This is a genomic window from Streptomyces sp. NPDC102402 (assembly GCF_044765765.1).
GTDB lineage: Bacteria > Actinomycetota > Actinomycetes > Streptomycetales > Streptomycetaceae > Streptomyces.
On sequence record NZ_JBIWKR010000005.1, the window covers coordinates 268997 to 324648 of the forward strand.

Annotated in this window: 52 protein-coding genes and 3 tRNA genes (1 of these 55 cut by a window edge); 22 read left to right on the forward strand and 33 right to left on the reverse strand. The window is 70.7% G+C overall.

What is annotated here, in order from left to right; all coding sequences use genetic code 11:
* The first annotated feature begins 3 nt into the window (after window positions 1-3).
* The 6 genes from ACIRJR_RS17800 to ACIRJR_RS17825 all read left to right on the forward strand — a co-directional run bounded on the left by ACIRJR_RS17800 (window position 4) and on the right by ACIRJR_RS17825 (window position 3957).
* A tRNA-Cys gene (locus tag ACIRJR_RS17800) sits at window positions 4-95 on the forward strand.
* Between the two features lie 55 nt (window positions 96-150).
* Window positions 151-245: transfer RNA gene (locus tag ACIRJR_RS17805), tRNA-Cys, on the forward strand.
* Between the two features lie 479 nt (window positions 246-724).
* A complete protein-coding gene (locus ACIRJR_RS17810; RefSeq protein ID WP_403781019.1) occupies window positions 725-1567 on the forward strand; it encodes a BTAD domain-containing putative transcriptional regulator in 843 nt (280 codons plus the stop codon).
* Window positions 1568-1689: 122 nt separating this feature from the next.
* Window positions 1690-2121 (forward strand): hypothetical protein, encoded by a 432-nt coding sequence (locus ACIRJR_RS17815; protein WP_403781022.1) that lies wholly within the window; start codon window positions 1690-1692, stop codon window positions 2119-2121.
* Window positions 2122-2197: 76 nt separating this feature from the next.
* Window positions 2198-3742 carry an acyl-CoA carboxylase subunit beta gene (locus tag ACIRJR_RS17820; RefSeq protein WP_403781025.1) on the forward strand — a complete coding sequence of 515 codons (1545 nt, stop codon included), beginning with the start codon at window positions 2198-2200 and terminating at the stop codon, window positions 3740-3742.
* A gap of 14 nt (window positions 3743-3756) precedes the next feature.
* Window positions 3757-3957 (forward strand): acyl-CoA carboxylase subunit epsilon, encoded by a 201-nt coding sequence (locus tag ACIRJR_RS17825; protein WP_403781028.1) that lies wholly within the window; start codon window positions 3757-3759, stop codon window positions 3955-3957.
* 248 nt (window positions 3958-4205) lie between these two features.
* Here the strand turns inward: ACIRJR_RS17825 and ACIRJR_RS17830 are convergent, their stop codons facing one another.
* Window positions 4206-5207 (reverse strand): TIGR03842 family LLM class F420-dependent oxidoreductase, encoded by a 1002-nt coding sequence (locus ACIRJR_RS17830; RefSeq protein ID WP_403781031.1) that lies wholly within the window; start codon window positions 5205-5207, stop codon window positions 4206-4208.
* Between the two features lie 503 nt (window positions 5208-5710).
* Between ACIRJR_RS17830 and ACIRJR_RS17835 the strand changes: the two genes are divergently transcribed.
* Complete coding sequence (locus ACIRJR_RS17835; protein ID WP_403781034.1) at window positions 5711-6541, forward strand: alpha/beta fold hydrolase; 831 nt, start codon at window positions 5711-5713, stop codon at window positions 6539-6541.
* A gap of 160 nt (window positions 6542-6701) precedes the next feature.
* On the forward strand, window positions 6702-7973 hold the full coding sequence (locus ACIRJR_RS17840) for an alpha-L-fucosidase (RefSeq protein ID WP_403781037.1): 1272 nt from the start codon (window positions 6702-6704) through the stop codon (window positions 7971-7973).
* Window positions 7974-8003: 30 nt separating this feature from the next.
* Here ACIRJR_RS17840 and ACIRJR_RS17845 read toward each other — a convergent pair whose 3' ends face one another.
* On the reverse strand, window positions 8004-8759 hold the full coding sequence (locus ACIRJR_RS17845) for a helix-turn-helix domain-containing protein (RefSeq protein ID WP_403781040.1): 756 nt from the start codon (window positions 8757-8759) through the stop codon (window positions 8004-8006).
* Window positions 8760-9109: 350 nt separating this feature from the next.
* Here ACIRJR_RS17845 and ACIRJR_RS17850 point away from each other — a divergent pair, with 350 nt between their 5' ends.
* Entirely contained in the window at window positions 9110-12277 is a 3168-nt protein-coding gene (locus tag ACIRJR_RS17850) for a discoidin domain-containing protein (protein WP_403781043.1), read from the forward strand.
* Window positions 12278-12320: 43 nt separating this feature from the next.
* Here ACIRJR_RS17850 and hydA read toward each other — a convergent pair whose 3' ends face one another.
* From hydA to ACIRJR_RS17885, 7 genes are all read right to left on the reverse strand, one after another.
* Window positions 12321-13718, reverse strand: a complete 1398-nt coding sequence (gene hydA / locus ACIRJR_RS17855; RefSeq protein WP_403781046.1) for a dihydropyrimidinase — start codon at window positions 13716-13718, stop codon at window positions 12321-12323.
* Between the two features lie 241 nt (window positions 13719-13959).
* On the reverse strand, window positions 13960-15243 hold the full coding sequence (locus ACIRJR_RS17860) for an aspartate aminotransferase family protein (RefSeq protein ID WP_403781049.1): 1284 nt from the start codon (window positions 15241-15243) through the stop codon (window positions 13960-13962).
* Complete coding sequence (locus ACIRJR_RS17865; RefSeq protein WP_403781052.1) at window positions 15240-16082, reverse strand: nitrilase-related carbon-nitrogen hydrolase; 843 nt, start codon at window positions 16080-16082, stop codon at window positions 15240-15242. Before ACIRJR_RS17865 ends, ACIRJR_RS17860 begins: the two co-directional genes overlap by 4 nt.
* 138 nt (window positions 16083-16220) lie before the next feature.
* The gene (locus tag ACIRJR_RS17870; RefSeq protein WP_403781055.1) at window positions 16221-17249 is read right to left on the reverse strand and encodes a serine hydrolase domain-containing protein; all 1029 of its coding nucleotides are present in this window, start codon (window positions 17247-17249) and stop codon (window positions 16221-16223) included.
* Window positions 17250-17253: 4 nt separating this feature from the next.
* Window positions 17254-18174, reverse strand: a complete 921-nt coding sequence (locus ACIRJR_RS17875; RefSeq protein ID WP_403781058.1) for a DUF6895 family protein — start codon at window positions 18172-18174, stop codon at window positions 17254-17256.
* Window positions 18171-18896, reverse strand: a complete 726-nt coding sequence (locus ACIRJR_RS17880; RefSeq protein ID WP_403781061.1) for a hypothetical protein — start codon at window positions 18894-18896, stop codon at window positions 18171-18173. The genes ACIRJR_RS17875 and ACIRJR_RS17880 overlap by 4 nt, the downstream gene beginning before the upstream one ends.
* On the reverse strand, window positions 18893-19075 hold the full coding sequence (locus ACIRJR_RS17885; RefSeq protein ID WP_376379219.1) for a hypothetical protein: 183 nt from the start codon (window positions 19073-19075) through the stop codon (window positions 18893-18895). Before ACIRJR_RS17885 ends, ACIRJR_RS17880 begins: the two co-directional genes overlap by 4 nt.
* A 632-nt stretch (window positions 19076-19707) precedes the next feature.
* Here ACIRJR_RS17885 and ACIRJR_RS17890 point away from each other — a divergent pair.
* The gene (locus tag ACIRJR_RS17890) at window positions 19708-20538 is read left to right on the forward strand and encodes a hypothetical protein (protein WP_403781064.1); all 831 of its coding nucleotides are present in this window, start codon (window positions 19708-19710) and stop codon (window positions 20536-20538) included.
* A 62-nt stretch (window positions 20539-20600) separates the two neighbouring features.
* Here ACIRJR_RS17890 and ACIRJR_RS17895 read toward each other — a convergent pair whose 3' ends face one another.
* The 5 genes from ACIRJR_RS17895 to ggt form a co-directional block, all read right to left on the reverse strand.
* Window positions 20601-21968: a hypothetical protein gene (locus ACIRJR_RS17895; RefSeq protein ID WP_403781067.1), complete on the reverse strand. Its 1368-nt coding sequence runs from the start codon at window positions 21966-21968 to the stop codon at window positions 20601-20603.
* A 135-nt stretch (window positions 21969-22103) separates the two neighbouring features.
* A complete protein-coding gene (locus tag ACIRJR_RS17900) occupies window positions 22104-22484 on the reverse strand; it encodes a PPOX class F420-dependent oxidoreductase (protein WP_403781070.1) in 381 nt (126 codons plus the stop codon).
* A gap of 20 nt (window positions 22485-22504) precedes the next feature.
* Window positions 22505-22804: a helix-turn-helix domain-containing protein gene (locus ACIRJR_RS17905; RefSeq protein ID WP_403781073.1), complete on the reverse strand. Its 300-nt coding sequence runs from the start codon at window positions 22802-22804 to the stop codon at window positions 22505-22507.
* A 167-nt stretch (window positions 22805-22971) separates the two neighbouring features.
* Window positions 22972-23649 (reverse strand): glycoside hydrolase family 75 protein, encoded by a 678-nt coding sequence (locus ACIRJR_RS17910; protein ID WP_403781076.1) that lies wholly within the window; start codon window positions 23647-23649, stop codon window positions 22972-22974.
* A 168-nt stretch (window positions 23650-23817) separates the two neighbouring features.
* Window positions 23818-25623 (reverse strand): gamma-glutamyltransferase, encoded by a 1806-nt coding sequence (gene ggt, locus ACIRJR_RS17915; RefSeq protein ID WP_403781078.1) that lies wholly within the window; start codon window positions 25621-25623, stop codon window positions 23818-23820.
* 105 nt (window positions 25624-25728) lie between these two features.
* Between ggt and ACIRJR_RS17920 the strand changes: the two genes are divergently transcribed.
* Both ACIRJR_RS17920 and ACIRJR_RS17925 read left to right on the forward strand, forming a co-directional pair.
* On the forward strand, window positions 25729-26475 hold the full coding sequence (locus tag ACIRJR_RS17920; RefSeq protein WP_403781081.1) for a hypothetical protein: 747 nt from the start codon (window positions 25729-25731) through the stop codon (window positions 26473-26475).
* A 500-nt stretch (window positions 26476-26975) separates the two neighbouring features.
* Window positions 26976-28211: a PP2C family protein-serine/threonine phosphatase gene (locus ACIRJR_RS17925; protein WP_403781084.1), complete on the forward strand. Its 1236-nt coding sequence runs from the start codon at window positions 26976-26978 to the stop codon at window positions 28209-28211.
* Window positions 28212-28621: 410 nt separating this feature from the next.
* On the opposite strand, the gene ACIRJR_RS17930 is transcribed toward ACIRJR_RS17925, so the two are convergent.
* The 5 genes from ACIRJR_RS17930 to ACIRJR_RS17950 all read right to left on the reverse strand — a co-directional run bounded on the left by ACIRJR_RS17930 (window position 28622) and on the right by ACIRJR_RS17950 (window position 32389).
* Complete coding sequence (locus ACIRJR_RS17930) at window positions 28622-29497, reverse strand: amino acid ABC transporter permease (protein WP_403781087.1); 876 nt, start codon at window positions 29495-29497, stop codon at window positions 28622-28624.
* Window positions 29494-30138 carry an amino acid ABC transporter permease gene (locus ACIRJR_RS17935; RefSeq protein ID WP_403781090.1) on the reverse strand — a complete coding sequence of 215 codons (645 nt, stop codon included), beginning with the start codon at window positions 30136-30138 and terminating at the stop codon, window positions 29494-29496. The genes ACIRJR_RS17930 and ACIRJR_RS17935 overlap by 4 nt, the downstream gene beginning before the upstream one ends.
* A gap of 16 nt (window positions 30139-30154) precedes the next feature.
* Window positions 30155-31069 carry a glutamate ABC transporter substrate-binding protein gene (locus tag ACIRJR_RS17940; protein ID WP_403781093.1) on the reverse strand — a complete coding sequence of 305 codons (915 nt, stop codon included), beginning with the start codon at window positions 31067-31069 and terminating at the stop codon, window positions 30155-30157.
* Between the two features lie 11 nt (window positions 31070-31080).
* Window positions 31081-31824, reverse strand: a complete 744-nt coding sequence (locus tag ACIRJR_RS17945) for an amino acid ABC transporter ATP-binding protein (protein ID WP_103514416.1) — start codon at window positions 31822-31824, stop codon at window positions 31081-31083.
* Window positions 31825-31927: 103 nt separating this feature from the next.
* Window positions 31928-32389, reverse strand: a complete 462-nt coding sequence (locus tag ACIRJR_RS17950; protein WP_403781097.1) for a DUF6278 family protein — start codon at window positions 32387-32389, stop codon at window positions 31928-31930.
* 107 nt (window positions 32390-32496) lie between these two features.
* On the opposite strand from ACIRJR_RS17950, the gene ACIRJR_RS17955 reads away from it, so the two are divergent.
* Window positions 32497-33276: an SDR family NAD(P)-dependent oxidoreductase gene (locus ACIRJR_RS17955; RefSeq protein WP_403781100.1), complete on the forward strand. Its 780-nt coding sequence runs from the start codon at window positions 32497-32499 to the stop codon at window positions 33274-33276.
* Window positions 33277-33399: 123 nt separating this feature from the next.
* Here the strand turns inward: ACIRJR_RS17955 and ACIRJR_RS17960 are convergent.
* The 6 genes from ACIRJR_RS17960 to ACIRJR_RS17985 form a co-directional block, all read right to left on the reverse strand.
* Window positions 33400-33507: transfer RNA gene (locus ACIRJR_RS17960), tRNA-Cys, on the reverse strand.
* Entirely contained in the window at window positions 33485-34222 is a 738-nt protein-coding gene (locus tag ACIRJR_RS17965) for a Clp protease N-terminal domain-containing protein (RefSeq protein ID WP_403781103.1), read from the reverse strand. The genes ACIRJR_RS17960 and ACIRJR_RS17965 overlap by 23 nt, the downstream gene beginning before the upstream one ends.
* A 69-nt stretch (window positions 34223-34291) precedes the next feature.
* Window positions 34292-35071: an exodeoxyribonuclease III gene (locus ACIRJR_RS17970; RefSeq protein ID WP_403781106.1), complete on the reverse strand. Its 780-nt coding sequence runs from the start codon at window positions 35069-35071 to the stop codon at window positions 34292-34294.
* 34 nt (window positions 35072-35105) lie between these two features.
* Entirely contained in the window at window positions 35106-35753 is a 648-nt protein-coding gene (locus ACIRJR_RS17975) for an MBL fold metallo-hydrolase (RefSeq protein WP_403781109.1), read from the reverse strand.
* A gap of 12 nt (window positions 35754-35765) precedes the next feature.
* Window positions 35766-37067: an alpha/beta fold hydrolase gene (locus tag ACIRJR_RS17980; protein ID WP_403781112.1), complete on the reverse strand. Its 1302-nt coding sequence runs from the start codon at window positions 37065-37067 to the stop codon at window positions 35766-35768.
* Complete coding sequence (locus ACIRJR_RS17985; RefSeq protein ID WP_403781115.1) at window positions 37046-37417, reverse strand: hypothetical protein; 372 nt, start codon at window positions 37415-37417, stop codon at window positions 37046-37048. The genes ACIRJR_RS17980 and ACIRJR_RS17985 overlap by 22 nt, the downstream gene beginning before the upstream one ends.
* 825 nt (window positions 37418-38242) lie before the next feature.
* Between ACIRJR_RS17985 and ACIRJR_RS17990 the strand changes: the two genes are divergently transcribed.
* Window positions 38243-38797 carry a hypothetical protein gene (locus ACIRJR_RS17990; protein WP_403781118.1) on the forward strand — a complete coding sequence of 185 codons (555 nt, stop codon included), beginning with the start codon at window positions 38243-38245 and terminating at the stop codon, window positions 38795-38797.
* Window positions 38788-39324: a hypothetical protein gene (locus ACIRJR_RS17995; RefSeq protein ID WP_403781121.1), complete on the forward strand. Its 537-nt coding sequence runs from the start codon at window positions 38788-38790 to the stop codon at window positions 39322-39324. Before ACIRJR_RS17990 ends, ACIRJR_RS17995 begins: the two co-directional genes overlap by 10 nt.
* 64 nt (window positions 39325-39388) lie before the next feature.
* Here ACIRJR_RS17995 and ACIRJR_RS18000 read toward each other — a convergent pair whose 3' ends face one another.
* Entirely contained in the window at window positions 39389-39676 is a 288-nt protein-coding gene (locus tag ACIRJR_RS18000; protein ID WP_403781124.1) for a hypothetical protein, read from the reverse strand.
* A 48-nt stretch (window positions 39677-39724) separates the two neighbouring features.
* Between ACIRJR_RS18000 and ACIRJR_RS18005 the strand changes: the two genes are divergently transcribed.
* From ACIRJR_RS18005 to ACIRJR_RS18015, 3 genes are read left to right on the forward strand one after another with little or no spacing between them, the layout of a single operon-like run.
* Window positions 39725-39922, forward strand: a complete 198-nt coding sequence (locus ACIRJR_RS18005; protein WP_403781127.1) for a hypothetical protein — start codon at window positions 39725-39727, stop codon at window positions 39920-39922.
* Between the two features lie 44 nt (window positions 39923-39966).
* The gene (locus ACIRJR_RS18010; protein ID WP_403781130.1) at window positions 39967-40260 is read left to right on the forward strand and encodes a hypothetical protein; all 294 of its coding nucleotides are present in this window, start codon (window positions 39967-39969) and stop codon (window positions 40258-40260) included.
* Window positions 40257-40691 carry a hypothetical protein gene (locus tag ACIRJR_RS18015; protein ID WP_403781132.1) on the forward strand — a complete coding sequence of 145 codons (435 nt, stop codon included), beginning with the start codon at window positions 40257-40259 and terminating at the stop codon, window positions 40689-40691. Before ACIRJR_RS18010 ends, ACIRJR_RS18015 begins: the two co-directional genes overlap by 4 nt.
* Here the strand turns inward: ACIRJR_RS18015 and ACIRJR_RS18020 are convergent.
* The 5 genes from ACIRJR_RS18020 to ACIRJR_RS18040 form a co-directional block, all read right to left on the reverse strand.
* The gene (locus tag ACIRJR_RS18020) at window positions 40688-41200 is read right to left on the reverse strand and encodes a hypothetical protein (protein WP_403781135.1); all 513 of its coding nucleotides are present in this window, start codon (window positions 41198-41200) and stop codon (window positions 40688-40690) included. The genes ACIRJR_RS18015 and ACIRJR_RS18020 overlap by 4 nt on opposite strands.
* 130 nt (window positions 41201-41330) lie before the next feature.
* Window positions 41331-42053, reverse strand: a complete 723-nt coding sequence (locus ACIRJR_RS18025) for a hypothetical protein (RefSeq protein ID WP_403781138.1) — start codon at window positions 42051-42053, stop codon at window positions 41331-41333.
* Window positions 42053-45013, reverse strand: coding sequence for a hypothetical protein (locus tag ACIRJR_RS18030; protein ID WP_403781141.1), 2961 nt, complete (start codon window positions 45011-45013; stop codon window positions 42053-42055). Before ACIRJR_RS18030 ends, ACIRJR_RS18025 begins: the two co-directional genes overlap by 1 nt.
* A 35-nt stretch (window positions 45014-45048) precedes the next feature.
* Window positions 45049-45600: a DUF2690 domain-containing protein gene (locus ACIRJR_RS18035; protein WP_403781144.1), complete on the reverse strand. Its 552-nt coding sequence runs from the start codon at window positions 45598-45600 to the stop codon at window positions 45049-45051.
* Window positions 45601-46355: 755 nt separating this feature from the next.
* A complete protein-coding gene (locus tag ACIRJR_RS18040) occupies window positions 46356-47549 on the reverse strand; it encodes an MFS transporter (RefSeq protein ID WP_403781147.1) in 1194 nt (397 codons plus the stop codon).
* Window positions 47550-47602: 53 nt separating this feature from the next.
* Between ACIRJR_RS18040 and ACIRJR_RS18045 the strand changes: the two genes are divergently transcribed.
* Window positions 47603-48358: an AraC family transcriptional regulator gene (locus tag ACIRJR_RS18045; RefSeq protein ID WP_403781150.1), complete on the forward strand. Its 756-nt coding sequence runs from the start codon at window positions 47603-47605 to the stop codon at window positions 48356-48358.
* Between the two features lie 535 nt (window positions 48359-48893).
* Window positions 48894-51539 (forward strand): SpoIIE family protein phosphatase, encoded by a 2646-nt coding sequence (locus tag ACIRJR_RS18050; RefSeq protein WP_403781153.1) that lies wholly within the window; start codon window positions 48894-48896, stop codon window positions 51537-51539.
* 128 nt (window positions 51540-51667) lie between these two features.
* Here the strand turns inward: ACIRJR_RS18050 and ACIRJR_RS18055 are convergent, their stop codons facing one another.
* Window positions 51668-52699, reverse strand: a complete 1032-nt coding sequence (locus ACIRJR_RS18055) for a saccharopine dehydrogenase NADP-binding domain-containing protein (protein ID WP_403781156.1) — start codon at window positions 52697-52699, stop codon at window positions 51668-51670.
* A gap of 109 nt (window positions 52700-52808) precedes the next feature.
* Between ACIRJR_RS18055 and ACIRJR_RS18060 the strand changes: the two genes are divergently transcribed.
* A complete protein-coding gene (locus ACIRJR_RS18060; protein WP_403781159.1) occupies window positions 52809-53789 on the forward strand; it encodes a helix-turn-helix domain-containing protein in 981 nt (326 codons plus the stop codon).
* Window positions 53790-53943: 154 nt separating this feature from the next.
* On the opposite strand, the gene ACIRJR_RS18065 is transcribed toward ACIRJR_RS18060, so the two are convergent.
* The gene (locus ACIRJR_RS18065; RefSeq protein ID WP_403781162.1) at window positions 53944-55119 is read right to left on the reverse strand and encodes a spore photoproduct lyase family protein; all 1176 of its coding nucleotides are present in this window, start codon (window positions 55117-55119) and stop codon (window positions 53944-53946) included.
* 316 nt (window positions 55120-55435) lie between these two features.
* On the opposite strand from ACIRJR_RS18065, the gene ACIRJR_RS18070 reads away from it, so the two are divergent.
* A protein-coding gene (locus tag ACIRJR_RS18070) for an AroM family protein (RefSeq protein WP_403781165.1) crosses the window boundary here: on the forward strand, window positions 55436-55652 show its start. It continues 464 nt past the right edge of the window; the window shows 217 of its 681 coding nt (coding positions 1-217); the start codon lies at window positions 55436-55438; the stop codon falls past the right edge of the window.

A 55652-nucleotide genomic window follows, 5' to 3' on the forward strand; every position in this document is an offset into this window, starting at 1 on the left:
CCAGGAGAGGTGCCCGGAGCGGCTTATCGGGGACCACGGCAACACACCGAGGTCGGGCCTCAAAACCCACGCAGGTTCAAATCCTGCCCTCTCCGCGACACAGCCACACAGCACAAGGCCACGTCACCACAACACCACAGCACCACCCCAGGAGAGGTGCCCGGAGCGGCTTATCGGGGACCACGGCAACACACCGAGGTCGGGCCTCAAAACCCACGCAGGTTCAAATCCTGCCCTCTCCGCCACATATGATTCGACGATTTCCGGCCGCCGAAATTCATGCCTCATCTCGGAATTCCGGCATACGCGCCGCATACGCAATCACATTCACGGCGCTCCGGCCGCCCCTCGCCCCCACCCGGGGCGTTTCACGGGACCCCGGACACCGAAGACGCCTGGCCGCCCGCTCGTCGCGCCGCCAGGGCCGCCGATCCCCCGTACCGGCGGACCAATCACCCCGGCGGGCCGCCACCGAGTGCGGCCCGCCGGGGTGCGGGCGTCTCACCCCTCCCGGCCACCGGCACGGACCCGCATCCGCACGGCCGGCCACCCCTCTCACCATCCCCGAGCGACCTCCACGCAAAAAAATACCTTCCCAAAGGAATTATTCTGTGCGAGGATGCGTGCGGGAGGAAGCTCCAGGGATCCGACCCCGGAGATCGCCACGCGCCGGCCTCCGCGGCCCCAGGCCGCGGCTCCGGCGGCCATGACGATTCCCCCACCCGTGTTCAGCCGTCTTCGCCGCCCGAACGCCAAGGGGGAATACGCCATGCTGAGCTTCTCGATTCTCGGCGCACTCCAGATCCGCACCGCATTAGGCCCCGCGGAGATCTCCGGCGATCTCCAGCGGACCCTTATCCAGACGCTGCTCGTGAACGAGGGTCAGTCCATCTCGGGCGAGAGCCTCATCGAGGAGATGTGGGGCGAATCGGCCCCGGACAACCAGTCGAACGCTCTTCAGGCGCACGTCAGCCGCCTGCGCCGCAAGCTGAAGAGCCTCGAGCCCGGCCGCGCCTCGTCCCGTGTGACGATCCATCCGTCCGGCTACCGGCTCACGGTGGGCGAAGGCGAGCTGGACGCCGCCGAGTTCATCAAGACCGTACGACAGGCGGAGGTCGCCACGGCCGGCGATCCGGCGGCCACCGCCCGGCTGCTCGGAGACGCCCTCGCGATGTGGCGTGGCCCCGTCTTCGGTGACTTTCCCGGTGGCACCCTCTGCCAGTTGGCCTGCGGCCGCTACGAGGAGCACCGCATGCGGGCCATGGAACTGCGCTTCGACGCGGAGCTGCGCCTGCGCCACCACGCGGCCATGCTCGCCGAGCTCCACGACGCCCACACCAACCACCCCCTGAGGGAACGCTTCTGCGAGCAGCTGATGATCGCCCTCTACCGCTCCGGACGCCAGGCCGACGCACTCAACGTCTACCGCCGGATGTGGCAGCACCTCTCGGACGAGCTCGGCATCGAGCCCTCGCCCTCACTGCGCCTCGTGGAGAACGCGATCCTCTCCCACGACCCGGCGCTCGCGTGCGAGTCCCAGGCGCCGGTCATACTCCAGCCCGCCTGACCCCCGCCCTCGTGCGGCTGCCGTGTAAGCCCGCCGTCAGCGCCCGGTCAGCCCCTGTTGCGACGATCGCCGTGGACGACGAAAGCGCACATAAGCAGTCCCCCAGACACTCGGAGACCCCCATGACCACGAGTCAGACATCTGCCCGCTCAGCGGACACCGCCGGACGCGTGACGGCTGCGCGTCCTCTGCGCATGTTCCTCGGGCTCGACGCCGCCGTGACGGCGGGGAACGGCCTCATCTACCTGATCGCCGCGGGTCCGGTCGGCGACCTGCTCGACCTCGACACCGGCCTGCTGCGCGGCATCGGCGCCTTCCTCACCGTGTACGGCATCCTCGTGGGCGTCCTGGCCTCCCGCCCGGTGCCGGCTGCCGGCGCCACCAAGGTCGTCATCGAGGCCAACCTGCTGTGGGCCGTCGCGAGCGTGGTCACCGCCGTGTTCGGCTGGTTCGACCCGAACACCGTCGGCACCGTGTGGATCCTGATGCAGGCGGCCGTCGTCGGCGGGTTCGCCGTCCTTCAGATCAACGGCCTCCGCCGACTGGGCAGCTGACCGCCCACCACAACGCTCGCTGTGCCCCGTCGCTGGACGAGCGGGCGGTCGGGGCAGCCAACCGGTAGGGGGAGACATGCGGTTCCACGTCGCGGAGCTGGCCGGGATCCGGGAGCAGGTGCACGCGGGCCCGAGCGAGAAGGCAACCTCCGCGCAGAAGGCCAAGGGCAAGCTCACCGCCCGCGAACGGATCGGCCTGCTCCTCGACGAGGACTCGTTCCACGAGGTGGAGCCCCTGCGCAGGCACCGGGCGACCGGCTTCGGCCTGGAGGCCAAGCGGCCTTACACCGACGGTGTCATCACGGGCTGGGGCACCGTCGAGGGCCGGCCGGTCTTCGTCTACGCGCACGACTTCCGCATCTTCGGCGGAGCGCTCGGCGAGGCCCACGCCGAGAAGATCCACAAGATCATGGACCTGGCGATGTCGGCGGGCGCCCCGCTCGTGTCGCTCAACGACGGTGCGGGCGCCCGCATCCAGGAAGGTGTCACCGCCCTGGCCGGCTACGGCGGGATCTTCCGCCGCAACACCAAGGCGTCCGGGGTCATCCCGCAGATCAGCGTGATGCTCGGCCCCTGTGCGGGCGGCGCGGCGTACTCGCCGGCTCTGACGGACTTCGTCTTCATGGTCCGCGAGACCTCGCAGATGTTCATCACGGGCCCGGACGTGGTCAAGACCGTGACGGGCGAGGAGATCTCCCAGAACGGCCTCGGCGGCGCCGACGTGCACGCCGAGACGAGCGGCGTCTGCCACTTCGCCTACGACGACGAGGAGTCCTGCCTCGACGAGGTGCGCTATCTCCTCTCCCTGCTGCCGGGCAACAACCGCGAGACCCCGCCCTCGGTTCCGGCCGACGACCCGGTCGACCGGCGTTGTGAGGCGCTCGTCGACCTGGTCCCGGTGGACGGGAACCGCCCGTACGACATGCGGCAGGTGATCGAGGAGATCGTCGACGACGGCGAGTTCCTGGAGGTCCACGAACGGTGGGCCACCAACATCATCTGTGTGCTGACCAGGCTCGGCGGCCAGGTGGTGGGCGTCGTCGCCAACCAGCCCCGGTCCCTCGCCGGTGTCCTGGACATCGAGGCGAGTGAGAAGGCGGCGCGCTTCGTGCAGATGTGTGACGCCTTCAGCGTCCCGCTCGTCACCCTGCTCGACGTTCCCGGCTTCCTTCCGGGTGTCGACCAGGAGCACGGCGGCATCATCCGGCACGGCGCCAAGCTGCTGTACGCGTACTGCGACGCGACCGTGCCACGGATCTCGCTGATCCTCCGGAAGGCCTACGGCGGCGCGTACATCGTCATGGACAGTCAGTCCATAGGCGCCGACCTCACGTACGCGTGGCCGACGAACGAGATCGCGGTGATGGGCGCGGAGGGCGCGGCCAACGTCATCTTCCGCCGGCAGATCGCCGAGGCCGAGGACCCCGAGGCCAAGCGGGCCGAGCTGGTCAAGGCGTACAAGGCCGAGCTGATGCATCCGTACTACGCGGCTGAGCGCGGCCTGGTCGACGACGTCATCGACCCCGCGGAGACCCGTGAGGTGCTGATCAGCTCCCTGGCGATGCTGCGGACGAAGCACGTCGACCGTCCGGCCCGCAAACACGGCAATCCCCCTCAGTGACGGAGGTTACGACCATGACCACCCTGTCCCCCTCGTCCACGCCCTGCATCCGCATCGAGAAGGGTGCGGCCACGCCGGAGGAACTCGCCGCCCTCACGGTCCTGTTCCTCGCCCGGGCCCCCCGGGACGCGGGCACCGAGGCCGACGGCCCGGGCGCGGCCACCTCCTGGCTGCCCGACCTGTTCCACGCCCCCCACAGCTGGCAGGCCCGGTGAGGGGCCGCGCCCGGCACCCGGGCCGTCCCCGGTGCGCGAGGACGGGGGCGTCGCCTCGGGCCGGAGCGAGGGCGACAGCCCGCCGGACCGCCGGGATGACGACTGCCTGCCGGAGATACGGCCGGCCGACCCCGTGAAGCGCCGCCGCCCTCTCCCCCGACCGGGCAGAAAGCCGGTCGGGGGAGAGGGCGGCGGCGCGCGTCACAGGGTGTTCGGCGGCCGTAGGGACGGGCGGTGGGACGGTTGGGTCAGGCGGAGAGCGCCGGGATGATCGTCGAGCCGTAGGCGTCGATGGTCGCCTCCCGTGCGTCGTGCATGTCGTAGACGGCGAACTGGTCGACGCCCAGCTCCCGCAGGACCCGCAGCTTCTCGATGTGCGCCTCGGCGGGCCCCAGCAGACAGAAGCGGTCCACGATCTCGTCGGGGACGAAGGCCGCGTCCGGGTTTCCGGCGCGGCCGTGGTGGCTGTAGTCGTATGCGGAGCGCCCGGCGATGTACTCCGTGAGGGCTTCGGGCACCAGGCCGGAGTGCTCGCCGTACCGGGAGACGAGGTCGGCCACATGGTTGCCGACCATGCCCCCGAACCAGCGGCACTGCTCGCGGGCGTGCTCCAGGTCCTCGCTCACGTAGGCGGGCGCGGCGACGCAGATGGTCACGGAGTCCGGGTCGCGGCCGGCCGCGGCAGCCGCGTCGCGTACCGCCCTGACCATCCACTCGACGAGGAAGGGGTCGGCCAGCTGGAGGATGAACCCGTCGGCCTTCTCCCCGGCGAGTGCCAGCGCCTTGGGACCGTACGCGCCCATCCAGACGGGCAGCCTGCCGTCCTTCACCCAGGGGATCTGCACCGGCTGTCCGTCGACGGTGGCCTCGCGCCCCTCGGCCAGGTCCCGGATCACGTCGATGGCCTCGCCCAGTCTGGCCAGCGTGTTGGGCTTGCGGCCGGCCACCCGCATCGCGGAGTCGCCGCGTCCGATGCCGCAGACGGTCCGGTTGCCGTACATCTCGTTGAGCGTGGCGAACGTGGAGGCGGTGACCTCCCAGGTACGGGTGCCGGGGTTGGTCACCATCGGCCCGACGATCAGCCGTTCGGTGTGCTCCAGGATCCGGCTGTAGATGACGAAGGGCTCCTGCCACAGCACGGCCGAGTCGAAGGTCCAGCCGTAGCGGAAGCCGTTCCGTTCCGCGCGGCGCATGAGTCCGACGACGGCCGAGGCGGGCGGGTCGGTCTGGAGGACGAGTCCGAAATCCATGGCAGATGCTCCTTGTGGAAGAACTGACACGTGGCGCGCGGGTCGGGAAGCCGTGCCGGGACCGGCGGTGAGGATGCCTGTCCCGTATGCGCCGACCGGTCGGCGCATACGGGCGGAAGGACCCGGGACGCCGCTCCCGGAGACGTGTTCCGGCAGAGCCTTCCACATCGGGCCGCGCCCGCCCCGCTGACGCGGCCCCTGTCAGGGCGAGTCGCGGGGGGACAATCCTGGACCGCTTCCCGGCCTTTGGGAAGGGGGACTCTACGCGCGAAGCCGCCCGGCGCGGCGAGCGTGGCCGGCGGGCCGTACGGCCCGGCGCGCCCCCGCGTGCACTCACCCCCCGGAGGCATTCCAGAGTGAGAGGTTCACCCCGTAAAGGTATCGTTTGTCGAGTTCGGTCATGCGTACGGCCTCTGCGCCCGTGGTGGTCCTGGGCCCACACGGCCGGCGCACGCCGGCACGTCTCCCTCCACGCGGCAGCGATTCCAGCGGAAGGCATCGACATGGGCACGGTCACCACCATCGACGGGACGAGCATCTACTACAAGGACTGGGGCCCGCGCGACGCCCAGCCGGTCGTGTTCCACCACGGCTGGCCGCTCAGCGCCGACGACTGGGACAACCAGATGCTGTTCTTCCTCGCCGAGGGCTACCGCGTGGTGGCCCACGACAGGCGGGGCCACGGGCGCTCGAGCCAGAGCGCCACCGGGCACGACATGGACACCTACGCCGCGGATGTGGCGGCCCTGGCCGAAGCGCTCGACCTGCGGGGCGCCGTGCACATCGGCCACTCCACCGGCGGCGGCGAGGTGGCCAGGTACGTCGCCCGGGCCGAACCGGGACGGGTGGCGAAGGCCGTACTCGTCAGCGCGGTCCCGCCGGTCATGGTGAAGTCCGCGTCGAACCCGGGCGGCCTGCCGATCGAGGTCTTCGACGGTTTCCGCGCCGCCCTCGCCGCCAACCGCGCGCAGTTCTACATCGAGGTGGCCTCGGGCCCCTTCTACGGATTCAACCGCCCCGGCGCCGAGGTGTCCCAAGGGCTTGTCGACAACTGGTGGAGGCAGGGCATGCGCGGCGCGGCCAACGCGCACTACGAGTGCATCAAGGCCTTCTCCGAGACCGATTTCACCGAGGACCTCAAGAAGATCCAGGTGCCGGTCCTCGTCGCCCACGGCACGGACGACCAGGTCGTGCCCTATGAGGACGCGGGCCCCCTGTCGGCGGAGCTGCTGACGAACGGCAGGCTCAGGAGTTACGAGGGCTATCCGCACGGCATGCTCTCGACGCACCCGGAGGTCCTCAACCCGGACCTCCTGGCCTTCGTGAAGGAGTAGGCCCAGGGCACCGTCCCGCCCGATCGCCTCAGCCTCCGCACGGCTTGGTGAAAACGGACCAGTGAGGGTGAGCGCCGCCCACGCGCGGGCCCGCCGTCCCGGCCTAGCGTGGGCGGAGCGGGATCCCCCGCCCGCCCCGCCCTTCACCGAGGACCGCCCCATGCCCATGCAGCCCTGGTTCCCCGATGCCAAACTGGGCATCTTCCTCCACTACGGCATCTACGCGGTGGACGGCGTCCCCGAGTCCTGGTCGTTCTACGACGGGCAGGTGCCGCACGAGCAGTACATGCGGCAGCTGGACGGCTTCACCGCATCCGCGTACGACCCGGAGGGCTGGGCCAGGCTCTTCGCACGCGCCGGGGCGCGGTACGCCGTACTGACCGCGCGCCACCACGACGGCGTGGCCCTGTGGGACACCGCGCACGGCGATCTGGACGTCGTACGGAACACACCCGCCGGGCGCGACCTCGTGGCCGGGTACGCCGATGCGCTGCGCGGCCAGGGCCTCAAGGTCGGCCTGTACTACTCGCATTCGGACTGGAACCACCCCGACTACGCGAGCGTGGTCCACCCCGAGCCGCCGAACGAGGACGTGGCCACCCACCCCCTCGTGACCCCGGCGGACGGGGTCGAGGACCCGGAGGCGTGGGCACGCTACCTCGCGTACCGCAACGCCCAGGTCGGCGAGCTGGTCTCCCGCTTCCGCCCCGATCTCCTGTGGTTCGACGGGGAGTGGGAGCGCAGCGAGGAGCAGTGGGGCATGCGCCGGCTCGCCAAGCAGATCCTCGCCGGCAACCCGGAGACCGTCCTCAACGCGCGCATGCTCAGCCACGGTGACTACGCCACACCCGAACAGGGCGTGCCGCTCGTGGCACCGGACGGGCCGTGGGAACTGTGCCTGACGCTGAACGACTCCTGGGGCTACCAGCACCGGGACCGCAACCAGAAGTCGGTACGCCAACTCGTGCGCTACTTCACCGAGACGATCGGCTTGGGCGGCAATCTGCTGCTGGCCGTCGGGCCGAAGGAGGACGGCACCATCCCGGCGGAACAGGTCCGGCGCCTGGAGGGCCTCGGGGCGTGGATCGCCCGGCACGAAAGGGCGGTGTACGGCACGGTGGCCGGCCTGCCGGCCGGTCATCACTACGGCCCCAGCACACTCTCCACCGACCGGCGCACGGTCTTCCTCGTCTGCTTCGACACCCCGAACGAATCGGTCGCGCTGCGTGGCCTGCGCAACAGGGTGGAGCGGGTGACCGTGCTCGGCACCGGCACCGAGCTGGCCCACCGGGTCACCGGCGGACTCCACGACGTCCCGGGCGTGCTGTGGATCGACGCCCCGGAACCGGCGGACGTCGACCCGTGCGCGACCGTGCTGGCCGTCGAACTCGACGGTGAACTCGGCCTCTACCGGGGCACCGGGCGGGACTGAGTCCGGCCTGGGCTCGGCCGCCCGTCCCGCTCAGCGGCCGGCGCGCACCGAGCGGGGGGACACGCCCAGTTCACGCCGGCACGCCTTGTTGAACGCCTGCAGATCGTCGATGCCGACCGCCGCGGCCACCGCGGGGATCGGCAGTGTCGACTCCCGCAGCAGATGGCGCGCCCGCTCCATCCGCCGCCGGCGGATGTACGCCACCACGGTGGAGCCTGTCCCGGCCCGGAAGAGGCGCAGCAGATGGTTGTGGGACACGCCCGCCGCCCGCGCCACCTCGGGAACGAGGAGCCGCTCCGCGAGGTGCGACTCGATGTACGCGACGGCGGTGGCGAGCGAGGCGTGCGGACCGTTCCCCCGCCCTGCCGGCACGGCCAGTTCGGCGAGCTCCCACAAGGCGGTCCAGATCTCGGCGTCCGCCCTCCTCGGAGCGCGCGGAGCCGCCGCGATGGCCCGCAGCAGCGTCTCCGACAGGTCGGGGGTCCGTGCCCCGGCGTCCTGGACGACGGGCAGGGTCACCGCCTCCCCCGTGCCGGAGAGGCTCAGGTGCGCGTACAGGTGCTCCGACCGCCCCTGGTAGCGGAAGCGCACCTCGGCCCCCGGCGGGACCAGGCTCACGTGCCCCGGCCGGATGATGTGGAGCACGCCGTCGACGACGAGCTCGGCGGCATATCCGTAGAGGTGGAGCTGCCACAGATCCGGGAGCCGGAACACGTCGACGTCGCTCGTCGTGCCGTGGACCCCTGCACCGAGGCTCAGCACCCGCGGCGGCTCGTCCAGACGCACGGCGACGGTCCGTCCGGGCACACCCCAAAAGGCCCGGGTCACTCGAGGGTTCCGGCGGCGGGACAAGGGCCGGCGGGGCGCGGGTGAGCCACTTCCCCTCCGTTCTCGGTGCGGCTTCGCGGCGCTGGACGCTAACACGTCCACGTCGCGACGGCGCCCTCCGAGGCGACCACGCACCCTCGTCCGCCCGCACCCGGCCTTCGCGCGGTCCGCACCCGGCCTTCGCGGGCCGGGCCTGCCCCGTACAGCCGCTCCCACCTGGGCCGGAGCGCGAGAACCCTTGACGCCCGCCGGGACGGGAGAAAGGATGGCCCGGATCTGACAACGTTGTCACCATTCGGAGACCGCCCATGCCAAGCAATGCCACCCACCACGACAGGCGCAAGTTCCTCCAACTGGCCGGTGTTGCGAGCCTTCTGGCCGTCGGACCCCTGTCCCTCGCGGGTGAGGCGGCAGCCGCCGGATCACCCGTCGCCACGGCCGGACGCCACCCGCTCGACGCCGGCCCGGACAGCGTGTCGGACACCTATTACCAGGTTCTGCTGACGCACACCCGCTGGGCCGAGACGCAGTGGGACTCCGCTCTCGGCCATTACACGCGCAAGGACTTCGGCTTCGCGGTGGTGCTCGGCAACGCCGTGCTCCTGACCCAGGGGGCCTACGACCCCGAGCGGGCCGGTATCGCCAAGGACGACCTCCTCGCCCGCACACTGGCCACCATCAAGCACTTCGCCGCGTCCAACCGCTGCGCGGGCGGCACGGAGTGGGGGCGGACCCTGTTCTTCGACACGACGTTCCAGCTGTACTTCGTGCTTGCGGCCAGACTGCTCTGGGAGCAGCTGGATCCCGGAACACGGCGGAACGTCGACACGATCGTCGCGGAACAGGCCCGGTTCACCGCATCGCTGGGCAGCGGCGACGACCCCGCCTCCGGAAGCTGGACGCCCAACGGGTTCGAGGGCGGCCATGTCGGCGACACGAAGCTGGAGGAGATGGGCGTCTACGCCCAGTCGCTGGCACCCGGCCTGGCCTGGGCCGCCTCAGACCCCCGCCACGCCGACTGGGCGGCGGCCTTCGGCCGGTGGACCAGGAACGAAGCGGGGCTGCCCGCGGCGGACCTGGCGAATCCGGCCCTGGTCGACGGGGTGCCCGTGAGCGCCAACACCGCGACGAACCTCTACGACTCGTTCATCGTCGAGAACCACGACTCCTTCGGCCCGCACTACCAGGCGGAGTTGTGGCGCACCTCAGGCCGGAACGCGGCGCACTTCATCACCGCGGGACAGCCCATGCCCGAGGTGCTGACCGCCCAGCCGAACGCCGTGCCGCTGTGGCGCACACTCCGGATGGTCATGAGCGACGCGGGCGAGCCGCTGATGCCGATGGTGGCGGACCGCGAACACCTCTACGGACGTGATGTGATCCCGCTGGCCTTCCTCGCCCAGGTGACCGGTGACCGCGCCGCCGCCTGGGCGGAGGCCGCGATGGCGGAGCGGCTGGTGCCCTACCAGGCCTACGCCCCGGAGCACCGCCTCGCGAAGTTCTCGGGCGAGGCGAAGTACGAGCCCGAGGCCCGGGCCGAGATCGCCATCAGCTACCTGCTGCACAGGTGGCGCGCCGCACACGGAGGCGTCGTGCCACCGCTGTCCGACCGCGAGTTCTTCGAGCAGGCCGCGGGAGTCAAGGACTTCGGCGAGGGACCTGGCCTGGTGGTCCAGCAGAGCCGGGCGGCGTGGGCGGCTTCGGTCAGCAAGCCGGGCTTCGTCAAGTTCGCGTGGCAGCCGGCCCATGACGACTGGCTGTTCGCGCTCAGCGGGAACGGCCCGATGTTCCTCCCCTCCACCGGCGGGAAGGTGCTGCGGCGGTCGGTCACGACCTACCGGAAGATACGCGACGGTTTCGACGCGACGGCCACTCTGCTCCAGCTCGACTCCGGTCACGCGGGGTTCACCACCCTGCCCTCCGGTGCGGTCGTCTACGCGACCAGTGGCACGGCCGCCGGTGAGGGGCGCCTGCGGCTCCACAACCTGACCATGCCGGGACTGGCCGGCCTCGACGGCCGGCGCACGTACACCGCGGCAGAGGGATCCGCCCAGGTGGATTCCGCGGACAGCGGCAACACAGCGGTCGGGCCGGGGCCGCGCGTCGACACACTGGCACTCCCCCGGAGCTCCCACCGCTTCGTCCGGATGCAGGGCATCTCCGGCCACCCGCAGTACGGGTACTCCCTCTTCACCCTCTCCGTCCGTGACGGCGCCGAGGGCGAGGACCTCGCGCGCGGCCGTGTCGCCACCGCCTCGTCGGAGACGTCCGGCAAGGAGGCGGAACGCGCGGTGGACGGCGACGACACGAGCCGCTGGGCCGTCGCCGTCGCTGAACGCAACCGTCAGGACAGCTGGTTGAGTGTGGACCTCGGCAGCGTCACGGCGTTCGACAGCCTCACCCTGGCATGGGAGTCCGCGGCCGCTTCCGCGTACCGGGTGCAGGGCTCCGACGACGGCGAGACCTGGACCGAACTGGCGCGGTTCCCCGAGGCCGATCTCGCGAGCCGGGGCGGCTGGCTCTCCGTGGACGGAAGGGCGGGCCTCGTGGTCCGGGGCGCGCGCAATCCGCTGGCGGTCTACGGCGACGTGGTGGTGCTGTCCGACGGGCCGGCGGAGGCCCTGACCGTGGAGGGCCATCCGTCGGGCGATCCCGCCGCGGTGCGGGCGGCGGCCTCCCTGGAGGCTCCGCGAGCCGCGAACCCCGTGGTCCGTGCCAGCACCGTCGGCGGGCACCTGAGTCTGTTCAACCTTTCGCCGGACCCCGTCTCCACCGTGGTGTCGGTGCCCCGGCAGGGCGCCGACCTGCACCTCTACGCCGGCTCGCAGGTCGTGACCGCGAGCGGGACGGACTTCACCGCGGAGCTGGACGGCGCGACGGCCGAGGTCGCGGCGGCTCGCTTCACCCTTCGCTCGACGACCGGCGCAGCCGTCCCGCCGGGGCTCCGGGTGGAGGTGCTCGACGCCTCGGCACTGCGCCTGACCGGACCGGCGTGCGACCTGCTCGTCACCGCGGGCAACGGCCGCCGTGCGAAGGTCCGGCTGCGCCGGGACAGGACCGTCACGCTGTCGGTTCCGGGCACCGTCGCCCATCCGCTCGGCGACGCCGCGCTCGGCTGCGACACCTTCCCCAACGGCCCGTTCCCCACCGGCATGTCGGATCCCGCGGCCGCGGTCGACGGCAGGACGGACACGTCGTGGACACCGGGGCAGGACCGCGCGCGGATGGTGGTGGACCTCGGGACCTCGCTCCCCGTCGAGCGCGTTCTCGCGGAGTGGACCCCTGGCAGGGTTCCCGAGGCGGCCGTCGAGTTCAGCACGGATGGCGTCACCTACCGGTCCGGCGGGCGCCTGCGGGTCCGCGGTGGCACCGGCAGCCTCTCCACGCGTGGCACCGCCCGCTATGTGGCGCTCGACGTATCGGGCTGGAGCGGCAGGCACGCACGGCTCAGGACGCTGTCGGTGCTCCCCGAGTAGGCCCCCCGCGCGGCTCGGCCGGGTGCGGCGGCACCCGGCCGGGTCACAGGTACTGGCACAACCCCCGCGGCAGGTAGGCCCCGTGCCCGGCATGTCCCACGTATGCCCCGCTCTCGATCACGGGGACACCGCGCGACAACACCGTCTCTACCCGCCCCGTGATCCGCTTGCCCTCGTACGCCGAGTAGTCCACGTTCATGTGGTGTGTGTCGGCGGAGATCGTCTGCTCCGCCTCCGGGTCGTAGATGACGACGTCGGCGTCCGCCCCCGGCGCGATCGTGCCCTTCCTCGGGTACAGGCCGAACATGCGGGCCGGCGTCGCGCAGGCGATCTCGATCCAGCGGCGGCGCGAGAGGTGCCCGTCGACGACCGCCTGGTGCAGCAGGTCCATGCGATGCTCCACACCCGGCATGCCGTTGGGGATCTTCGAGAAGTCGCCCCGGCCCATCTCCTTCTGACCGGAGAAGCAGAAGGGGCAGTGGTCGGTGGACACGACCTGGAGCTCGTTGTTCCGCAGCCCGCGCCAGAGCGCTTCCTGGTGCTCCCTCGGACGCAACGGGGTCGAACAGACGTACTTCGCTCCTTCGAAGTCCGGCTCGGCGAGGTTGTCCGTGGACAGGAAGAGATACTGCGGACAGGTCTCGCCGAATACCGGCAGCCCCCGGTGGCGGGCGCCGGCGATCTCGGAGACGGCCTCGTCGGCGGAGACGTGCACCACGTACAACGGTGATCCCGCGACCCGGGCGAGCTGGATGGCGCGGTGCGTGGCCTCGGCCTCCAGAGCCACCTTGCGCACGTCGCCGTGGTACCGCGGGTCGGTGCGTCCCTCGGCGAGGGCCTGCTCGACCAGGACGTCGATGGCGATGCCGTTCTCCGCGTGCATCATGATCAGGCCGCCGTTGCCGGAGGCCCGCTGCATGGCGCGGAGGATCTGCCCGTCGTCGCTGTAGAAGACTCCCGGGTAGGCCATGAAGAGCTTGAACGAGGTGATGCCCTCCGCGACCAGGCGGTCCATCTCCTTGAGCGAGGACCCGTTCACATCCGAGAGGATCATGTGGAAGGCGTAGTCGATGGCGCAGTTGCCCTCGGCCTTCTTGTGCCAGGCGTCGACTCCTTCGCGCAGCGAGCGGCCCATGGTCTGGATGGCGAAGTCCACGATCGTCGTGGTGCCTCCCCAGGCCGCCGCCCGGGTACCGGTCTCGAAGGTGTCGGCGGCATAGGTCCCGCCGAACGGCATCTCCATGTGGGTGTGCGCGTCGACCCCGCCCGGGATGACGTACTTGCCGGTGGCGTCGATCCTGCGGTCGGCGGTCCAGCCCGCCGCGGCTTCGGTGCCGTGGGCGGCGAGGGCCGCGACGCGTCCGCCCTCGATGAGTACGTCGGCGTGGATCTCGTCCGACGCGGTGATGACGAGGCCGCCGTGGATGACGGTGCGGCTCATGTACCCCTCCTCGCTGTGGCGATACCGGTGCGGCTCACCGATGAAGGTGTTCTCTGTTCACGTGCGGCCCTCGGGGCTCCTGCCTTGTGAGTCCAGGTTCCGGCACGGGACCACCGGTTCCTTCCCCCGCCAGGGGGATCCCGCTCCCCCGCCCGAGGGAGAACGCCCCGGGCCAGGAGAGCGGGAACCTAGGGCGTCTTTCGAAAGCAGCGCCGTCCGCCCGGGGCGCGGGGCGACGTCGTCATCCCGCCGCCCGCAGTGCCTCACCCAGGATCTCCGCGCCCTCCTCGGCCTCTGCGACGGTGAGCGAGAGGGGCGGCGCGATCCGCAGGACGCTGGTGTCGTGGCCGCCGCCCTTCCCGATGAGCAGCCCGCCCTCGCGAGCCGCCTCGAGTACGGCCGCCGCGGCCTCCGGGTCGGCCTCGTCGCTGCCGGGCCTCACCAGCTCGATGCCGATCATGAGCCCTCGGCCGCGTACCTCGCGTACGGCAGGAGAGGCCGCGCCGACCGCCCTCAGCCGCTCGATGAGCAGCCCGCCGACCCGGCGGGCGTTGCCCTGGAGGTCGTGCTCCAGCAGGTAGGAGAGGTTGGCGAGCCCCGCGGCCATGGTGACCGGTGACCCTCCGAACGTCGAGATCGAGTTCGCGTCCAGGCAGTTCATGACCTCGGCGCGGGCGACGACACCGCCGATGGACATGCCGTTGCCGATGCCCTTGGCGAAGGTGAGGATGTCCGGCGGCCCGTTCGAAGCGTGCGCCTGCCAGCCCCAGAAGTGATCGCCCGTGCGCCCCCAGCCGGTCTGCACCTCGTCGGAGATCCAGAGGATGCCGTGCCGGTCGAGGACCTCGCGGAAGGCCGCGTACAGCCCGTCCGGCGGTGCGGTGAACCCGCCGACCCCCTGGACGGGCTCGGCGATCAGCGCCGCGGCGCCCCTGGTGTGCCCGAGCAGGTCCTCGAGGTCGGCCACACAGGCCTTGACGAACCGTTCGTCGCTCAGCTCGGCGTACGGTCCGCGGCTTCGGACTCCGCCGTGGACGTACAGCGTCTGCAGCGGGGAGAGGCTCGTGGTCGACCAGGACCTGTTGCCCGTGATCGAGACCGCCGAGAACGACCTGCCGTGGTAGCTGTTGCGCATCGCCAGGATCTGGTTCGACCCCCGGTGGGCGGTGGCGAGCAGCAGCGCGGTGTCGTTGGCCTCGGTGCCCGAGGTGGTGAAGAAGACCCGGGCGTCCGGGATGCCGGAGAGTGCCGCCACCCGCTCGGCGAGTTCGACCATCGGGCGGTTGAGGTAGAGGGTCGAGGAGTGGATGAGCCGGCCGGCCTGCTCGGTGACGGCCTTGGTGACCTCGGGCAGGGCGTGCGCGGTCATCGTGGTGAGGATGCCGCCGAAGAAGTCGAGGTAGCGCCTGCCGTCCGCGTCCCAGACGTGGCGGCCCTCGCCGTGGGTGAGTTCGAGGGGCTGCCGGTAGTAGAGGGCCAGCCATTCGGGGCTGACGGCCAGGTGCCGCTCGTGCAGGCCGGTCACGGCTCCACCAGCCCGTCGTACGCGTCCGGCCGGCGGTCCCGGTAGAACGCCCACTGCTGGCGGACCTCCTCGATCAGGCCGAAGTCGAGGTCGCGCACGAGGAGTTCCTCCTCCTTGTCGCTCGCGACCTCTCCCACGAACTGGCCGCGCGGATCCACGAAGTAGCTCGTGCCGTAGAAGTCGTTGTCGCCGTACTCCTCCTGGCCGACACGGTTGATCGCGGCGATGAAGTACTCGTTGGCGACGGCCGACGCGGGCTGTTCGAGCTGCCACAGGTAGCCGGAGAGCCCGCGCGAGGTGGCGGACGGGTTGTAGACCAACTGGGCTCCGTTGAGTCCGAGTTGGCGCCACCCCTCCGGGAAGTGCCGGTCGTAGCAGATGTAGACGCCGACCCTGCCGACGGCGGTGTCGAAGACCGGCCAGCCGACGTTGCCGGGTTTGAAGTAGTACTTCTCCCAGAAGCCCTTGACCTGCGGGATGTGGTGCTTTCGGTACTTGCCGAGGTACGAGCCGTCGGCGTCGATCACCGCCGCGGTGTTGTAGTAGAAGCCGGACCGCTCGACCTCGAAGACCGGGACGACGATCACCATGCCCGTCTCGCGGGCCAGGTCCCGCATGCGCCGGACGGTCGGTCCGTCGGGCACGGGTTCGGCCCAGCGGTAGTGCTCGGGCTCCTGGACCTGGCAGAAGTAGGGGGCGTTGAACACCTCCTGGAAACCGATGATCTTCGCGCCCTGCCGGGCTGCCTCGCGCGCGTGCTCCTCGTGCTTGGCGATCATGGATTCGGTGTCGCCGGTCCAGGTCGCCTGGACGAGTGCGGCGCGTACGACGTGGGACATGAGCTGCTCCTTCGACGCGGCGTCAGAGAGCCTCTACGTTTCTCTACGCCCGTAGACACGGTGCATAGGAGGAGAACGTAAGCCCCGTCACACAACGGGGCAAGACCATCGCCGTGAACCGGCGGAGTCGATCATGTTTCACACCCGAGCGGTCGATGCCCTTCCGGGGGCCGGGGCGTCCAGTGCGCGCAGAGTCCCGTACGCCGCTTGGACGAAGGGGGCGAGGGGGGTGGGTGCCGTGTTCGTCAGGGCGACGAGTCCCGTGCCGGAGACCGGGAGGAAACCCGTGAACGCGGTGAATCCACGGGTGCCACCGGAGTGGTGGAGGAGCGCGCCGTCCGGACGTGGACGGAGGTTCCAGATGAGGCAGAGGCGTGCCCCGGTCCTCGGAACGCTCAGCCGGGGCCGCTGGACCTCCGCCAGCGCGGTGCGCAGCGCGCGGTCCGCCACGGAGCCGGGGTCGAGCAGGGCACCGACCAGGTGCAGCAGGTCACGGGGGCTGGAACGCACGGCTCCGGCCGCCGCCAGCCCCGGCATCCGCAGTGCCGGGCGGGGGCGGCCGTGCCAGTACCCGGTGACCTGCGGGGCGTCGGCGTCGCAGTCGGTGCGGGTGAGGCCGAGCGGGGCGGTGATCCGGTCGGCCAGCAGAGCGGGGTAGTCGCCCCCGGCACCGCCTGCCGCCCTGGCGAGGACGTGGCCCAGCAGCGCCCCGCCGAAGTTGGAGTAGAGCACCCGGGTGCCGGGACGGTGGCGCGGCCGGGTGCGGCGCAGCGAGGCGAGCAGGTCGTCCTCGAAGAACCCGGCGTACGGGTTGCTGAGCCAGCCGCTGCGGACCGCCCGGGAGAGCAGTCCCGGAGGCAGCCGGGGCAGGCCGGAGGTATGGGTGGCCAGGTGGAGCAGGGTGAGCGGCGGCCCGGCCAGCCTGAAGGGGAGGTAGCGGTCGGCGCGGTCGCCGTAGCGGACCTCGCCCCGTGCGGCCAGCTCGGCGAGCAGCAGGGCGGTGAAGGTCTTCGTCAGCGAACCCGTCTCGAATCTGCTGTCCTCGCGCACCGGGCCGCGGAAGAGCACGGCGCGCTCGGCGCCCCGCACCGCGGCCACCGCCGCCACCGGGCCCTCGGCCGCCGCCAGGAGAGGGCCCAGGCGGTCGGCCAACGGCAGTCCCGTCACGCCTTCACCCCTGCTCAGCCGCCCGGGCCAGCGCGATGGAACCCGCGACGGCGGCGACGACGACCGTGTGCTGATGGTCCGTGAACCGCCTCTGGGGGTCGTCGTCCACGGGGTCGCTGTCCCGGGGGACGAGTCCGTCCTCGTGCTGGAGCGCCGCGATGGCCTCCCAGTCCTCAGGCCGGCAGTACGGGTCCTCGATCGAGGCCCCGACGACGAGGAGTTCCGTCACGAGGTCCCACTGGCCCACCTCCCGCCAGACGTCGATCCACACGGGGAGCCAGGTGCGCACGTAGTCGGCGAGCTCGGGCGGCAGGCCGCCCGGGTTGCCGCCCCAGTCGGTGAGGTGGAAGACCGTGTGGGTCATGGCGTAGGCCGTGATCCAGTTGACGGCCCACGGCTCCGGCCGCGCACCGAGCCAGGTGCCGGCCGCCAGGGCCTTCATGTCCTCGGTCCGGGCCAGGCCGACGACACGGGCGGCGTTGGCGACGGCGAGACGCCGGTTCGGAAGCACCTCGACACTGCTGACCGACCGCATGCGGGAGCGGTGCGCGAGGAGCCGGTCGAGCTCCTCGTGCCGGTAGCCGCAGCGCACGAAGGGGGCGTACATCTCCAGCGGGTCCGTCATCAGCGTGTGGCGGAGCTGGCGTTCGTAGATCATGTCGCCGCGCCGGAACTGCTCCCAGGTGAAGTCCATCAGGCTCTGGGCGGCGGCCAGCCGTCCTGGTCCGGCGACGCCGTCCCGCAGGATGAGAGAGGCCGCGAGCGTGGTCTCGCCCAGGGGTTTGTAGACGCTGTCGGGGTCGGCCATCGTCTCGGTGGTGCCGGGCGGGAGACCGCCCAGGTCCCGGTTGGCGTGCAGCCAGGAGAGGGAGCGGTCCGCCATGGTGCGGGCCGCCCGGGTGACCGGTTCGGGGATCGTCGTCATCTGTGTGCCGCCTTGGGGGCCGCGCCGGGCCGCTGTTCGAGGAAGTGACGTGCGATCGCCAGGTCGAGGGCGCCGCGCGGTCCCGCTCCGCCCACCAGGTGCACGTGCTCCAGGGCGACGTCCGGGTCCAGGGGCAGGCCGACACCTTCGTGCCGCAGCCAGGCGAGCCACCGGACGAGGCGTCCGGCGGTGGGGAAGTCGCGGCGCAGGACGGACCGGCTGACTCCCCGGCTCAGCGGGAGGGCTCCGTCCCGGGCGGCCGTGTGCACCGGGCCGTCGAGACCGAGCGTGGCCAGGGGGGCGAGCTGGGCCATCCTGACGGACCAGGCACTCCACTCGTCGGGGCCGGGGAGCTCGTCGCCCGACGGCTCGGGGGCCAGTTCGCGCAGGGTGTCGTCACCGGCGAGCCGGGCGAGAAGGACCGCGGTCGCGTGGTCGCGACGGGCGACCGTCGTCTCGTCCGCGCTCTCGGAGGAGGGAAAGGCGTCGAAGGCCTTGACGGCGACGGCCGCGTCCTGCGGCTCGAACGCCTGGCCTGCCAGGAGGTGTGGACTGAAGACGTCGGCGCCCAGAACCCGTACGGCAGCCAGTGCCGCGAGGGTGTCGGGGGCGTCGTCGACGTACCGCGCCAGCTGCACGGGGTCCCCGGTGCCGGTGAGGGCACCGAGGACACGTGCCGCCAGGGCGTCGGCCGCCTCGGCGAATGCGGAGTGGGAACTCACTTGCCCCGGGGCTCCTTCGGCTCCTTGGGAGACAGGAGGAGGAGCGCGAGCAGGAAGCCCGCGGCCTCGGGGGTGTAGAGCGGGGCGTCGCTGACGACCGCCTCGGGCTCCGCCATGAGGGCGCTCAGCGTGGTGGTCTGAGCCGGGGTCGCGGTGAGAGTGATCTCCTGGGTAAGCATGGTGCCTCCACATCACTGGGGGGACATGTACCACTTGTGTGGTTATGCCTTGACCGACCCTAGAGGGTGGGCCGGAAATTCTCTCCGCAAGTCCGCGCCCACTGGCCATGTGCATGGACCACAGGCCCCGGAGAGCCACGGTCCGTACTCCTGGCCCACTCCGCCGCGGAGCAGGGGCCGAAGCGCGGGACCGGCCCACCCCGGCGGGGGCCACTTTCGCCAACCTGTTCCCGTCCGTGGCGGACGGATCGCCCCGCTCCGGAGCCGGACACCACACGCCCCATGCCCCATGCCCCAGTACATCAAGTCGGCACGGTGCGAGGGCTGTTCACGTGACGTCCACCCCGGCCGACCCGAGGCCGGGGAAAGTGGTGCGTACGCGCCGGCTTCCACCGGTCCGGCCGGTGGACCGGCATCACCGGAGACCCCTCCGGAGCCCCCGGGGGGGCACGGTCGGCAGTTGTCCGGCTCGCCGACCGACCAATCCGGACGGCTCTCGGCTCCGAACCGGGAGGGGAACGGAATCGGTCCGGCCCGGCCGCCGGACCGCCTCGGCACGGATGTGACGTGGGCCCGGCAACGGATGGCCCTGCGGGCATGCGGCCCGACAGGCGGACGAAGGGGAGACGTACGTGGGCATAGCCAGTGCGCCGGCGAACGAGGTACGGGAACGCCGGAGACAACACGCCTCAGCGACCACGGACGAAGGGACCACCGACGAAGCGGCCGCGGGCAGCGCCGCGGACGCGCTCCGCCCCGCCGGCTCTCCGGGCGACGAGGTTCCGGGGGAGACCACGGACTCTCCGTCGACGCCGTCCGGCGGGCGGACCGCCCCTCGCGCCTCCACCCCGTCGACCGGGCCCGTCTTCGTCGACCTGACCGGACGGCGCAGCCGTACCTGGCGCCGGGCGGGAACCGTCGCCGCGCTCTGCTGCGCCTGCTACGCCGCGACCCTGGTCGCCACGCTCATCGGAAGCGATGCCGGCGCGCCCTTCCTGCGGCTGCCCCGGGCGATGGGCCTGGACCGCGAGACCGGACCGCGGCCGGCACCGGCCGCGGACGGCGGCCGTTCGGCCTCCCCGTCTCCCGAAGCGTCTCCCGGAGCGGCCGACGGGACGGCAGGTACGGGAACACTCGCCGCGGCAGGACCGTCCTGGAGCGCCGAGCCCCACTCCGAGCCCCGCCGCGCGTCCGCCGGCCCGTCGGACATCCCCGTGGTGGACGCCGAGAGGGCGACGCCCCCCAGGGCCTCGGCGTCCGGGCCGCCCGCACCTGGCCCGGGGAGCGGCGGCTCGCCGACGGCGGAGCCCTCCCACCTCCCGGGGACCGGCGCCGGCTCCGAGCCCCCCGCCGACGACGGTGACGACGCCCAGGTCCCGGAACCCGAGGAGACGTCGTCGGGCAGAGGCCCCCTCGGAGACCTGGTCGGAGGTCTGCTCGGCGGCCTCCTGGGCGGCGTCTGACCGGTCACGCGCTCCCCCGGCCTGCCGCAGCGGCCTCAGGAGGACCACGACACGCGGCGCCCCTACGGTGCCGCGATGCCGGCCACCCTGAGGGCGTGGACCAGGTCCCATTCCCGTGCCGTGGACACCTCGCGTGCGGCGGCAAGCAGTTGGGGCACCAGGTGGCGCGGCCCGCCCTCGGCGACACGGGCAGCGTCCTGCGGCGTCCGTACGCGGACGAAGGCCCCCAGCAGTTCCCGGGCCTCCGGCCCGAGTCCGGCGCGGTCGAGCGCGACGACGGCATCGGCGATCTCCTCGGCGGGCCGGGCGACCCCCTGCCGGAGCAGCTGCCCGCAGTCCTCGTCGCGGCCTGCTGCGGCCAACGCCCCGGCTGCGGCCGCAAGTTCGGCGGGCGGCAGGGAGGAGACCTCCCACAGGAGGGTCGCCCAGTCGGCACCCAGACCGGCGTGGTGCAGAGCCACGGCGAGGACCGGCAGGTGCTCCGCCGGCCGGCCGGCAGCGTCGCACAGCGCGGCGTGCGCCTCACCGGTGCGGCCCTCCGCGCGAAGCCGGACGAGCAGCGCGACGGTGGCCTCCGCGGCCCTGCGTACGGCGGGGTCGGGCTCCGCGGCCCGCGGGAACCGCGGAGCCGCCCCGTCGGCACGGACGGCACCGAAGCGCGCCCCGCGCGGCACGGCGGCGGCCGCCGAGGGCGCGGGGAGCGCGGGCCCGTCCGAAGGGACCGGGTCCGCTTGTGTCTCGTCCTCGACGTCCAGGCCCGCGAAGCGCGCTCCGCCTGTCTTCCTGCGCCTCTTCACCGCAACCGGCTCCGCCTGCGGGCCGGGGCGCGTCCGGTGGGCCCCGGTCTCCTCCGGGCGGCGGGGACCGGGGGCGGACGGCTCGCCGTGGGGGTCCGGAGCGTCAGCGTGTCCCTCTTCCCGGAACCAGCTGTCCGGCACCGCCCTCTCGACCGCGGCCAGCCGGTGACGGAGCTCCACGCAGCGGGCCGTGGCACGGACGTGGTCGTCCCGCGCCCAGGCCAGCGCTTCCGTCTCCCCGTCCGCCGCACCTGTGCCGTCGGCACCGGCCGCCCGCATCCGCCGGGCCGCGTACGACTGTTCCTGGAGCATCACGCCCAACCGGTCGACGAGGGCCTGCCGCCCACCCGGTCGCCTGTCGTGCGCGGCGGCGGAGGCGGCGCACAGCGCGGCGGCCTGTACGGACTCCTGCGCGGCGAACGCGGTGCCGCGCGCCGCGGCGAGGTCCTGGAGCAGCGACTCGACGACGTCCCAGGGAGGCACCTCGGCACCGTCGAAGCAGGCACGCATGCCTTCGGGGTCGCGCGCCCGGAAGACTCCGTACCAGCCCCGCCCGGGATCGAGCATGGCCGCCAGGCCTCGTAGGTACTGTGCGAACGCCCTTACTTCCGCCGCATACTGATGCACTGTCACTTTCGCCCTCACCGGTCGCCCGGGACTGGACCGTTCCAGTCCGCGGGCATTCGACCGCAGGCGTGTTACAGATGGACCACAGGGGCTTTTCCGGCGTGGTGCGGCCGGAGCGCGGGCGGTGCGGGCACGCCCCGGTCAGAGAGTGACGGCGATCCCCGTGTGGGGCCGCTTGCCGAGCCGCGCGACCATGGCGGGCCAATCGACCAGCCAGAACTTCCACGTGTACTTGCGGGCGAGCACCTTGCGCACAGCGGCGGTCCCGTCAGCGTCGAGCAGCCGGGCCGTGCCCTCGGCGCTCGGCGCGCCGTCCGCGATCCGGCCGCGCATGTCGCAGACCGTGACCAGGACCCGGCTGTCGTTGCGCAGCCTCTTCACCTTCCACGAGTCCGAACGGGTCCAGACGTAGAGCACACCGCTGTCCGCCGCGGCCCAGACGGGCGTGGCGACGGGCGTGCCGTCCTTCCGGTACGTGGTCAGACTGACGTACTCACTGCGGGCGAAATCCTGGAGAGTCACGGGCGTGACCCTACTCGGCCCTATGCCGTGAGCGGCAGCTCCCCCGGTTCCGGCAGGGATCCGGGCACCGGCCCGGCCACCGGTACACACCGCGTGAGCAGTTCGTCCATCGACAGGCCCAGGGCGGCCGCCAGCGCCGCCACGGTGAAGAAGGCGGGGGTGGGGGCCCGGCCCGTCTCGATCTTGCGGAGCGTCTCGGCGGAGATGCCCGCGCTCGCGGCGACCGCGACCATGCTGCGTCCGCCCCGCGCCTCACGCAGCAGCTCGCCGAGGCGCTCACCGCGGAGCCGCTCTTCGGGGGTCAGTGGATTCCGTACCATGCCGTCATTCTAATACCGGCTGGGCCGGTATAGTAATTGGCCGGATGCGACGGTGGGCGGACATGTCCGTCGAGGCGGTGAACGAGGCCGGCCGGGGTGCCGCCCGGGTGCGCGTCGAGCCGGCGGGACCCGGCGGCCACGGACGCTTTCCCGGCCCGCCCTCCGCGTCAGCTCCCCGCGACGAGCTTCCGGGCGAGCGACTCGCCCTCCGCGACGGCGGCCGCGTGGTCCTCGACGGGCGACACCTTGGAATTCCGGAAAAGGATGTACGTGACCCCTGACGCCGTCCCCCCGGTCCTCGGGTCGGGGTCGATCCCCAGCTCCCGCGCGGTCGCGTACGACGCCTCCCCGATGATCCCGGTGGGGCCGGTGTCCCCGACGACCGCCCAGGTGACCTTGCCCTGGTAGACCACCGCCGCCAGGGCGCCTCCCTCGATGCCGGACGCGGAGTACTTCCACAGCGGCCCGGGGCCTGGCACGACGACGTACGGCAGCCTGCTGGAGTCCAGCGGCTTGCCGGCCGATGTCTGGAACGCGGTCTGGGCCTGGAAGGACGGGTCCGTCCTCGTGTTGCAGACGGCGGTGGTCCGCCCGTCGCAGTCGATGTCCATGTCCGCCTTCCAGAACACGGTCTCCTTCGTCCCGCACACGGGGATGTTCGCCGGGGTCCCCTGGTCCGTCCGGTACATCCCGTGGGAGATCCGGTCGCAGCCCTTCACCTCCGCCAGGAGTTCGGCGGCACCGACCGTGCCCCCGTCCGGGGTTCCGGCGGGTGGTTCGGCCGACGCGGGAAGGGCCGAGGCGGCGAGGACGACGGCACCCGGGAGCGCCACGAGGACCGGCATGCGCTTACGCACCGTGGAAGACGCCCTTTCACTGGACACGGAGGCCCCTGACGGGCCTTCCCTTGCCGACGCGGCCCGGACGAGGGCCCGGCCGCCGCACGGCTCCGGGGCCGGCACGACGCGCGGGAGCGTCGAACCGGACCCGGAGCACCCGCGAGCGGCGAACCGTCACGGACGTCCGCTCGGATGCACCACCATGGCCGAGCCCCCACCGCGCCGCACCTTTTCCGCTGCCGCGAGCCAGCGCCCGCCGGGCAGCCGCTGGATGCCCGTGGCGGCCCCGATCTCCGGGTTGGCCTTGAACACGTGGCCGAGCGCCTCGAGCTCCCCGCGCACCGGGCTGTCCCACAGGCCCGGCTCGATCTCCGTGGTGGCCGAGTTGCGCTGGCTGGCGCGTGGCGCCGCGATCGCCTCGACGAGCGGCAGACCCCGGTCCAGATGCCCGGTCAGCGACTGCAGGACGGTGGTGATGATGGTGGCGCCGCCCGGCGATCCGAGGGCCAGGACGGGCTTGCCCCGCTCCAGCACGATGGTCGGCGAGATCGACGACCGCGGGCGCTTGGCCGGGCCGGGAAGATTCGGGTCGTGCACCGCCGGATTCGCCGGGGCGAAGGAGAAGTCGGTCAGCTCGTTGTTGAGCAGGAATCCCCGCCCGGGCACGGTGATGGCGCTGCCGCCCGTCGACTCGATCGTCAGGGTGTAGGCGACGACGTTGCCCCACTTGTCGGCCGTCGTCAGATGCGTCGTGTTCTCGCCCTCGTACGTCGTCGGGGCGGCCGTGCCCCCGGTGGCGCAGCGGGCGGGATCCCGCGGGTCGCCGGGCGCGAGCGGGCTGGTGAGGACCGCGTCGTCCTTGATGAGGCACTCGCGCGAGTCGGCGAAGCGCTGGCTGAGCAGTTCACGCGTCGGCACGTCCTCGAACGCCGGATCGCCGACCCAGCGCCCCCGGTCCGCGAACGCGATCCTGCTCGCCTCGATGAGACGGTGCAGATACCGCGTCCTGCTCACCTTCGAAAGGTCCGTCGACTCCAGGATGTTGAGGGCCTCCCCCACACTCGTGCCCCCGGACGAGGACGGCGCGATGCCGTACACGTCCAGGCCCCGGTAGCCGACTCTCGTCGGGTCCTGGCGTAGCGCGCGGTACGCCTTCAGGTCGGCGGCGCTCAGATCCCCCGGGCGCACCACTCGGGTGGCCGCCGGGTCCACGGGCGGCTTCCTCACCGTCGACACGATGTCCCGGGCGAGGTCGCCCCGGTACAGCTCGCCGACTCCCTCACGGCCGAGCGTCCTGTACGTACGTGCGAGGTCGGGGTTCTTGAACACCGAGCCGGTCACCGGCAACCGGCCGCCGGGCAGGAAGAGTTCGGAGCTGGCGGGGAAGTCGGCGAACCGGTCCTGGTTCGCCGCGGTCTGGGACCGGAAGGTCTCGTCCACGACGAACCCGTCGCGGGCCAGCCGCTCGGCCGGTTCGAGCAGCCGCCCGAGCGGCTTGCTGCCCCAGGCGTCGAGCGCCTTCTCCCAGGTGGCCGGCGTGCCGGGGGTGCCGACCCCCAGTCCGCTGGTGACGGCGTCGTTGAAGGGGATCGGCCGCCCGTCCTCGAGGAAGAGCGAGGAGTCGGCGCTGCGCGGGGCTGTCTCGCGCCCGTCGAGGGTCTCGACACGGCCGGTCCTGGCGTCGTAGTGGACGAAGTACCCACCGCCCCCGATGCCCGCCGAGTAGGGCTCGGTGACTCCCAGCGCGGCAGCGGTGGCGACGGCGGCGTCGACGGCGTTGCCGCCCTTGCGGAGCACCTCGATCCCTGCGGCCGAGGCGTCCGCGTCGACGCTCGACACCGCTCCCCCGTACCCCACCGCCACAGGCGACTTGGGCGGTGGCACGTGGGGCGACGAGGCCGCGGGGGCTGCGGCACCGAGCGAGCCGATGACGGCGATCGCGCTTAGGAACGACACATTCCGGCCGACGGAACGACGCATCCGTACCTCCTGTGAGGGATCGTCCGCGCAGGGTAGCCCCGCATCGGCCGGATCGTCAGGACCGCCTCGGCCAGGTGTCCGAACGGACCGCTACTATGCCCGCTCATGAATGACGACGTACGCAACATCGCGCTCGGTCTCATAGCTGCCGGAATCAGTGCCGCTCTCGGCTGGCTCGCCCGTACGTATCTCTGGCGGCGCAAGCTCCGCCGCAAGCAGGCCTTCTTCGGACTGCCGGGGAATTCCGAGTGCCTGCTCGTCGTCAACCGCGACGCCGGCGGCGACGGCGCGGTCCACCGCCACGACGTCTTCGCCCTGCTCGAACTCTCGGCCCTCATCAAGGGCTGTTCGGCGCACGCGCAGATCGTGTCCCACGACACCGCCCAGCAGGGGTTCGGCGAGCGTACGGAGTTCTGTGTCGGAGGGCCCGGGTCCAACCGGCGCATGGCCGCGCACCTGCAGCAGTTGCTGCCGGGCGTGAGGATCAACACGGGCCCCGAGCCCGGGCCCGACCGTGCGGCCTTCCAGGTGGGTACGGAACGCTACCGCCTGGAGGCGGGCGCCGCCGAGCACGTGCTCCTCGCGCGGCTGACGGGCGGTCAGGACGCGCGCCCCGTCTTCCTGTTCTGCGGGCAGCGCGCCATCACCAACCAGGCCGCCTCGCGCTACCTGATGCGCAACCACGAGAAGCTTCAGCGCAAACACCGCAACAGCTCCTTCGTCCTGCTCCTCAAGGTGGTCAACTCCCAGGCGTACGGCCCCGATGTGGTCGAGCTGATCGGCGACGTCACACGAGCCGCCCAGGCCCCGCTGCCGACGGCGGCTCCCGTCTCCCACCGGGCCGCGGGCTGACATCCGGGACGGCACGACGGCCGCCTCCGGAGCCGGAGGCGCGCCACGTGAGGGAGGCGTCGGCGCCCGGCAGCAGGGCGAAGGCCCGCGAGTCGTCCGCCGGGGCGGTGCCGCAGGAGCAGCCGGGGCTGAGACAGCGCCGGGTGGTGGCGGTGCTCGTGCCGGTGTCGACGTCGTCGACGAGGATCACGAGGGATCCGCCCCGGCCCCCGCCGGACCTCGGCCGGCCGGCCCGTCGGCGCGCGTCCACCCCGGACGGCGGCACGCCCCGCTGGAAGAACAGCTCCGGGAGGCCGGCACCGCATCCGGAGCCGGGGGGTGGTCCTGGCGGGCTGCTCCCGGCCCTCGTCGCCCTCCCGCGGCCCCGCTCGCGTCGCGCTCCGGCACCGGCCGGCCAGGGTGAATCCCCGGGCTCCGGGGAGGTCGATCCCGCGCCCGGCGGCCCGGCTCCTCCTAAAGTGGAACCGCACAGTACAGACCGGCACCGAGGCGGACGGACCATGAGGGAACCGCAGATCGACTACGCGGCGGTCTTCCACGCCCTCCCGGGCATGGTGGCGCTCCTCACCCCCGAGCTGGTGTACGCCGACGCCAACGAGGACTTCCTCCGGCTGGCCGGACGCACCCGCGAGCAGTTGCTGGGCCAGTACATCTTCGACGTCTTCCCCGAGAACCCCAACGATCCGGCCGCGGCCGGCATGCGGGAGACCCGGGAGTCGATGCTGCGTGTGGTGGCCGACGGGGAGCGCGACACCATGGCCCTGGTGCGCTACGACATCGAGGATCGCGAGCGGCCCGGCCGGTGGGTGGAGCACTACTGGAGCCCGGTCAACGCACCCGTGCTCGACGCGGACGGAAACGTCCTGCTGGTCGTGCACCGTGTCGAGGAGGTCACCGAGCTCATCCAGGCGCGCGCCCGCGGCGGGCCGGACAACGACGACCGAGCGCGTGTACTGGAAGCCGAGCTCTACACGCGCGCCCAGGAGCTTCAGCAGATCAACGAACGGCTGCGGCGGGCTCACGCGCGTGATCGCGAGGTCGCCCTCGCCCTGCAGGAGGCGATGCTTCCCGCCCCCACCCCGGTCGGCCACCACCGGGCGGCAGTCCGCTATCAGCCCGCCGTCGGGACGCTGAACGTGTGCGGTGACTGGTACGACCTGGTCGACCTGCCCGGTGACCGCATCGCGGTCGCTGTGGGCGACGTCGTCGGCCACGGCCTGAAGGCGGCCTGCGTCATGGGACAGTTGCGCAGCGCGCTGAGCGCGGCCGCCCGGGTCGCCGAAGGCCCGGCTCGTGCGCTGGAGGCTCTTGGGCTCTACGCCCGCCACGTCGACGGTGCGGAGTCCACCACTGCGGTGAAGACCTTCATCGACTGGGCCGCCCACACCGTCGTGTACAGCAGCGCGGGCCACCCTCCCCCCGCCCTGCTTGCCCCCGACGGCACCGTGACCTTCCTCGATCAGGCGACCGATCCGCCACTGGGCGCCCGCCCCGAGCACGTCCGCCGTCCGGAGGCCACGGTGTCCTTCGTCGAGGGCGCCACGCTCGTGCTGTACACCGACGGCCTGATCGAGCGCCGTCACGAGGACATCGACGTCGGCCTGGCCCGTCTCTCCGATGCCCTCGTCCTCCACGGCCGGTCGGCCCCGGAGGTACTGGCCGACGCACTCCTGGCTGACCTCCTGCCTCCCACAGGCAGCACCGACGACACGGCGCTGGTCATCATCCGTCTCTGAGCCTCCCCCTGTCAGGGCGGCCCGGCCGCGCCCCGCGGGGCACCCGCCGCCGACGCCGGCTCCTCGGCGTCCTTCACCGCCGGTTACCCGCACACGGGGCCAGGGCGGCCCCTCGTCCGACGGGCGACGAGGGGCCGCCCTGGCCCCGGCAGTCTGTTCCGCGACGCCCCCTCATCTCTGCACGGACCGGCGCCGGGAGGGTGTCCCGCGGGCATGGAGCCGCTCTCCACGCCCACGGGTTCCGGGCCTGTCACCATCCGCCCCGGTGCGCCTTCGCCGGTCCTCGTCAGGGCCGCGGCCCGGCCGGCACACAGCTGACCTTCTCCTGGCACCGGACCCGGCATGGCCGCGTCCCGCTTGCGCGGTGCGAGGAGTGATCACCGGCTGCTGCCGGGCGGACGCCACGGCGGCTACCCCAGGCGGCCCGGCAGCACGGTCCCCGGTTCGGCCGCGCCGACCCCCGTCCCCTCCGTCTTCGGATTGCGCCGCTGCCGTCTGGCCACCCAGGTGGCGAACCAGGAGAGCAACATGCACATGCCGATGTAGATGGGTGAGATCACCATGACCACCGGGATGAACGGCAGGTCGTAGTCGAGGTTCGACGCGATCAGCTTGCCCGCGTGGAGGAACTCCTCGTAGGTGATCAGATAGCCGAGGGAGGTGTCCTTCAGCGCCACCACCAGCTGGCTGATGATGGTGGGCAGCATCGCCCGGACGGCCTGCGGGGCCAGGACGTGGGTGGTGACCTGCGTCTTGCGCATGCCCAGCGCGTAGGCCGCCTCCCGCTGCCCCCGCTCCACTGAGTTGATCCCGGTGCGGAAGACCTCCGCGAGCACCGAGCCGTTGTAGAGGGTCAGTCCGGCCACCAGCGCCGGCAGTGGCTGGACCTTGAGCGCGACGAAGATGAAGAAGATCATCACCAGCACGGGCATCGCCCGGAAGAACTCGACCAGCAGCGTCGCGATCCACCGCACCGGCTTGTGGTCGGACAGCCGCCCGACGGCGAGTACCGCCCCGAGGGCCAGGGAGAGGACCGCCGCGAAGGCGAATGCCTTGAGCGTGTTGCCGAGCCCGCGCAGCAGCAGTTCCTGGATGCCCTTGTAGGTGAAGGGAGTCCACTTCTCGCTGGTGAACTGGTCCGTGTCGAAGAGCAGATAGAGGATCCAGCCGAACAGCGCGAGGATCACGACGGTCGAGACGATCCCGTAGAGGAAGTGGCGCTTACGGGTCACGGGCCCCGGGATGTCGTAGAGCGCGGTGGCGGAGGCGGTCGTGGTGCGGTTCATCGGGCGACTCCCCAGCGCTTCTCCATGATGTTGAAGAGCGCGCTGATGGCGAGGGTGATGATCAGATATCCGACGGCGATCCAGACGAAGGACCAGATGATGCTGTAGCCGAGTTCGTTGAGCGTCTTGTACGTCCCGAGGAGCTCGGTGACGCTGAAGGCCCCGGCGATCGCGGAGTTCTTGGCGAGGGCGATGAGTGTCGATCCCACCGGCGGGATCACCGACCGGAAGGCCTGGGGCAGCACCACGTTGCCCAGGGTCTGGCTGAACGACATCCCGAGACTGCGGGCGGCTTCGCCCTGCCCCGTGGGCACGGTGTTGATGCCGGAACGCAACGCCTCGCAGATGAAGGCCGAGGTGTAGCAGCCGAGGGCGAGGACCGCGAAGACCTGGAAGGGCAGGACCAGGCCGAACCGCGGCAGGCCGAGGAGCACGGCGAAGAACAGCAGCGTCAGCGGGGTGTTGCGGAGGACCGCGACCCAGACCGTGCCGATCACGCGGAGCGAGCCGACGGGCGCGACCCGGAAGGAAGCCATGACGAAGCCGAGCACCAGCGCCAGGATCGAGGCGTAGACGGTGAGTTCCAGGGTGCCGAGGAAGCCCTTGCCGTAGAGCGAGAAGTTCTCTGTCAGTACGTCCATGGTGGTGGCCGGCCCCTCAGTTCGCCGGGTAGCGGTCGATGGGCGGGGGTTTCGGCGCGGGCACTCCGGAGAGTCCGAGGGTCGCCTCGAACGCCTTCTTCCAGTTGCCGTTCTTCTCGTTGGCCTCCAGCGCGTCGTCGAGCGCGAAGCGCAGCGCGTTGTCGCCGCGCGGGACGCCGATGCCGTACGGCTCCTCGGAGAAGGGCTTGCCGACCACCTTCATCTCGTCGGGCGCCTTGGCGGCGAACCCGAGCAGGATGGCGTCGTCGGTCGTGACGGCGTCGACCTGGAAGGTCAGCAGGTTGTCGACACAGATCGAGTACGTGTCGTAGGCGACGAGGTCGGCCTCGGGGTAGTCGGCGGCGATGCGCTGGTAGGGGGTGGAACCGGCGGCCGAGCAGACGGTCTTGCCCGCCAGGTCCTGCGGGCCGTTGATGTCGTCCTCGTCCGTGCGCACCAGCAGCCCCTGACCGGCCATGTAGTACGGCCCGGCGAAGCCGACGAGCTTCTTGCGCATGTCGTTGATCGTGTAGGTGCCGACGTAGTAGTCGATCTGTCCGTTCTGGAGCGCCGTCTCGCGGTTGGCGGAGGCGATGGTCCGGAACTGGATCGTGTCCGGCTCGAAGCCGAGCGAGGCGGACATCATGCGGGCGATCTCGATGTCGAAGCCGGAGTAGACGCCCGTCGCGGGGTCCTTCTCGCCGAGGTAGGGCTGGTCCTCCTTGGCGCCGACGACGAGGTGACCGCGCCGCTCGGCCTTCCTCCAGGTCTTCGATTCCGGCAGCCGGAAGCCGGTGTCGACCGTGTACCGGGGCAGCGCCTCCGCCTTCGGTCCCTTGACCGGCGGACTGCCCTCCCTGCCGCAGCCCGCGGCGAGGGCGGCGATCAGGAGACAGGCCAGCACGGCCGCGGTGTTCTTCGTACGCAACACGGTGCCCCCCGTCAGTGCTTGAGGATCTTGGACAGGAAGTCCTTGGCGCGATCGCTCTCCGGGGCCGTGAAGAAGTCCTCCGGGGTGCGGTCCTCCACGATGCGTCCGTCCGACATGAAGACCACACGGTTCGCGGCGGATCTGGCGAAGCCCATCTCGTGCGTGACGACCACCATGGTCATGCCCTCGCGGGCGAGTTGCTGCATGACTTCGAGAACCTCGTTGATCATCTCCGGGTCGAGCGCGGAGGTGGGCTCGTCGAAGAGGAGCGCCTTCGGGTCCATGGCGAGCGCGCGGGCGATGGCGACGCGCTGCTGCTGGCCGCCGGAGAGCTGGGCGGGGAGCTTGTCCGCCTGCGAGGCGAGTCCGACCCGTTCGAGCAGTTCCCGGGAGCGCTGGTCGGCCTCGTCCTTCTTGCGCCCGCGGACCTTGAGCTGAGCGAGCGAGACGTTCGCCAGCACGGTCTTGTGGGCGAACAGGTTGAACGACTGGAACACCATGCCTACTTCGGCCCGGAGCTCCGCGAGTCCCTTCCCCTCCTCGGGGAGCGGCTTCCCGTCGATGGCGATGTGGCCGGACTCGATCGTCTCGAGTCTGTTGATGGTCCGGCAGAGCGTTGATTTGCCCGATCCGGAGGGGCCGATGACCACCACCACCTCCCCGCGGCCGACGGTGAGATTGATGTCCTGCAGTACGTGCAACGTCCCGAAGTACTTGTTCACGTCCCGCAGTTCGATCAACGGATCGACGGCCATACGCTGCCCTACCCACTTATCGCTTTGTGTCGAGGTCAGCGCAAACTATCCGGGGTGGAGAGGGCGGCCGGGGGCGACACGCACCGGCGGCTCATAAGGCTGTTTATCGCGTTTTGGCCGCAGGGCCGCTCTCCGCCGACTCCGCGTACATCTCCGAGAGCTCGGGACTGCCCGACATCGCCCAGTCCAGGCCGGCGGCGACCACATCGATCTCACGCCCGGACGCCAGGCGCACCACCGGCTTCCCACCCGCCAGGATGTCCCAGCCGGCCCCGTCGACGGTGCGTACCAGCACGGTGCCGAGGTAGAGGCCGGCGTCGTTGCCCACCCAGGGCAGCTCCTCCGGGTCGTCCCGCCAGATGGGCGGCAGCTGGTCGAGCGCGGTCAACGAGGCAGGAGAGTCGTCGAGTTCGAGGCCGCACTGCCCCGCCCGGGCGCGCAGCAACTCACATTCCGCGAACAACTCGGCCACGCCGTCCGGATCGGTCGCGACAGCGGCCGCGAGAGCCGTCTCCCGTGTACCGCCCATGCGCTTACGCCAGTTGTCCAGGAAGGAGATGTTCATACCACCAGGATCCCACCCCGGACGCGTTCCGCACCGCAGGGCGCGCGACTGTACCGATTCCGGGACCCGTGCCGTACATGATCAGGCCATCTGTCTAGGGTACGGGGATGACCTCGCAGAACTATCTCTCCGAACTCTTCTCGCTGGAGGGCCGGGTCGCCGTGGTGACGGGCGGCAGCTCCGGCATCGGCCGGAGCATCACCGGGGCGCTCGCACACGCCGGCGCGAAGGTGGTGGTCGTGGCGCGCAGGGAGGCGGAGCTGGTGCGGACCGTGGGCGAACTGACCGCCGACGGCTGCCGGGCGGCCTGGGTGAGCGCCGATCTCGGTACCGGCGAGGGTGTGCGCGCGGCCGGCGAGGAGGCGGCGGCGGCGTTCGGCGAGCCCGACATCCTCGTCAACTGCGCGGGGGTCAACCTTCGGCCGCACATGAGCGAACTGGACGAGGACGTCTGGGACACCACGATGACGGTGAACCTCAAGGCTCCCCATCTGCTGGGCCGCAGGTTCGGGCCGGGGATGGCCGAGCGCGGCTTCGGACGGATCATCCACATCACCTCCCAGCAGGCACACCGGGCCTTCGTGCAGAGCGGTGCGTACGGCGTCTCCAAGGGGGCGTTGGAGTCACTGGCCCGCTCGCAGGCCGAGGCCTGGTCGCCGTACGGCGTCACCTGCAACACCCTGGTGCCCGGTTTCGTGATGACGCCGCTCAACGAACGCCTGTCGTCCGACCCTGAGCGGGTGGCGGCACTGGCCGCCCGCACGATGGTCGGACGCAACGGGCTGGCCGAGGACTTCGCCGGCGCCGCGGTGTTCCTGGCGAGCAGGGCCTCGGCCTACGTCACGGGGCAGTCGCTGTTCGTGGACGGCGGGTTCTCGGTGCACTGAGGCGCCCCGGAGACGCGGGTGCCGCCCCGGCGAGGGGCGGCATCCGCGGGTTCATGAGCGCCCGAGATCCAAGTCGGCCACGGAGACAAGATGCTGGGCCGCTGCACCACGGTCCGGCCGGAGCCGGACCGCCAGGATTCGAACCTGGGTCCTCTTTTTTGCAGAAAGAAGTATCCGTCGCCTGCGCACCGGGCGCTCATCGGTCACCCTAGCTTCCGGCCACCGGGTCCGACTCCTCGATTTCGCGGGCGACCGCCGACGAAGCCGCCTGCTTGTCGATGCCCAGCCCCGTGAGCAGGCCCGCGCCGCCTTCGAACTCCAGCAGGGCCAGCAGCACGTGCCCGGTCCCGACGAAGTCGTGGCCGAGACGCAGCGCCTCCCGGAACGTGAGTTCCAGGGCCTTGCGGGCCCCGGCGTCGTACGGGATGAGCTCGGGGACCTCGTCGGCCGCGGCCGGGAGGGCGAGCGCCGCCGCCTCCCGCACCGCCTCCAGCGCGACTCCCTGTCCGGTGATCACCCGGGCACCGAGGGACGCCGGGTCGGCCAGGAGGCCCAGGACCAGGTGCTCGACTCCCACCTCGTCATTGCGGGCGGCGTGCGCCTCGTTGCTCGCGCCCATGACGACGTTCCTGGCCCCCGTGTCGAACTGACCGAAGCCCTGACTCGGGTCCAGGTCCGAGGGCTCGCCGGGCTTCTTGGGTACGAACCGCTTCTGGGCGGCCTGCCGGGTGACCCCCATGCTGCGGCCGATGTCGGTCCAGGACGCGCCGGAGCGGCGCGCCTGGTCCACGAAGTGCCCGATGAGGTGGTCGGCGATCTCACCGAGGTGATCTGCGGCGACCACGGCCCCGGAGAGCTGTTCCAGGGTGTCGGTGTGGGTCTCCTTGATCGCGTCGATGAGATCGTCGAGGCGGATCGGCGGTTGGGGACGCAACGGCTTCGTCATGCGTCAACTTTAGGTTGACAGCTGGAGGGCGTCAACCGGAAGTTGACACCGAAGCTGTCGCGCCCTTCCTCAGACGTCGAGGTCGACGACCACCGGGGCGTGGTCCGAGGCACCCTTGCCCTTGCGCTCCTCGCGGTCGACGTAGCTGTCCTTCACCGCTGCCGCGAAGGGGGCGTTGCCGTAGACGAGGTCGATGCGCATGCCCTTGTTCTTCGGGAAGCTGAGCTGGCGGTAGTCCCAGTAGGTGTACGGGTGGTCGTACTTGAGGGGGCGCGGCACCACGTCGGAGAGCCCTCCCTCTCGCAGCGCGGCGAGCGCCGCCCGCTCCTCGGGGGTCACGTGCGTGGCACCCTCGAAGACCGTCCGGTCCCAGACGTCCTCGTCGGTCGGCGCGATGTTGAAGTCGCCGAGGACCGCGAAGGGGAGGGCCCCCGCCGCGTCCACGGCGACGGCCTTCCGCAGGGCCTCCAGCCAGCGCAGCTTGTAGGCGTAGTGGTCGTGGGCGACCTCGCGGCCGTTGGGGACGTAGACGGACCAGACGCGCGCGCCGCCGCAGGTCGCCGACACCGCCCTCGGCTCCTGCACCCCCTCGTACTCCGGGCCGTCCGGCAGGCCCGTCACGACGTCGGAGAGACCGACGCGGGAGAGCAGCGCGACCCCGTTCCACCGGCCCGTGGCGTTGACCGCGGACTCGTAGCCCGCCTCACGCAGCGCATCGGCGGGGAACTGCTCCAGGGTGCACTTGGTCTCCTGGAGACACAGCACGTCGGTGCCGCTGCTCTCCAGCCAGGCCAGCAGCCTCGGCAGCCGGGCGGTGATCGAATTGACGTTCCAGGTGGCGATGCGCATGCAGTCAACCTAACCGCTCCCACTGACAGCGCGGTCAGAGACGGGTCGCGTCGCCCGGTGCCAGCCGGCCGTGGTCCGTTCCGCCCAGGGCGCCGATCTGCGTGTCGTAGATCGGACGTGCGAGGTCGGTGAGCAGGGCGTCGTGGATGTCGATCGCGCGGCGCGGCTTCACCTCACGGACGTAGTCGATGACCTCCGAGATCTTGCTCCAGGGGGCCATCACGGGCAGCATCAGCGTGTCCACGGGATGGTCGGGCACCGTGAGCGCGTCGCCCGGGTGGAAGACGGAGCCGTCCACCAGGAAACCGATGTTGGTGATCCGCGGGATGTCCGGGTGGATCACCGCGTGCAGTTCGCCGTGCACCTGGACGTCGAACCCGGCGGCGGTGAAGGTGTCGCCGTGGCCGACCGTGTGCACGCGCCCCGGGAACGCGGCGGACAGCTGGCCGGCCACGCTCCGCAGAGTCCACACCTGCGCGGCCGGGTTGGCCTCCAGCCCGGCGCGCAGCCGTGCCTCGTCGAAGTGGTCGGGGTGCTCGTGCGTCACCAGGATCGCGTCGGCGCCGACCGCGGCGTCGTCCTCGGTGAATCCGCCGGGGTCGATGACGAGCGACTGCCCGTTCCGCTCCAGACGGACACAGGAGTGGGCGTTCTTCGTGAGAGTAAGAGTCGAAGCGTTCATGCCACCATCCTGCTACGCGGGCGGGGTGGTTTCCTCCTGGATCACGGACTGGGCGATCTCGAACGCCGCGCCGGCCGCCGGGACACCGCAGTAGACGGCCGTCTGCAGCAGCACCTCCTTGATCTCGACCGGCGTGAGGCCGTTGCGCAGGGCCGCCCTCACGTGCTGGGCGAGGCTGCCGAGGTGCCCGGACGCGACCACCGCGGTGAGGGCGACGCAACTGCGTGATCTGCGGTCGAGTCCCTCCCGGCTCCAGATCTCACCCCAGGCGTAGCGGGTGAGGAGCTCCTGGAAGTCGCCGGTGAAGCCGTCGGACGCGACCGCCGCCGCGTCCACGTGGGCGTCGCCCAGCACTTCGCGCCGGACCTTCATCCCGCGCTCGTACCGGTCGCCGCGTCCCGTGGGGGAGGCGTCGGGCAGGTCGGCCGCGGGCGCGATCTCGGCGATGGGGACCACCGGGGCGAACGGGGCGGCGAAGCCCGGGGACGGCGGTACGGGTGTCGACCCCAGGGTGTCCTGCCAGGCGGTCGAGAAGTGCATGAGGATGAGGTCGGTGACGGCGGCCGGCTGCTCGACCGGGGCCAGGTGGGAGGCGCCCGGTACGAGGGCGAGCCGGGCGTCCGGAATGCCCGCGACCAGGGTCCGGGCCTCGGCGGGGCCGGTGACCTTGTCCTCGGCACCGACCAGGACGAGGGTCGGCACACCGATGCGCGGGAGCTCCGTACGGATGTCGAAGGCCGCCAGGGCCTCGCAGGAGGCGATGTAGCAGCCGGGGTCGGTGGTGCGGACCATCTGGACGGCCCACTCGACGATGGCCGGCTGCGCGGCGGCGAAGCCGGGAGTGAACCAGCGCTCCGGAGAGGTGCGGGCGATCGGCTCCAGACCGTTGGTGCGGACGATCACCCCGCGCTGGCGGAATTCGTCGGCGGTGCCGAAGCGCGGCGACGCGGCGACGAGCGCCAGGGCTGCCACCCGGTGCGGATGGCGCAGCGCCAGCTCGGCACCGACGGCGCCGCCGATGGAGCAGCCCGCGTACCCGAAGCGCTGGACACCGACGCCGTCCAGAGTGGCCAGGAGGCGGTCGGCGAGGTCCGCGACCGCGGCGGCGGGGTGGGCGGGGGCTCCGCCGTGCCCCGGCAGGTCGTAGCGGAAGATCCGCCAGTGCCGGGACAGCTCGGGTATCTGGCGGTCCCACATGTGCCATGAAACACCGAGGGAGGGCCCCAGGACGAGGACCGGGGCGTCTTCCGGCCCGTCAAAGCGGTATTGCAGGGTTTCAAGGTTCTTCTCGCTCACCCGCTCACGCTCCCACATCTCACATTCGCTCCGTGAGCGGGGGCCGGGGCGCTCGCCGGTTCTCCCCACGTATCCGCGACCCGCCGTAGATCCTCCACATCCGGCTTCACGTACCGGCGCTTGGTCGTGCGGACGTCGCCGTGCCCGGCCCAGCGGTCAAGCAGACGGTCCGGTACGCCATTGTTCGCCAGGTACGTGAGGCCGCTCGCGCGAGCGTCGTACAAACGGACCCGGCGCAGCGAGTTCTCGGCCGTGACCGTGTACGCCCGCTCGCGCACCTGCCGCCCGTTGAGCGCCCTGCCGAGACCGTCCACGAGGACGTACCCCTGGCCCTCGTACCGCTCCCCTGCCGCGAGCTTCTCGGCCATCTGCATGGCCTTGAACTCGGCGAGAGCCCCCTTCGCCAGATAGGGCAGCGGAAGTTGCCGCTGTCCGGCAAGCGCCTTCGTATCGCGAGGACATCCTCCTGGGCGTGTCCGGCGGTCCGCTCCCGACTACGTCCCACCCCCCGCAGCGCACCCGGCAACTTCGTTCCGGCCTCATGCCCCGTAGCTGACGACAGTCACCGTTCGTGCCGCGACGAGCCAGGGCCGTGCCGGTCCCTACACGCCGCACCCACGAGTACGGACCCACAACCCACCACACGTGACGGCGAACTGACGCGACATCACTGCCGCAGCCGCTGAACAAGCCGCGCGAAGCCCGTTGCCGCCGGCCTCCAACGCACCACCCACGCCCCCAGTCGCCACCCTCGCCCCCCTTCGGCCTGGTATTCGCAAACCGGACATCACGTCGGCACAACAAAGCCCTGACCTGGTCCGCGCCGTCGTACGGGCAAGGTTCTGAGCCATCACGCGAAGCCCCCGGCACCGGACCCCGTGCGCCCGGCGGAGGGCCGAATCGTGTCCCAGCTGCCGAAGACGGCGATGTCTGTCGCGCCGTCCCGGCACACGCCCCCGCCATCCCGTCACTCCAGAGGCCTCGGGCGCGTGGCTCAGCCGCCCCGTCGCCCTGGGCGAAGGGACCTTTTGTCTCCGCATAGGCTCTTGTTATTGATATCCAGCAGAATGCTGAATTAGATGCCAAATGCTCATTTCTTCTCGAGGGCGGCGGAAAATAACCCCTCAACATGCACGCTCAATGCGATACTCTCTGCACGCCAAGATCACATGGTGCTTACATTTAGGAGAGAAATGAAGTTTTCCACAGGGCTTGCCGGCATCTCTGCCGCCCTCCTCGTCGCAACCCTGGCGGCGCCCACCGCGTCGGCGGCCGACGGAACCGCCTCGACGGGCGGCGCGCCGGTCGCGACCGTGACTATTCAGGGGATAACGGTCGACAAGCAGGCGAGTGATACGACGAAGAGCATCGTTGCGGCCGATGCGGAGGTTGCCGCAGCCGCCGCCAATGCCTGCGGAACGGGATACACCATTTCCGTCAGCGCGGCCCGGTACGGAACATATGGCACCACGTACACCTGGACGAACGGGAAGACCACGGGGAGCAGCTACTACGACAAGCCGATCTGCGCCGTCTTCTTCAATGACACCGGAGTCGCGCATCCGATGCGGCTCAAGCTGGCCGACAATTACACGTCCACCGCGGACGTCGAGGACTCGGGAACTTTCAGCAGCTACGCCGGGCCCCTCTATCAGAACCGCGGATACTGCGGGCAGGCTTACTCCTACATGAAGGTCGGCACCACGGTCGTCGTTGACAACTATCTGACCGTCGGCGCATGCAACTGAGGGAATTCCGGCGGGATCTGCTGCGCTCCGCGGTCTGGGGCGCAGCAGCGCTCGTTGCCGTGCTGGCCACGGGGTGTTCTAGGGCCGAGCCCTCTTCTGCACCGCCGCCTACCGTGAGCTCGTCGCTGCCCGCCCCCGTCGGGTCGAGCAGTGCACCGAGCGTTCCGCCCGCGGAGGTGAGTCCGGAGGAAGGGCCGGATGAGAGCCCGGAGCCGTCGCCGGTTGTCAGTCGTACGGGGAAGACGAAGATCGTCACGCTGGGAGACGTCGAGGTTCGGGTCACCCGCAGCGAACTCGGATTCAGCGTCGCCTGTAATATCACCAATAGTCGGGGTTCGAAACTCAATTTCAAGGTCGCCATCAGTTTGGGTGATGGCGAGGAATGGGTGAGGTCCACGAACTTCGACTTTCCGAACGTGGCACCCGGTCAGACGGGAAGAAGCACCACCACCGTCATGGGTAACTTCCCCGATGGTAAGAATCCGGACGATCCGAAGATTTATATCGACTCAGTCACCGAGTACTGAGCTTCCGCCGGCCCGAAGACCGCCCCGTCGCGGCGCTACGCCACTGACGGCGCAGGCATCCGCCTCAAGCGGATGAGAATTCCTGGCCGGGTCGTTGTGGATCCACCCGGAACTTCTGGGTGGATTCCGTGAGTGCAGCAGCCTCGCTGAGGTCGGCGCGCAGGATCAGAGATGAGAAATCCTTGACGGTGCGCATAAGACAGCGAAGAAGTGTGGTGGTGATAGCGACGGCGATGCTCGGCTCCTTACTGTCCGCCTCCGCGAAGGCCCGGGGGCCGCAGATCACCGACGATGCCGTTCTGGCCGGAAAGAGCCTGCCGGACGCCATGTGAAAACCCCGCAAGATGGGCATGGAGGACCGTGCCGAGCTGCTCGGCGGCGCGTACACCGCGTCCAAGACATGGCCCTCGCCACCTCCGGTGACGGCACGGGATTCCACGTGCTGGCCGGCTGGGAGCAGAACGGGTACGTGTGCAGCACCGTCACCACTCTGCGTGAGGACGGGTTCGACGCCGACACGTGGATCGGCAGCACGTGCGTGACGGGTCTGGGGCGCGTACGCGGCTGTCGCGTAGGGGAGGACCACCGCGCGAGGTGACTGCATATGGTCCGGCCGGATATCGCACTGCTCGGAGGAGACACATGCCGAAGCACAGACACCGAATACGCCGAAGGAGCAGAGCCGTCATCGGCCTGGCCGTGTGCGCCACGGGGATGGGGCTGGTCCAGGCGCCGGCGTCCGCCGCCGAGCCCGTGCCCACGCGCGCTGCCGAGGGCTGGTCCGCGGCCGGTGACACCGTGGTGACGGGCCTCCGCCCGTCGGTGGTGCCCGCCAGCAGCCGGAGTGCTGTGCTGGGCGACGGATACCAGGACTCGGCGGACCGGATCTGGACGTCGTCGGGCGACGGTCGGATATACGGGATCCTGACCCGGTGACACAGGAACCCACTACGCGCACCCGGTCCCGTGGGACCGGGTGCGCGGCCCTGGCCATATCCGCGGTGATCCTCGGCTTCGTCGCCGTCTGCGTCGCCACCACCGTGGCCGTCACCGGCTTCTTCGAAAGGCCGGACCCACCGCCCGAGGAACTGCTCGGCAAGAAGTCCGGCCTTGCCGAGTACCGGTTGAAGAGGGCGGCAGAGGACGGGACCCTCACCGACGCCGAGCTCGCGTACGCGGCCGGCGGGCGGTGGAGTGCCGTGCGTGAACGCTCCACCATCCGTGTCGTCGTCGGCTACAGCCCGGAAGCGGTCTGCTACCGATACGAGATTCCCTCCCCTCTGAACGACACAACGGCCGTGCACCGCAGTCGGCTCGACGCGTGCCCCGCCCTGCCGGAGGAACCGGCGGAAGGCCCCGGGGACTAACGGTAGATGTCGATGACCACGCGGTTCGGGGCGGTCAGGGTGAAGACGTCGTAGTGGGAGACCGGGCCGTCGAGCGTGATGCCGAAGAACGGCTGAGAGTGCAGTTCGTAGAGGTACTGGACGGCCTTGACCGTGGGCAGGGCGAACGGCTTCACGATCGGGTTGGTGTCCGTGTAGTCGCCGGTGCGGGCCGGGTGGAGGTCTGCGAACAGGTACGAACTGCCGGTGGTGGCCAGGTTCGCCGTCTCGCCGCTCGGCAGTCCGTAGCCCGGGCTCGTGCTCTGGTTGACGGTGACCTCCGGCAGGGTGCCTGTGCCCAGATCGAAGACGACGCGGTCGTAGCCGTCGTGGGTGGCCGCGCGCACCCCGTCGACGCATATGTTGTCGCAGACCTCGGCCGAGGTCCGCGCGGGCGTCGCCGAGGCCACGGGAGCGGCGCCGAGCGTGGCGAGGAGGGCGGTTGCCGCCGGGGCGACGAAGCGGACGAGAACGCGTGGTGCGACGCGCATGATTCCTCATTCTGTCGAGAGGGGAGATTCGGCCGGGTCACCAGCACCCGGATTCCAGATCGCGTGCCTGCGCGAAGGCGAGAGGCCCTGCCTCAGCCGGCAGGGCCTCTCGCTTCCGGTCACGGGCTTGCTAGGCCGCCGCGTGTCCGAGGATGCGCAGCGAATACGTGTCGTACGTCCGGTGCAGGACCATCACCACGGGACCCGAGGTGAATACTCCGCTGACGACGTACTCCTTCTTGTTCTTGGTCTCGGCAGCCCGCTCCTTGTACAGGGAGTCGGTTTCCCTCTTGGCCTGTTCGAGCCAGGAGGACGCCTTGGCGTGATCGATTCCCGCCACGTCCAGCTCGGTGCAGGCCGCGAGGAAGTCGAGAGCACCGGACTTGTCCGTGCCGGTGCCGCACAGCAGGGACGACAGGTTCGTGTGGTCGGCGAATCCGGCTGACACCGTCGTTCCGGTGCCGCTCCCGGTTCCGCCGCGTCCGTGGATGTACGTTCTCATCTTCCCGTTGGGCATTTCCTGCTTGACGGGTTTGTCCAGGTTCAGCTTCCAGGCCTTGGCGAGCCGGGAGAGAAAGTCCTTCCCGGTGTACCCGACGGCCATCGTGACCCCCGCACCGATGCTGGGCCGGTCCTTTCCGGCCACCGCGTGCTTCGGCAAGTCGGTGGCAGGCGTCACGGTCGGCGTCTCGGTCGGCGTCTCGGCCGGCGTGGCTGCGGCCTTGGGCCCCGCGGCCGTCGGACGCTCGGATGCCGCCGTCTTCTCTGGGGTGCTCCGGCTGCAGGAGACGGCCCCCGTCGCACCGATGGCGACCGCCATCAGTACGACGGGAACGCGGAGGGCGGCGCGCATCACAGGCCTCCGTCGTTGAGGCTGCAGATGCCGGGGTCGGCGGAGGTGGCCGGAATGAAGCCGACCGCGTCGAACACCACGTTGGCGTCTCCGGTGGCACCCTTCTGGATGTTGTCCAGTTCGATCCGGCCGCCCTTCCAGAAGGTGAAGGTGCCCATCTCGACCCAGGTCTCCTCGCCCGCACTGCGACTTCCCTGGTTGATGCTGCAGTGATCGGGCTCGGCGCCGGCCGTGTTGTCGCCCGGGATGAAGTCGTACCCGATGGCCGCTTCGGCGCCGTGGCTCGGCAGGTGGACGAAGACCCGGTAGCGATTGCCGGGCTGGTCGCCGGAGGGAAGCAGCTTCGGGTTGATCTGCCACCGGCCGGTGACCTTGTGGAAGATCTCCCCGTAGGGGTAGCTGTGTGTGAAGTACACGTGGTGGTCGTACCCGGCGCCGAGCTGGTGCAGGTCGATGTTGGCGATGTAGGGGGTCGCGCGGTAGGTGCTGTCGTCCCTCTGCATCGTGAAGTTGTCACCGGACTGGAGGGTGAACTTGCCGTCCCAGGCCCCCTCGAAGTCCCCGCAGTCGTAGGTGTCCTCGTGCTCTCCGAGGTCATCGATGACGATGGCGTTGGAATTGCCGTTCGGCCAGTCGAAACAGTTGCCGTGGTCGTACTTGCTCTGCAACTCGGGTTCCGACGAGCCGAGCGAGTAGCGGAGATTCTCGGTGCTGGAGTTGCTGCCGCTCTGTGAGCCGATCCACTCCGCGCTGTTGCCCCAGTAGCACAGGTTGTTCCAGCTCGGGCACGGGTCGGCCGCGGCCGGGTCGCACACGTTGGACGCGTCACAGAAGGTGCCGTACGGGGGCGTCTTGAGGACGGACAGCGGCATGTCGGGCCGGACGTAGGACTCTTCGTTGTTCCAGGTCCGCTGGGGGTTCTCCGCCCAGCCGAGGATCTTCTCCGGATAGTTCCACTCGCCGGGGCGGGACGCGTCGTCGTAGCTGTACCGCAGGAACGGGTCGCGGTCCGCCGGATAGCTCGGGTTGATCGGGTTGTTGAAGAAACCCAGGCCGGCGTTGGACCCGATGGTGTAGACGCCGGAGTTGTAGCCCCAGAGCGCCATGTACCAGTTCTCGATGTAAGCCGCACTGCCGCTGTTGGCGTTCATGCCCAGATCCTTGAGCTGGTTCCACTTCTCGCCCAGGATCCCCAGACCAGCGGCGATGTTCGCCGCGTAGTCCGTGGTGACGGCGCCCGCGTGCAGGGTGTCCAGCTGGTCCGGGTATGCCGAGTCCATGCCGGTCGTGACCTGGGCGATGCCGTAGCCGCAGTCGGCCGCTGTCACGTCAGGGTAGCCGTGGATGCCGTTCCCGTTCCCGAGCCAGTCGGACCGGGTGACGTTGCCCGAGTCACCGTTCATGGAGTGCCAGGACGCCTGCTTGAAGTTGGACTCCTGGGCGAGGATGGCCAGCATGACCTGCGCGGGAATCTCCCCTCCGCCGGTCAGGACCGGCTTGGGGAACAGTCCCTGCGGGGTGTAGGCGCCGAGGCCGGTGTCGTGCCAGTCCGCCGGACGCGAGACGGTCAGCCGGCCGTGGACCGCCTGGTCGACCGCCCACTCGACCTGGTTGGCGCTGGCCTGGAGGGCCTGGCGCTTGGGGTCGTTGCGCTTGACGATGCAGGGGGTCTCCATGCGCGGGATCTTGCCGATGACGGCCGCGCCTTCCCCGGACAGGCACTGGGTCTCGGGGGCGCTCTCACCGCAGGTGAGCGGATCGTCGTCATCGGACATGGCGAACGCGGTCGGGCCCATCGTCAGCGTCGTGTCCGACTTCGGCCGCTTGCGGTCGGCATCCACGAGCGTGGTGGCCTTCGTGCCCGTCCTCAACGCGGTCGCCTTGATCGTGAGCGATCCGGCGCCCTTGGCCACGGACGAGCCGACGCCCTCGGTGACGCCCTTCATCTGTTCGGAGAACACCGAGTGGGTCACCAGATGACCGAGGCGCGAGATCCCGGCCACCCGGCCGTCCACGGCATGCTTGGCGAGCCCTGGGGCCTTGCCGGTGTCGATGGCCTTCACGTCACCGACGACCGCGTCGCCCTTGGCCACGCGCAGCAACTTCACCTTGCCCTTCGGCGCGCGGCCCAATTCGGTGAACTTCTTGCCGTCGAAGCGGGAGATGACGCTCTTCCCGCCGTCGACCGTGCCGATGTCCACGGCACCGTTCGCCGAGGCGGCCAGCGCGAACATGGGGCCGGGCACCTTGGAGAGCGTACGGGCGGACAGCTTCGTCCTCCCGTCGTCCTTGAGGTCGACCAGGTTGCCGGAGAGGACGCCGACGGTGCCCTTCCCGGTGGGGGTGACGTGTGTCAGGAAGCCGTCGACGGTGCGGCGGGAGGAGACCGAACCGGTGGTCGCGTCGACCGAGATCACCGTGGTCCGGCCGTCCGACGTGTCCGTGGCGGAACTGGAGGTGAACGCCACGTCGTCGCCCGCACCGCAGCCCGGCGAGAAGTAGGCGAGCTGCACTCCGTCGGGAATCTCTGTGACCTTGCCGTCCGACAGGCGGATCACCGCGGCGAACGCGCCGCTCGCGTAGGCACCGGGCTTGTTGGACCAGACCGACGGGGCGTAGACCGCCGCCGCGTAGTTCCCCGAGCCGGTGGTGCAGACGTAGCCCGTCCACGGGCCGACGTCGGACAGTTCCTTGCGCTTGAGCCGGGCGATCTCGTGGAAGGAGAACCCGTCGCTCTCCCGCGCCGAAAGGATGTGCAGCCCCTCGGCGTCGCCGGTGGCCTGCACGATCTCATCGGCCGAGGAGGTGTAGTCCGCCCCCAGGTCCTTGCCGGGCGCGGAGAACATGCGCGTCGTGTTCTCCGCGGCGGTGGGGGCCGGTGCGGGATCCGCGGAAGCCATCGGGAACAGCGCGGCGGATGCCGCCACCACGCTCATGATGACCAGCGGATTCATGGACAAGTGGCGTATGAGACGTCTTTTCCGCATGTTGCTCCTCACATCCAGTCCGTGCAGCTGCCGTGCTGGACCGCGAGGCTCGCGTCGACCGGCCAGTCGTTTTCCTTGGCGGGGCTCTGGATGGTGTATTTCGTCGGTGCGGGGTCGAACGCGGTATCGACGTCGTTCCAGCACGCCTTCGCCGTCGTCTTCTTCCAGTTCTGCATCTTGGTGTAGGCGCCTGCTACACCGCTGCCGAGAACGCCCGGACTGTCACCGGCCTGAACACCGCCGTCGGGATCGCGTGTCGTCCACAGTGTCAGATACACGGAGGCGGGCGACGTATCGAGATCGCGTGAGACCTTTGCCCATACGCCCTGACACATCGGCGACCAGAGCAGCCGTACCGAGACCGACTCGTCCGCCATGGTCGCCTGTTGAAGGATTTCGGCGTCGTTGTCGCACCCCATCGCGATGGGGTCCTTTCCCGAGCACGTGTCCCGAAAGCAGTCGGATTCCGCCACGGCCGGGGAGGCCGTGACTCCTTGGAAGACTCCGGCCAGCAGCGCCAGTGCTGCTGTCGTCGGCCCCCATCTACGTATGCCGTGCACACACATCACCTCAGACATTCCATGCCGCTCCGGGTGCTGGAGAGGCAGGCGCAGCCTATGTGAACGTGCTCGGGGCAATGTGGAGTTACTGCGCCCCCACCTGCGCAGATGTCGAAGTTGGACATGTTGCCGCAGTGCACCTCAAAGGTGGTGAGAGGTCAGGCGAAAAGTGCGCCGGAGGGCGTTTACGTGACGACAGGTGCGGGTAACCGACGCCTCCTCGAAAAGGTGATTGATGTGTACACGTACCACTTGGGAGGTACACCTTTTGCCGCTCCCTCAGGTGGGAAACCCCCGGGAAGGGGGGCGCTGGCTCGGAGTTTCTGACGAGATTTGGCCGAAAAGGAACCACGGGCCGGCATCGGTCCGTCGCCGTCGGCCGGACGAGCGGGAGGGCGCGCATGCGCCGGGGTTCGCGGGCCATGCCCCGATTCCTCATCGGTGATCGCTGGAAGTGATGGAGCGGTTCCACAGGGCCTTGCCGGCCCCTTCACGAGAGCCCGTCACTGCTGATGAACACCGATAACCCGCCGTCGCTGAGGACGACCCTCGCCCCGCAGGAGCACCGGCAGCACTCGAACTCGCCCTGTGACGTCGGACGGGTGAACTCCCGCCGCCAGGAGGGCTGAGGCGGCGGGGCCGCGCCCCCTCGGTCGCGCAACGGCACACGTCCCGGGCCGGGTTCGCGTCATGGTCCGTAGGCGGGTGCTCCCGCGCGGGTGCGGAATCTCTTGCGGAAGAGAGTGCGGAGGGCATCAGCTCTTCATCTCCTCAGGGGTGGGAGAGGCGGCCGTCGTGGCCGGCCGGCCGGGCACGACCGGCTCCGCGAGGGTCCGGAACAGCAGCCACGCCAGCGCCGGGAGGGCGATCAGAGGCATCAAGGCGGTCTGCAGGGACGTGGCGTCGGCCAGGCGTCCGATCAGGGGGCTGAACAGACCGCCGATGCTGATCGTCAGGCCGAGGGTGATGCCGCCGGCAGTGCCGACGCGGTTGGGCAGGTAGTCCTGGCCGAGCGTGACCTGGAGCGAGAAGGGGATGTAGAGCCCGGCGGAGGTCAGCGCCACGAACAGGTAGATGGCGGGGCCCGGTACGAAGACCAGTCCTGCCACGGCGAAGACGGTCAGAAGATACGACCGGCGCACGACGGTGACGCGGTCCCAGCGGTCGGCCAGTCTGCCGCCGAGGACGGTGCCGACCGCGCCACCGAGATAGAGCACGAACAGCGCGGCCGTCCCGGCCGCCATGCCGCCGTCCGTGCGCGCCCGCACGTAGAACGAGACGAAGGTGCTGAGGCCGATGAAGACGATCGACCGGCAGACCACCGCGAGGGCCAGCTTCGTGAAGGAGGGCCAGTCGTCGCGCTGGGAAGGCGTGGGCGCTCGGGCGCCGGACGTGGCGGCCGTGGGCTCCGTCCCGCGCAGGACAGGAAGGCACAGGGCGCTGCCGATCAGGGCGGGGAAGATGAGCAGAGGGGAGAGCCGCAGGCCGCCGGTTCCCACGACCACGGCGATCATGACCGGGGCGAAGGCGAAGCCCAGGTTGCCGCCGAGGGAGAACCAGCCCATGGCCGTGTTGCTGCCCTTGCTCGCGATCCGGGCCACGCGGGCGGACTCCGGATGGTAGGCGGCGACGCCGATTCCGCCCACGGCGACGAAGGCCAGGGTCAGACCGTAGGAACCACTCAGTCCGCTGAGCGCGATGCCCAGACCTCCGACGATCGTGCTGACGGGGAGCAGCCAGGGCATCGCACGCCGGTCGGTGACCACCCCGAACAGGGGTTGCGCCACCGAGGACAGCAGCGATGCGGCGAGCACGATGCCCGAGGCCGCCGCGTAGGTGTAAGCGCGCTCGGCCACGAAGAACGGGACCAGGGCAGCCACGGCGCCCTGGTAGACATCGACACAGGCGTGTCCGACGGACAGCAGGGTGATTGCTCGATTCTTTGCCACTGGACCATCGTTGCCCTGGACTCATCGGCGCGCTTCCGATAAAAGGACAGGTAATGCAGAGTATTCGCCATGAGTCGATCGCTCCGACGCGTACCCAGTGGGTGGCGGCCGGGGCGGACATCGATGCCCACCGCCATGACGACCACCAGATCATCTATGCCGCGCGCGGCGTTCTGGCCATCACGACGGACATCGGCACTTGGATCGCGCCCGCGACCCGGGCGATCTGGGTGCCGGCGGGCACCGTCCACGCGCATCATGCTCATGGGGCGCTCGACCTGCGCCTGGTGGGACTGCCCGCTACGGACAATCCGCTGGGGCTGGACGCACCGACCGTCCTGACGGTGAAGCCCCTCCTGCGGGAGCTGATCCTGGCCTATACGCGCGATCCGGACGACGACGGTGCCGAGCGGAACCGGCTGCGGGCGGTACTGCTGGACCAGTTGGCGGCCTCCGCGCAGCAGGCGCTGCACCTTCCGACCCCCACCGACAGCCGCCTGAAGGAGATCTGCGACATCCTGCAGGCGAACCCCGGAGAACAGCGCACACTGGCGGCACTCAGCAAGGAGGCCGGCGTCAGCGCCCGTACGCTCTCCCGCCTGTTCACCTCCGACCTCGGTATGACCTTCCCCCAGTGGCGCACCCAACTACGCCTCTACCAGGCCCTGGTGCTGCTGGCTGAGGGCGTGCCGGTGACAACGGTGGCGCACCGGTGCGGCTGGTCCTCCGCCAGTGCTTTCATCGACGTCTTCCGCCAGGCCTACGGTCACACTCCGGGCAGACACCGGATGGGCGGCGCGAAGGCCTGACGCCCCGTGCGGACCGCGACGGCCGCGGCGTAGCCCCGGGCCACCTCCAGATCGGCCGGAGCCCAGCCCGGCGGTCCCGCAAGCCGAGGTGGTCGGCGTCCAGCGCGCGGGCGGCGCCGTCCTCAAGGGCGGGGCCGCCCGTGGCGATTGCCACGCGCCGGGCCGGGCTGAGACGGTATGCGGTCGAGCTGCCGGAACCACGGCGTGCGGTTCGCGGACGACACAGGAACCTCCGAGAAGCCGGACCGCCAGGCCTGGCCTGTCGGTTTCGGGGAGCCGGACGGCCCCGCGCCGTTCGTGGGCCGACGGTCCAAGTGCGGAGCCCCGCGGCCCGGCATCCCTGCGTCTTCACACAGGTGACAGTCCTTGATCGCCTGTCGGCCGACATCTGGGGACGAGTGGCGGGAGCACCGATGGACACGACCGGCGCGATTCCGGGACAGCCGGGGTGGTCGCACGTCAACGACTGATGAAAGATGCCGATATGCACCTTTTTATCAGTCGGCTGCGCAGTCGTCGCGACCGACTGCCGGGAATGGCCGGGGGTCGGTCTCGTCCCACTGCTTCCCACCGGTCCGTCGCCGCCCAGGTCTTCCTGCTGCAGTTCGTCGCCGCGCTGGTCATCATCGTCACGTCGCTGGTGCTTCTGGTACTGCAGGCGCGGCGTGACAGCACCGAAGACGCCCGCCGCGTCGCGCGCGCGGCCGCCGAAGCGTTCGCTGTGGCTCCCGGAACGGCGGAGGCCATGAGCGGGCCGGGCCCGACCGCGGCGCTCCAGCCCCGGGCCGAGGCCGTCAGGAAGGCGTCCGGCGTCGACTACGTGGTGGTGTTCGACGAGGACGGTATCCGGTACACGCACCCTGACACCGCACAGATCGGGAAGCGCGTCGTCGGCCCGCCGGGACTTCTCGAAGAGGTCCTGGGCGGTCGATCGGTCACCCGGACGTTCGAGGCGAGCCTGGGGCCGACGGTGAACGCCGATGCCCCCGTACGTGCGGCGGACGGCCGTGTACTGGGGGGCGTGGCCGTCGGCCTCACGGTCATGAACGTGAACGAATCCGCTGACCGGCAGCTGCCCACTCTGCTGGGAGCGAGCGCCGCGGCGCTCGCGTTGGCCCTTGGAAGCGCCGCTCTGGTGAACCGAAGGCTCCGGCGCCAGACGCATGGGCTCGGCCCGGTCGAGATCACCCGCATGTACGAGCACCATGACGCCGTTCTCCACGCCCTCGGGGAGGGAGTGCTGATCATCGACGACGACGGCCGTCTCGTACTCGCCAACGACGAGGCGCGACGTCTCCTGGCCCTTCCCGAAGCGAGTGAAGGGCGCCGACTCGGCCACCTGGGCCTCGATCCCGACGTCGCCGAGCTGCTCACTTCCCACGGCGCCCGCACGGAAGAGGCTCGTGTCGCCGAGGGGCGCCTCCTGACCGTCACCGTTCGCCGGGTGGACCGGGAGGCCGGCCTGAAGGCGACCGTGGCCATCCTTCGCGACACCACCGAGCTGCGAAGGGAACAGGAGAGGGCCGAGACGGCCCGGAGACGGCTCGCCTTCGTCTACGACGCAGGGGTGCAGATCGGTACGACGCTCGACATGGTCCGCACCGCCGAGGAACTGGCCGGGGCCGCGACGCCCCGCTTCGCCGACTTCGTCACGGTCGAGCTGCTGGACGCTGTCCGGCGCGGTGCGGAACCGGCTCCGGGCGACTTGGCGATGCACCGCGTCGCCCTGCACGGCACGCACGACGACGTTCCCCTGATTCCGGCCGGCGAGGCGATCACCTTCCTGCCCGGGACACCCATCCCCACGGGAGTCGCCACCGGTCGCGCGGCCCTCACCTCCGATCTGCGCACGGAGCCCGGCTGGCAGGAACAGGACCCCGAGCGGGCCCGCGCGGTGTTGGACTACGGCATCCACTCCCTGATCTCCGTCCCTCTGCGGGCCCGGGGCGTCGCGCTCGGGGTGGCCAACTTCTGGCGCGCCTCCGGAGCGGAGCCGTTCGGTGAGGACGATCTGTCCATCAGTGAGGAACTGGCTTCCCGGGCCGCGGTCGCCATCGACAACGGCAGGCGCTATCTCCTGGAGCACACCGTCGCGGTCGAGCTTCAGCGCAGCCTGCTGCCACGGGACCTTCCCGAGCAGAGCGCCATCGACGTCGCCTACCGCTATCTGCCGGCGCAGGCGGGAGTGGGCGGTGACTGGTTCGACGTGATTCCGCTGTCCGGTGCGCGGGTGGCCCTGGTGGTGGGTGAAGTCGTGGGCCGGGGCCTGCAGGCCTCGGCCACCATGGGCCGGCTGCGCACCGCCGTCCACAACTTCGCCTCGCTCGACATGGCTCCGGACGAACTCCTCGGTCATCTCGACGCGCTGGTCGCGCGCATGGACGGCGACCGCGCCGACACGGACATCGTCGGCGCCACCTGCCTGTACGCGGTCTACGATCCGGTCGCCGGCGTCTGCACCATGGCCCGCGCCGGCCACCTGCCTCCGGCGGTCGTCAGCCCGGCCGGCGCCGTTCACCTCCCCGAGCTGCCCCCTGGCCCTCCGCTCGGACTGGGCGGCCTGCCCTTCACCCCGGTCGAGTTCCAGGTGCCCGAGGGCAGCCGCCTCATCCTGTTCACCAACGGGCTGGTGATGAGCCGCAGCCGGGACGTCGACATCGGCCTCGGCCTGCTGCGCAGCCGACTGGCCGACGCGGATCGGACACCGGACGAGACCTGTGCGGCGTTGCTGAGCGCCCTGCTGCCCGACCACCCGGACGACGACGTCGTCCTCCTCGTCGCCCGGACCAGGTCGTTTCCATCGGACCAGGTCGCCGAATGGCAGGTGCCGCGGGACCCGTCGGCCGTCGCCCGCGTCCGGGCCGACGCGACCCGCCAGCTGAACGCCTGGGGTCTGGAGGAGACCGCCTTCACCACTGAGCTCATCCTCAGCGAGTTGGTCACCAATGCCATCCGCTACGGAACGGACCCGGTACGCGTCAGGTTGCTGCGCGACCGCAACCTGATCTGCGAGGTGTCGGACGGCAGCAGCACCGCGCCACACCTGCGTCTTGCCGCCACGACCGACGAGGGAGGCCGCGGGCTGTTCCTCATCGCCCAGTGCGCCCAGCGCTGGGGCACGCGCTACCACAAGCAGGGCAAGGTGATCTGGACCGAACAGGAACTGGAGCACGGTGCGTAAGCCGCCGGCACGCAGGCCTGGGCCTTGGTGGTGAATCCGCCGGCGTTCCGGTGCCCGGCATGGCTGCCGCGGGCCGGAGAGGACATCACACGACAGCGCCGGAGTTCCGCGAGGAGCTCGCCTCCTCGTCAGGAGCGGACTTCGAACGTGATGTGCGGGGAGAGCGCTTCGAGGAATCCTGGGGCGTCGAAGAGTTCGCCGGCTGAGGCGACGCCGTCCGCGCGGGTCTGCCCGGTCAGGATGCGGTGGACGGCTTCGACCGCCAGGGGGGCGGTGACGGCGTAGATGTCCTGGCCGCCGGCCACGGCACGCCGTTCCATGTCGCCGGAGCGTACGAGAACGTCGACCAGGAAGGTCTGTGCGGAGCGCCCGTGCTCGTCGACGGCGGTGGGCGGCGAAGGCGCCGGGGCTGCCACGCCGGCCGCCGCTTCCGTCGTCATGTAGGTGCGGACCTCGGGAATGGAGAGGTGGCTGGGGATGGTGACGACGTCGGCCATGGTGAACTCGCTGACCACAGGCCGTGACCCCATGGGATCGGGGAAGGGCCACTGCACGGTGGGCAGATCGTCGGTGTGGTACTCCAGTCGCCCGTCGGTGAAGCGGACGCGCCGGCCGCCGCGCCGCTCGGCGGAGACCTTGCCTGCGACGCGCGTCCCCTCGGTGGGCTCCCAGCTGTTGAGCCCGTAGGCGATGTGCGCCTCGTCGGCCGTGGTCCAGTCACCCATCGCGGCGGTGGCGAGCAGGTCGCCGAGGCCACCGTAGAAGGCCATCGCCGGGACGACGACCGTGCCGGCGGCGCGGGCCCGGTCCGCGAAGTGCGCGAACGTGTCGGCGTTGGCCTCGATCTCGGCCGCCACGTCGACGTACGGGATCCCGGCCCGCAGAGCCGCTTCGATCACCGGGGCGGCCGTCGTGGCGAAGGGCCCCGCACAGTTGATGACCGCTGCCGCACCGGCAAGCGCGGCATCGAGCGAAGCCGCGTCGTCGACCGATGCCGGGCGGGCCTCGACGCCGGGATACTCCTCCGCGAGCTCCTTGAGGCCGCGGGCGTCGCGCCCGGACAGGACGGGGACGAAACCCCGTTCCTGGAGGTGCGCCACGACGAACCTGCCGGTGTGTCCGTATGCGCCGTACACCGTGACCATCTGACTACCCGTCATGACCTTCTCCTGTGATCGCCCCGGGCGACTGCCCGGCTGGAACGATCCTGGCCCGGCCCGCCCACCGACCGTGAGTGTCTGAAACGACATGGCCCGTACACTTTCAGACATGAGATCTGTCGCACTGGCCGTCACCGACGGAATGCTGCACTTCGAACTCTCCATCGCCCACGAGGTCTTCGGCTCCGCACCGGCCGCGGTGACCGTTCCCTGGTACGACCTCACGGTCTGCGGGCCGGCCCCCGTGCCCTTCGGTCCCTTCCGCCTGGAGCCCCGACACGGACTCGCTCATCTCCAGGAAGTCGACACGGTGATCGTCCCCGGCTGGGCCGACACCGACATGGACCCGCCCGCGGACCTCGTCGAGGCCGTGCGGGCCGCCCACGACGCGGGCGCGCGCATCGTCTCCCTGTGCACCGGCGCGTTCGTCCTGGCCGCGGCGGGCATCCTCGACGGGAAGCGCGCCACCACGCACTGGGCCCACACCGACGCGCTGGCGGCCCGCTACCCCGATGTCGAGGTCGACCCGGATGTCCTCTACGTGGACAACGGCCGCGTACTCACCTCAGCCGGCAAGGCCGCGGCACTCGATCTGTGCCTGCACATCGTCCGCCTCGACCACGGCTCCTCCACGGCGAACACCACCGCCCGCCGGCTGGTCGTCCCCCCGCACCGCTCCGGCGGCCAGGCGCAGTTCGTCACGGCGCCCGTACCCGACCAGGACGACCACCCCCTCACCGCCCTGCTGCCCTGGACCATCGAACGGCTCGACCAGCCGCTGACCGTGGAAGACCTGGCCCGACAGGCCCGGATGAGCTCCCGCCACCTCGGCCGCCATTTCCGGGCCGCGACCGGCACCACCCCCCTGCAATGGCTGCTCGCCCAGCGCATCCGTCACGCGCAGGAACTCCTGGAGACGACCGACGACAGCATCGACGCCATCGCCACCGCCACCGGCATGGGCACCGCCACCACCCTGCGCCGCCACTTCAACCGCACCCTCGGCGTCCCCCCGGACACCTACCGCCGCACCTTCCGCACCCGAAACCACCAGGAGGAAGGGGTCCGCCGACCGCTGAGAGTGGTGTGACCGGCAGTGAAGTGCTCCGCCCGGCAGGTCACCGGCACCCGGCGGCACGGCAGTTGCCCGTGGACGGACCTGATTCCACGCCGCCGGGAGCAGCACCGGCCACCGGCCCCGCGTCCGGCCGACGTGCCCGTAGGCGTGTCCGCCGGCCCCTTCCTCAGAAGGCGTACCGGACGCGGAGCCACGGTGCGTGCGTTGCCAGCAGCTGTTGGATGTGCGTCAGTGACTGCCGCTTGACGTCCCGCGAGTAGCGGACGTTGAGGGCTCCGTTCTCCGAGCGCTTGGTCTCCTGGGCGGCGGGCTGCCACAGCACTTCCTCGGCCCGGGGGTGCCAGCCCAGGTTGACCTCGTGGAGCGACTGGTTGTGGGTCAGCATGATGATCTCGGCAGCCGCCTGCCGCTTCACTCGTGCGGGCAGGACGTCGTCCAGGTGGGAAAGCAGACCGGCCCAGTCCCGCTGCCACCCCTCACGCAGGATGACGGGCGAGAGATTGAAGTGGACCTCGTAGCCGGCGTCGAGGAAGTCGGCGGCTGCGGCGATGCGCTGGGCGATCGGACTGGTCCGGATGTCCAGCAGCCGGGCGTCGCCGGGCGGCATGAGGGAGAAGCGCACGCGGGTCCGCCCCTGAGGGTCGAGTGCGAGCAGGTCGGGGTTGACGAACTTGGTCGCGAACGACGCCTTCGCCGTCGGCATGCCGCGGAAGGCGGCGATGAGATCCGCCGTGTTGTCGCAGACAAGAGCGTCGACCGAGCAGTCACCGTTCTCGCCGATGTCGTAGACCCAGGCCCGGGGATCGCACTGGTTGGGCTCCGTCTTGGCGCCCTGGGCCCGTACGTGGCGGCGGACGTGGGCCACGATCGCCTCGATGTTGGTGAACAGTGTGATCGGGTTGGCGTAGCCCTTGCGACGGGGGACGTAGCAGTAGGCGCAGGCCATGGCACACCCGTTGGAGGGGCCAGGAGCGATCCAGTCGGCCGACCTGCCGTTGGAACGCGTCCGGAGTGTGTGTTTCACCCCGAGGACGAGCGTCTCGGTCTTGATGCGGACCCACCGGCCGATGTTGCCGTCGTTGCCGTGGAGGGAGGGGATGCGCCAGTGGCTCGCGACCTCGGTCACGGGCACGCCCGGCAGCCGGCCCATGATCTGCCGGCCGCGCGGGGAGTCGAGGGCGGCCGGCTCCGCGTAGACCTCCCGCACGTCGAGCATGCGGCGGGCCTCGGGGCTGTCCCGGAAGGCCTGGTGGGCGGCCGGCTCCGCCGCGGTGTCCGACCAGTCGAAGAGTGCCTGCTGCTCGGGCTCTCCCGGCGCGGCTCCTGCCGGCGGCTGCTCCACGTCGCTCTCCCTCTTCTGCGTGTGCGTCCTGCCGAAGGGTGTCAGTCGTCGCGGTGGTCGCGCTCCTGGTCCGGCAAACGCTCTCCACTGTCCCGTCCTTCACGGCTCCGCGCATGACGGCGGGCCGCTGCGGCGGAGGTCGGCCCGCGAGCAGGCTCCACCGTGGGTCGTCCGTCGTTCACCCGCCCCGCGCCGAAGCACAACTGCCCGCGCCGCACGGGCGGTCGGTGGCCACCCCTGTTCACGCCAGGCATCGCCGACTACATTGATCTGCAACCCATGTCCATTATCCGGAACTTCCGCGAGGTGGTACGCCGTGCGCACGCTGACCTTCCTGACCATCGGCCAGGCTCCACGCCCGGATCTGTCGGAGCCCATGGAGGCGCACCTGCCGACGACCGCGCGAGTACGGCACGCCGGCTTCCTCGACGGTCTGACCCGCCGGGAGATCGAGCTCCGCTACGGGGCGACGGAAGGGCGCGCGACCCTGCTGACCCGTCTGGCCGACGGCAGCTCCGTGACACTGGACGCCG

Excerpts from the sequence above, each read along its gene's own strand:
- ACIRJR_RS17975 (WP_403781109.1), bottom strand. The coding sequence starts at position 35,753 with ATGAACGCTTCGACTCTTACTCTCACGAAGAACGCCCACTCCTGTGTC.
- ACIRJR_RS17820 (WP_403781025.1), top strand. The coding sequence starts at position 2,198 with ATGCGGTTCCACGTCGCGGAGCTGGCCGGGATCCGGGAGCAGGTGCAC.
- ACIRJR_RS18055 (WP_403781156.1), bottom strand. The coding sequence starts at position 52,699 with ATGACGGGTAGTCAGATGGTCACGGTGTACGGCGCATACGGACACACC.
- ACIRJR_RS17910 (WP_403781076.1), bottom strand. The coding sequence starts at position 23,649 with ATGCCGGTCCTCGTGGCGCTCCCGGGTGCCGTCGTCCTCGCCGCCTCG.
- ACIRJR_RS18010 (WP_403781130.1), top strand. The coding sequence starts at position 39,967 with ATGCCGAAGCACAGACACCGAATACGCCGAAGGAGCAGAGCCGTCATC.
- ACIRJR_RS18000 (WP_403781124.1), bottom strand. The coding sequence starts at position 39,676 with ATGCCCATCTTGCGGGGTTTTCACATGGCGTCCGGCAGGCTCTTTCCG.
- ggt (WP_403781078.1), bottom strand. The coding sequence starts at position 25,623 with ATGCGTCGTTCCGTCGGCCGGAATGTGTCGTTCCTAAGCGCGATCGCC.
- ACIRJR_RS17995 (WP_403781121.1), top strand. The coding sequence starts at position 38,788 with ATGCAACTGAGGGAATTCCGGCGGGATCTGCTGCGCTCCGCGGTCTGG.
- ACIRJR_RS18050 (WP_403781153.1), top strand. The coding sequence starts at position 48,894 with ATGGCCGGGGGTCGGTCTCGTCCCACTGCTTCCCACCGGTCCGTCGCC.
- ACIRJR_RS17970 (WP_403781106.1), bottom strand. The coding sequence starts at position 35,071 with ATGCGCATCGCCACCTGGAACGTCAATTCGATCACCGCCCGGCTGCCG.
- ACIRJR_RS17985 (WP_403781115.1), bottom strand. The coding sequence starts at position 37,417 with ATGGCCGAGAAGCTCGCGGCAGGGGAGCGGTACGAGGGCCAGGGGTAC.
- ACIRJR_RS17920 (WP_403781081.1), top strand. The coding sequence starts at position 25,729 with ATGAATGACGACGTACGCAACATCGCGCTCGGTCTCATAGCTGCCGGA.
- ACIRJR_RS17905 (WP_403781073.1), bottom strand. The coding sequence starts at position 22,804 with ATGGTACGGAATCCACTGACCCCCGAAGAGCGGCTCCGCGGTGAGCGC.
- ACIRJR_RS17925 (WP_403781084.1), top strand. The coding sequence starts at position 26,976 with ATGAGGGAACCGCAGATCGACTACGCGGCGGTCTTCCACGCCCTCCCG.
- ACIRJR_RS18005 (WP_403781127.1), top strand. The coding sequence starts at position 39,725 with ATGGCCCTCGCCACCTCCGGTGACGGCACGGGATTCCACGTGCTGGCC.
- hydA (WP_403781046.1), bottom strand. The coding sequence starts at position 13,718 with ATGAGCCGCACCGTCATCCACGGCGGCCTCGTCATCACCGCGTCGGAC.
- ACIRJR_RS18045 (WP_403781150.1), top strand. The coding sequence starts at position 47,603 with ATGCAGAGTATTCGCCATGAGTCGATCGCTCCGACGCGTACCCAGTGG.
- ACIRJR_RS17815 (WP_403781022.1), top strand. The coding sequence starts at position 1,690 with ATGACCACGAGTCAGACATCTGCCCGCTCAGCGGACACCGCCGGACGC.
- ACIRJR_RS17865 (WP_403781052.1), bottom strand. The coding sequence starts at position 16,082 with ATGTCCCACGTCGTACGCGCCGCACTCGTCCAGGCGACCTGGACCGGC.
- ACIRJR_RS17930 (WP_403781087.1), bottom strand. The coding sequence starts at position 29,497 with ATGAACCGCACCACGACCGCCTCCGCCACCGCGCTCTACGACATCCCG.
- ACIRJR_RS17980 (WP_403781112.1), bottom strand. The coding sequence starts at position 37,067 with ATGTGGGAGCGTGAGCGGGTGAGCGAGAAGAACCTTGAAACCCTGCAA.
- ACIRJR_RS17955 (WP_403781100.1), top strand. The coding sequence starts at position 32,497 with ATGACCTCGCAGAACTATCTCTCCGAACTCTTCTCGCTGGAGGGCCGG.
- ACIRJR_RS18060 (WP_403781159.1), top strand. The coding sequence starts at position 52,809 with ATGAGATCTGTCGCACTGGCCGTCACCGACGGAATGCTGCACTTCGAA.
- ACIRJR_RS17840 (WP_403781037.1), top strand. The coding sequence starts at position 6,702 with ATGCCCATGCAGCCCTGGTTCCCCGATGCCAAACTGGGCATCTTCCTC.
- ACIRJR_RS17945 (WP_103514416.1), bottom strand. The coding sequence starts at position 31,824 with ATGGCCGTCGATCCGTTGATCGAACTGCGGGACGTGAACAAGTACTTC.
- ACIRJR_RS17835 (WP_403781034.1), top strand. The coding sequence starts at position 5,711 with ATGGGCACGGTCACCACCATCGACGGGACGAGCATCTACTACAAGGAC.
- ACIRJR_RS17950 (WP_403781097.1), bottom strand. The coding sequence starts at position 32,389 with ATGAACATCTCCTTCCTGGACAACTGGCGTAAGCGCATGGGCGGTACA.
- ACIRJR_RS18025 (WP_403781138.1), bottom strand. The coding sequence starts at position 42,053 with ATGCGCGCCGCCCTCCGCGTTCCCGTCGTACTGATGGCGGTCGCCATC.
- ACIRJR_RS17875 (WP_403781058.1), bottom strand. The coding sequence starts at position 18,174 with ATGACGACGATCCCCGAACCGGTCACCCGGGCGGCCCGCACCATGGCG.
- ACIRJR_RS17830 (WP_403781031.1), bottom strand. The coding sequence starts at position 5,207 with ATGGATTTCGGACTCGTCCTCCAGACCGACCCGCCCGCCTCGGCCGTC.
- ACIRJR_RS17935 (WP_403781090.1), bottom strand. The coding sequence starts at position 30,138 with ATGGACGTACTGACAGAGAACTTCTCGCTCTACGGCAAGGGCTTCCTC.
- ACIRJR_RS17990 (WP_403781118.1), top strand. The coding sequence starts at position 38,243 with ATGAAGTTTTCCACAGGGCTTGCCGGCATCTCTGCCGCCCTCCTCGTC.
- ACIRJR_RS17825 (WP_403781028.1), top strand. The coding sequence starts at position 3,757 with ATGACCACCCTGTCCCCCTCGTCCACGCCCTGCATCCGCATCGAGAAG.
- ACIRJR_RS17850 (WP_403781043.1), top strand. The coding sequence starts at position 9,110 with ATGCCAAGCAATGCCACCCACCACGACAGGCGCAAGTTCCTCCAACTG.
- ACIRJR_RS17965 (WP_403781103.1), bottom strand. The coding sequence starts at position 34,222 with ATGACGAAGCCGTTGCGTCCCCAACCGCCGATCCGCCTCGACGATCTC.
- ACIRJR_RS18020 (WP_403781135.1), bottom strand. The coding sequence starts at position 41,200 with ATGCGCGTCGCACCACGCGTTCTCGTCCGCTTCGTCGCCCCGGCGGCA.
- ACIRJR_RS17885 (WP_376379219.1), bottom strand. The coding sequence starts at position 19,075 with ATGCTTACCCAGGAGATCACTCTCACCGCGACCCCGGCTCAGACCACC.